Below are 53,819 nucleotides of genomic sequence, written 5' to 3'. Positions count from 1 at the left end.
GCGCCGCCCGCGCGCCCGCTCCGGCGGACGACGAGGACGGCATGGTCGTCGCCCCGCAGCCCGCGCCGCGCGCCGCCAAGGCCGCCCGCCCGGCTCCGCCGCCGGTGGAGGACGACGAGGACGATTTCGCGCCCAGCTTCGAGACCCGCCCGCTGTCTATCCGCCAGCCCAAGGCCCCGGCCCCCTCCAGCAACCGCGAACAGCGCGAGCAGCAGAAGACCTTCGACTTCGAGGAAGACGAGGACGGCTTCCAGCTGCCTGAACTGGCCATGCTGGCCAAGGCCAAGCCGCGCTCGGCCGAGTTCGATGAGGGCGCCCTGCGCCAGAACGCCCGCCTGCTGGAAAGCGTGCTGGCCGAGTTCGGCGTGAAGGGCCAGATCGACCAGATCCGCCCCGGCCCGGTCGTGACCATGTACGAGCTGGTGCCGGCGCCGGGCGTCAAGACCGCCCGCGTCGTCGCCCTGGCCGACGACATCGCCCGCTCGATGAGCGTGATCTCCTGCCGCGTCGCCGTGGCCCAGGGCCGCAACGCGATCGGCATCGAAATGCCCAACCAGCGTCGCGAGACCGTCTATCTGCGCGACCTGCTGTCCAGCGCCGACTACGACAAGGCCAGCTCGATCCTGCCCATGGCGCTGGGCGAAACCATCGGCGGCGAGCCCTACATCGCCGACCTGGCCAAGATGCCTCACCTGCTGATCGCCGGCACCACCGGCTCGGGCAAGTCGGTCGGCGTCAACGCCATGATCCTGTCGATCCTCTACAAGCTGCCGCCCGAGAAGTGCCGCTTCATCATGATCGACCCGAAGATGCTGGAACTGTCGGTCTATGACGGCATCCCGCACCTCCTGGCCCCCGTCGTGACCGATCCGAAGAAGGCCGTCGTGGCGCTGAAGTGGACCGTCCGCGAGATGGAGGACCGCTATCGCCGGATGTCCAAGATCGGCGTGCGCAACATCGGCGGCTACAACGAGAAGGCCAACGAGGCCCTGGAAAAGGGCGAGCACTTCGAGCGGACCGTGCAGACCGGCTTCGACGACGCCGGCCGCCCGATCTACGAGACCGAGCAGATCCGCCCCGAGGCCATGCCCTATCTGGTCGTGGTCATCGACGAGGTGGCCGACCTGATGATGGTCGCCGGCAAGGACATCGAAGGCGCCGTCCAGCGCCTGGCCCAGATGGCCCGCGCCGCCGGCATTCACCTGATCATGGCCACCCAGCGTCCGTCGGTCGACGTCATCACCGGCACCATCAAGGCCAACTTCCCCACCCGGATCAGCTTCCAGGTGACGTCGAAGATCGACGCCCGCACCATCCTGGGTGAGCAGGGCGCCGAGCAGCTGCTGGGCCAGGGCGACATGCTCTACATGGCCGGCGGCGGCCGCATCACCCGCCTGCATGGTCCCTTCGTCTCCGACGGCGAAGTCGAGGCCGTGGCCAAGTTCCTGCGCGACCAGGGCATCCCCCAGTACCTGGAGGAAGTCACCGCCGGCGGCGACGAGGAGCAGGAAGAGGCCATCGAGGGCGCCTTCCAGGGCGAGGGTGGGGCCAACGACCTCTACGACCACGCCGTGGCCGTGGTCACCCGCGACCGCAAGGCCTCGACCAGCTACATCCAGCGCCGCCTGCAGATCGGCTACAACCGCGCCGCCTCGCTGATGGAGCGGATGGAGAAGGAAGGCGTCGTCGGCGCGGCCAATCACGCCGGCAAGCGCGAGATCCTCGCGCCGCCCCCGCCGCCGCTGTAGGGCGCGAGACACCGGAAAAGGAAAACGCCGCGACAGTCGATGTCGCGGCGTTTTTCGTTTCAGGACGCCTACCGCTCCCCAACTCGTCATCCCGGCCGTAGCGCAGCGAAGAGCCGGGACCCAGGGGCCGCCGCGATGCGTTAGCGAGCGTTCGGAAGCGAACCCCGCCGAAGAGCCCAGTCTCCTGGGTCCCGGATAAGCGCTCCGCGCTTTCCGGGATGACGACGATGGTTGGAACTTTCAAAGCGCCCCGAAGGGGCCGACCTCAGACCAGGATGTTCAGCAGCGATCCCGGGCGCAGGATCTTCTGCGGCTGTTCGGTCGGGGCGGTGAAGGCCGTGGGCGGCACGGTGCGGCGCGCCTGGGGCTCGGTCTGGGTCTGCAGCTGCACGGTCATCGGCGAGGCCGTGGGCCGCGCGCTGGTCGCGTCGCTGACCGCCGCCTGGAAGAAGGCCGCCGCGCGCGACTGGCCGGCCGGAGTCACGGCGCCGGACGAGGGTCGGGCGGTGACGGCGGGCAGGCCGGTGGGGCGAACGGTGCTCATGACGCGCTTGATAGCATGGTTAATGCAGAGTGCGCGAGCGTGGTTAACGAGCTTCTAAGCCGGAAAGTGCGCGACGCTTCAACGCAGCTTGGAAACGAGCGCGTCCAGATCTTCGGGCGTAATGGGCCCGGTGTGCTTGGCCACCACCACCCCTTGGGCGTCGACCACGAAGGTCTCGGGCACGCCGGTGACGCCGAACTCCACCCCGGCGCGGCCGTCGCGATCGACCAGCCGGGCGGCGAACGGATCGCCAAGGCGTCCCAGGAACGCCTCGGTGTTGGCGGGGGCGTCCTTGTAGGCGACGCCGACCACGCGCACGCCGCGGGCCTTCAGCGCCATCAGCTGCGGGTGCTCGATCTCGCAGGGGGCGCACCAGGAGGCGAAGAAGTTGACCAGCATCGGCCCGTCGCCGGCGGTCCGCACCGGCGCCGGCGTCCCGCTGTCGAGGTCGGGCAGGGACAGGGCCGGCACCGGCTTGCCGACCAGGGCGTCGGGGCTGACCTGCGGATTGCGCTTTAGGGCGTAGCCGGCGAACAGCACCGCCAGGGCCGCCAGCACGAGCAGCGGCGAGAAAGCCAGCCAGCGCTTCACTTGCCGAGCCCGCTCTGGCCAGCATCTTTCGCCTGCGCCTGGCGGCGTTCGGCCTCGGCGCGCCAGCGGCGGGCGGCCAGCAGGCTGTCGGCGATCATCCAGGCGAACACCGCCGCCGTCAGGGCGAAGGCGGGCCAGACATAGACGGCGTACTTGCCGGCGTCGAAATCGAACTGCACGCGATCAGGCCTCCGCCGCCTTCAGGGCCAGGCTGCGCGCCTTGCGCCGCCAGACCAGCGCCCGGATCCGCACCAGCCACAGCGCGCCGAAGGCCGAAAGATAGGACAGCTGCATCACCAGCATCGGCCAGGCATAGACCGCCGGCAGCCGGTTCTCGGGCTTGGCCAGCAGGGTCGACGAGCCCTGGTGCAGGCTGTTCCACCAGTCGACCGAGAACTTGACGATCGGCAGGTTGATCACGCCGACCAGAGCCAGGATGGCCGCGGCGCGGGCGGCCTTCTGCTCGTCGTCGATGGCCCCGCGCAAAGCCAGATAGCCCATATAGAACAGCAGCAGCACCAGCACCGAGGTCAGGCGGGCGTCCCACACCCACCAGGTTCCCCACATCGGCTTGCCCCACAGCGAGCCGGTGGCGAGCGCCAGCACCGTGAAGGCCGCGCCCAGCGGGGCGCAGGCCTGGGCGGCTGCGTCGGCCAGGGCGTGGCGGAACACCAGCGCCAGGAAACTGGCGATGCCCAGGCACAGATAGACGAACATCGCCAGCACGGCCGCCGGTACGTGGATGAACATCATCCGCACCGTGTCGCCCTGCTGGTAATCCTCGGGAACCGTGAAGGTCAGGATCAGGCCGACAACCGCCAGCACACCGGCGATCGCGCCGAACATGGGCGCGGCCCAGCGCGAGAAGGCCATGAACCGCTCGGGGTTGGCCAGGAAGTCGAACGGGTTCTTGTGGTTCGTGCCGCCCATCGACCTTGCATTAGAGCGGCTTGAAGAACGCCGCAATGGCCGTATGACTTACATGGAGAATGCAACCTTGGGGAGTTGCCGGCGCGTGCCTTGGCTTGCTGTTCGGACTTTGGCCGCCGCCGCCCTCTTTTCGGGCCTGCTGACCTCGGCTCAAGCCGGCGAACGCATCACCTTCCAGGCCGAGGTCAACGGCAAACCGGCCCGCTTCATGGTCGATACCGGCACCAGCGCGCTGCTGACCGCGACTGCGGAAGGCGCAAGGCGCCTGGACCTGACCATAGCGCATGAAGACGTCCGGACCGGACCGCTTGCGGGCAAGTTCCTGGGCGTATCGGCGCCGGTGCGCGTGACGCTGCCGGGCGGCGGCGGTCGCGACGCCGTCTTCGAGGTCCTGCAGCCCACGCCCGAGCATGTCGACTTCGACTTCGACGCCTTCTGGGGCTGGCCGGGCGTGAAGCATCGGATCTTCCACTATGCGCCCGGGACGGGACTCCGGCTCGACCCGTCGCCGGCGGTGGATCTGTCGAAGGCCCAACTGTTCCGGCTCGTGCCTGGCGCGAACGTCGCCATTTTCGACGCAAGGAGCGGTGATGGCGAGCCGCTGCCGGTGCTGGTCGACACCGGATCGACCGCCGGTGTGGAGCTGGCGGCTCCGCTGTGGAGCGCTTGGCGGACGGCCCACCCCGATCATCCCGTCACGCTGATCGGACGCTACTCGCCAGCCACGGGCACGGTCGTTTCCGAGCAGGTCTTCGTCAAGCGCCTGGAGTTGGGAGCGCTGGTCCTGAACAACGTGATGGTGACGGAACTGCCCGCCAGCCAGGTGACGGGGACCGTGCAGGCCAAGGTCGTACTCGGGCTCGACGTCTTCAAGAACCAGGGCGTGTGGATAGACGGCGAGGGCGGCAGGCTCGGCATCCTGCCCAGTTCATCTTCGCCGGTGCGCTACAATCGGGGCGGCGTGAGCTTCCCCCCGCCGACCATGGCGGCCGTGGTTTCGCCGAGCGGGCCGGCGAGCCAGGCGGGCGTCGTGAAAGGCGACATCCTGTTGGCGATCGACGGTGTCGAGCCGGCCGCCTATGCGGCAAGGGTCGCCGCGGCTTCGATCTGGCAGCAGCCGCCCGGAACGGTCCTGTCCCTCACCTTGCGGCGCGGCGACCAGAAGATCGAACGACGCGTGGTGCTGGAGGATTTCCTGGGACAGCCGTGAGGTCCCGCCCGCGCCTTGCGAAGGCGCGGGCGGGCCGAGGCTCTTACGAGCCCGACTTGCGCTGGATGATCACTCGGCGTTCGCCCGGACCGCTGAACGACATCGACCCCGGACCCTTGGGGCCGCGGGCCTCGATGCGGCGGACGGTGACGTTCGGACCGCCGGTCACTTCGGGGCCCAGCGCGTCGAAGGCCTTCTTCTGGCTGGGCGTCAGGGCGTTGTAGAAGCTGCGGGTGGCGTCGGCGCGGGCCTTGAGGTCGGCGGCCACCTTGGCCATGCGGTCGGCCTGCTCGTCGAGGCGTTCCAGCGCCGTCTGCGGGGCCTTGTCCTTGGCGCTGTCGTCGCGGGCGGGCTTGGGCTCGGGGCGCTCCTTGGGACCGGTGGCGGCGATGTAGGCCTTCAGCGCGCCATCCTGGCGGTCGGTCAGCTGCAGCACGTCGCGCAGGCGCTGGGCGCGGGCTTCCGGATCCTTGTGCATGCGGAAGGCCATGCCGCCGGGATGGCCGCGGAACATCAGGTTGTCGAAGCCGGGCGGAGGGGGCGGAGGCTCGGGCGCTTCCGGCGGCGCGGGCGGCGGCGGGGGAGCGGCGGGCTGGGCGGAGGCGGCGACGACGCCGGCCGCGAGGGCCGCGCCGGCGGCGAGGGTGAGAGACTTCAGGACGAGGCGCATGGCGATCTCCATCGAGAGGGGCGGAAACGAACTGCGGCCTAGGTTGGAGGCGGTTGTGGCGTGAAAATGTCTGAAGATGTGAACAATGTTACACGAATGAAGCTTTGCCGGGAGGGGTGATACGAAGTGCTTGCAAATCAAGCGCTTGATCCTGTTGCTTCCGCGCCGACATACGCCGTCTTTCGAAAATTTCATCTTCGCGCGGCCCCTGCTGACAGTCCCTGACACGTCCGTGGTCCATATCCGGGCCGCGCCGCCTCTCGCCAGGCGGGCGCGGATGCGCCATGAGGCCCTTATGAAACGCGTCGCCTTCCTCGCCCTGATCCTCGCCGGCACGCTGTGGGGCCTGGGCTTTCCGCTTGGCAAGCTGATCCTGCGCGAGACCGACGCGGCCCACATGGTGCTGTTGCGCTTCGTCGTGGCGGCGGTGGTCGCTGCGCCTTTCGCGCTGCGGACCAAGGAAGCCCGAGCCCTCTTCAGGTCGCCGGTGCTGCTGGCCTCGGGCGCGCTGTACGGCGTGGCGTTCATGGTGCAGTTCGAGGGGCTGGCCCATGTCAGCGTCACCCTGGCGGCCCTGCTGGTCGGGGCCATGCCGGCCCTGATCGCCGTCTGCGCCAAGGTCATGGGCGAGAAGGTCAGTCGGGCCTCGTGGATGGGCGTCGGCGCGGCCACCCTCGGCGCGGCCCTGATCGCCGGCAAGCCCGACGGCGCCGGCTCGCTACTGGGCGTGGCGCTGTCGCTGGGCTCGCTGCTGATCTTCCTGGCCTGGCTGGTGGTGCTCAAGCGCGCGCCCAAGCCGCCGACGCCGATGGCCATCCCGGCGGTCACCGTGATCGTCGCGGCCTTCACCGTGCTGCCGATCGCCCTGGTCATGCACGGTCCGCCCAAGCTGGACCTGTCGGTCAGCGCCTGGAGCGGCGTGCTGGGCCTGGGCGTGCTGTCGACCCTGCTGGCGACGGCCGCCTGGCAGTACGGCTCGTCCCGCGTGGGCAGCGCCAGCGCCGGGGTGTTCATCAACATCGAGCCGCTGATGGGCGCCTCGATCGGCGTGTTGCTGTTCGGCGACCACCTGAGCCTGGCCCTGGCGGTCGGCGGCCTGATGATCATCGCCGGCAGCTTCGTGGTGGTGCTGGGCGAGAAGCAGGCCGATCCGGCGAGCCTGCAGGCGGAAGCGGTCCCGGCGCCCTAGTCCAGGAGGAAGGCGGTCCAGGCCGCCAGCCCGACCGCCAGGCACAGGCCCGCAACGCCGATCGCGACGGCGCGCATCCAGCCGCCGCGTCCCTTGCCGCCCAGAAGCAGTCCGGCCGTCGGCCCGAAGGTCGCCGCCAGCGCCAGGGCCGCGCCCGCCTTGGCCGTCGAGGCCGCCGGGCCTGGCCGGTCCGGGTCGGCGGCGGGCTCGCCGCCGCGCAGGTCGGCGATCAGCCGTCGGGCCTCTTCGGCGTCCGCGTCGGGGGTCCACAGTCGAAAGCCGCCCATGGCGATGGTCATCAGGTAGTCGCTGGCGCCCCAGTGCTCGTTCTGCACCAGCACCTGCATCCCTTCGGCCCGCAGGCGCGAGGCTGCGACCTGGGCCTCGACGAGGTCGGCGAAGCGGGCGATCTCGGTCAGGCTCATCGACCGACCTCCTGGGCTCAGCGCGGCTCCGATCCCAGCCGCCACAGATAAAGCTGCCGCGCGGGCGTGCCGACGCGCAAGCCCTCCAGTTCCTGGCGCTCGGCCTTGGTCAGCTTGAACCGGCTGTAGCCGCGGTCGGCCAGGCAGGTCTCGACGGCGTCGGTCGCCTGCCGGCGCACCTCACGCCAGTTGCGGTTCATGTGCATGCGCTGCTGGTCGGCATAGGCGTACATGGCGTCGAGGCCGCCTTCGGGGTTCACCGCCATGTCCATCTCGAACACCACGTCGACCAGTGGCAGCTTCATCGGCGCGGCGGTCTCCACGTGGTGCAGGCACTCGGCCGCGTCGGTGCGGTATTTCAGGTAGCTGACGCCGGGCTTGCCCCAGCTGTCCTTGCGGGCGGGCGCGGCCTGCGCGCCGCCGGCGAGGGTCGCCAGCAGCAGAAGCGACAGCGCGGCGGCCTTGTTGCTCATCCGGATATCCTCGGCCGGTTGATCGCTCGGATACCCATGTTACCGTGACCAGCAGCGAAGAAAAGGGCGCCCCGCGCGCCGAACGGGAGGATGCGGCGTGGCTGTCGCCAACTTGATGCTCGCGCTCGGTCTGTTGCTAGCGACCCAGGAGCCGCCCGCGGGCCAGACCTCCGTCGACGGCGTGGTCGTCACGCCTGGCGAGAAGGCCAAGGCCATGCCCCGCTGGGCCGCCAAGGTGCGCGCGGATGGTTGGCCGTTCTTCGCCGCCGGCGAGGACGGGGCGGTGCTGATGTTCGCCAAGACCGCCAAGGGTAATGACGGCCTTGCGCCCAGGGGCAGCGTCTGGGTCCGCCACGAGTTCCGCCAGCCGCGCACCGAGGCCGAGGCGCCGACCGCGCCGGCCTTCCGGTCGGAAAAGCTGCTGGTCGAGGTCGACTGCACGGCCAACCGCTTCCGCAACGCCGCCGCCTTCCGCTACCCCGACAACAACCTGCAGGGCGCCGAGGACGCCTATCGCTTCGAGCAGGACTGGCAGGCCCCGGCCGCCGGCACGCTGGACGCCACCGTGGTCGAGGCCGCTTGCATGACCCCCTAGTCGAGGGCGTTGCGGCAGGCCGCGGCCATGGCCAGCGGGCTGAGCGCGATCGCCGCGGCGCTGTAGGCCAGCAGGAACAGCAGGCCTCCCGTCCACGGCAGGCCGCCGGAAAGGGCGTCCAGCGCGCCGGCCCCGAAGATCACCGGCGGGGCGTAGAGCGGCAGCACGATGACGGCCACCAGCAGGCCGCCGCGCTTGCTGCCCAGGGCCAGGCTCGCGCCCAGTCCGCCCAGGAACGAGAAGGCCAGGCCTCCGGCCAGGGCGCAGACGAACAGCAGGGGCGCGATCGACGGCGAGGCGCCGAGGACCACGGCCGCGACGGGGGCGGCCAGGGCCAGGGGCGCGCCGGCCGCCAGCCAGTGGGCCAGGCATTTCGCCGCCGCGACGGCCTCCAGAGGGGCCGGGCCCAGGGCCAGCAGGTCGAGCGCGCCGTCCTCGAAGTCACGCTCGAACAGGCGCTCCAGCGAGAGCAGGGCGGCCAGGGCCAGGGCCAGCCAGGCGATGCCGGGGGCCAGGCTGGCCAGCCGCTCGGGCGCGCGGCCGGCGGCCAGCGGCAGCAGGGTGACGACGCAGGCGTAGAAGGCCAGGGCCAGCAGCGGGCCGCCGCCCCGGCCCCAGGCCAGGGCGAACTCGCGCCGGAAAAGGACGCCGAACCCCCTCATGCGCCGATCTCCACCAGTCGCGCGGGGACGGGCAGGGGGTCGTGGACCGCGGCCAGAACCATGCCGCCGCCCGCCAGGTGCTCAGCCATGATCGCGCCGAAGGCGGCGCGATGGGCGGCGTCCAGCGGGGCCATCGGCTCGTCGAGCAGCCACAGGGGGCGGGTGCTGGCCAGCAGGCGGGCCAGCGACACGCGGCGGCGCTGGCCGGCCGACAGGCGGCGGACCTCCAGGTCCAGCAGTCGCGACAGTTCCAGCCGTTCGACGGCGGCCTGGGCCGAAGCCTCGGTCCCACCGGTCCAGCGCGCCTGGAACAGGAGCTCCTCCCAGGCGGTGCGGGCGGTCTTCAGGCCGTCGTGATGACCGGCCAGATGCAGGTGGTCGGCGCGGGYGGCTTCGGCCTCCAGTATCCGCCCTTCGGAGCCTTCGAAACCGATGGTCCCCGCCTGGGGTCGCAGCAGGCCGGCGACGGCCCGCAGCAGGCTGGTCTTGCCCGCGCCGTTGCGGCCCACGAGGGCCACGGCGTCGCCGCTTTCGAGCTCCAGATCGAGCCCCGAAAACAGGGTCCGTTCGCCCCGCGAGAGGCTCAAACCCTTTATGCGAACGGCTCTCATCATTGGAAGTCCATGCGCCGCGCATGGACGTTGTGGGTAACCGGCGCTAAGAAGCGCTCGGCCGTCACCCTCCGCATTGGATGGGGCGTACGCGGCGCGAGGATGGACGCTGTGGGTCCGCCTCGATCGCGCGATCCCGGGAGTGGTTTTCCGGCGGCCGTGAACAGAGAAGGGATCCTTCCAAATGGCGTCTGTAGACAGCCTCAAAACCCGCCGCGAACTCGTCGTCGGCGGTAAGACCTACGTCTATTACAGCCTTCGCGCCGCCGAGGAAGCCGGTCTGGCCGGTACGGGCTCGCTGCCCGTCTCGATGAAGGTGCTGCTGGAAAACCTGCTGCGTTACGAAGACGGCGTCTCGGTCAACGAAGCCGACCTGAAGGCCGTCGCCAACTGGCTGGAAAACAAGGGCTCGGTCGAGCACGAGATCAGCTTCCGCCCGGCCCGCGTGCTGATGCAGGACTTCACCGGCGTTCCGGCCGTCGTCGACCTGGCCGCGATGCGCGACGCCATGGTCGCCCTGGGCGCCGACCCGGCCAAGATCAACCCGCTGAACCCCGTCGACCTGGTCATCGACCACTCGGTCATGGTCGACAACTTCGGCGACGCCAAGGCCTATGACGCCAACGTCAAGCGCGAGTACGAGCGCAACATCGAGCGCTACCGCTTCCTGCGCTGGGGCTCGTCGGCCTTCAACAACTTCCGCGTCGTGCCCCCGGGCACCGGCATCTGCCACCAGGTGAACCTGGAATACCTGGCCCAGACCGTCTGGACCGCCATGGTCGACGGCGCCGAAGTGGCCTATCCCGACACCGTCGTCGGCACCGACAGCCACACCACCATGGTCAACGGCCTGTCGGTCCTGGGCTGGGGCGTCGGCGGCATCGAAGCTGAAGCCGCCATGCTCGGCCAGCCGATCCCGATGCTGATCCCGGAAGTCATCGGCTTCAAGCTGACCGGCGCCATGCCGGAAGGCGCGACGGCCACCGACCTGGTGCTCACCGTCACCCAGATGCTGCGCAAGAAGGGCGTGGTCGGCAAGTTCGTCGAATTCTACGGCGACGCTCTGGCCAACCTGACCCTGGAAGACCAGGCGACGATCGCCAACATGGCTCCGGAATACGGCGCCACCTGCGGCTTCTTCCCGATCTCGGCCGCCACCGTCGCCTTCCTGAAGGGCACCGGCCGCGAAGCCGACCGCGTCGCCCTGGTGGAAGCCTACGCCAAGGAGCAGGGCCTGTGGTGGGAGCCCGGCGTCGCCGAGCCGACCTTCACCGACAGCCTGGAGCTCGACCTGGGCACGGTCCTGCCGTCGCTGGCCGGCCCCAAGCGCCCGCAGGACCGCGTCCTGCTGTCGGACGCCTCGAGCAAGTTCGCCGAGTCGCTGGTCGGTGAGTTCGGCAAGGCCGAAAGCCCCGAGTTCCGCGCTCCGGTCGAAGGCGAGGACTTCGACGTCGGCCACGGCGACGTGGTGATCGCCGCCATCACCTCGTGCACCAACACCTCCAACCCCTCGGTCCTGATCGCCGCCGGCCTGCTGGCCAAGAACGCGGTCGCCAAGGGCCTGAAGGCCAAGCCGTGGGTGAAGACCTCGCTGGCCCCTGGCTCGCAGGTGGTCACCGACTACCTGGCCAAGGCTGGCCTGACCAAGCACCTCGACGCCCTGGGCTTCAACCTCGTGGGCTACGGCTGCACCACCTGCATCGGCAACTCGGGCCCGCTGCCGGAAAACATCAGCAAGACGATCAACGAGAACGACCTGGTCGCCTGCTCGGTGCTGTCGGGCAACCGTAACTTCGAAGGCCGCGTGAACCCGGACGTCCGCGCCAACTACCTGGCCTCGCCGCCGCTGGTGGTGGCCTACGCCCTGGCCGGCTCGCTGAAGATCGACCTGAACACCCAGCCGATCGGCAAGGACAAGAAGGGCAACGACGTCTTCCTGCGCGACATCTGGCCGTCGAACGAAGACATCGCCGCCCTGCAGCGCAAGTCGATCAACGAGAAGATGTTCGCCAGCCGCTACGGCGACGTCTTCAAGGGCGACAAGAACTGGCAGGGCATCAAGGTGACCGGCGGCCAGACCTACGCCTGGGAAGGCGAGTCGACCTACGTCCAGAACCCGCCGTACTTCCCGAACATGTCGATGACCCCCTCGCCGGTCACCGACATCGTGGAAGCCCGCGTCCTGGCCGTGTTCGGCGACTCGATCACCACCGACCACATCAGCCCGGCCGGTTCGATCAAGACCTCCAGCCCGGCTGGTCAGTACCTGGTCAACCACGGCGTCGAGCCGATCGACTTCAACGGCTACGGCGCCCGCCGCGGCAACCACGAAGTCATGATGCGCGGCACCTTCGCCAACATCCGCATCCGCAACAAGATCACCCCGGAGATCGAAGGCGGCGTGACCAAGCACTTCCCCTCGGGCGAAGTGATGCCGATCTACGACGCGGCCATGAAGTACCAGGCCGAAGGCCGTCCGGCCGTCGTGTTCGCCGGCAAGGAATACGGCACCGGCTCGTCGCGTGACTGGGCCGCCAAGGGCACCAAGCTCCTGGGCGTCCGCGCGGTGATCACCGAGAGCTTCGAGCGCATCCACCGCTCGAACCTGGTCGGCATGGGCGTGCTGCCGCTGCAGTTCATCCAGGACGGCTGGCAGAAGCTGGAGCTGACCGGCGAAGAGCTGGTCTCGATCCGTGGCCTGACGGATCTGGCCCCGCGCAAGCAGCTGATCGTCGAGCTCTACCGCCCGACCGACGGCCGCATCGCCCGCTTCCCGGTGCGCTGCCGCATCGATACGCCGACCGAACTCGAGTACTTCAAGAACGGCGGCGTCCTGAACTACGTGCTGCGCAACCTGGCCAAGGCCGACTAAGCGCAAGCGCCTTTTCAGGCTGATTAACGAGACGGCCGGTCCCCCTGGGGCCGGCCGTTTTGCTTTGCCCGATGGTCCGTCGAGGTCCCGACATCGTTGTCGTGTGGATTTCCGGGCCTTGAAGCGGCCATTTCACGGCCTCGTGAGGGGCGACGCAGCGCTTTCTTGGCTTAAGTGCGCCGCACATGCGTACGGCCTTGATCTCTCTTGTCTCCCTCGTCCTGACGAGCCTCGTCGCCGCCCCGGCCGCGGCCAAGTCGCCCGTGCTGGTCGAGCTGTTCACCGCCCAGGGCTGTTCGTCCTGCGGCAAGGCCAACCAGGCGGCCGCCGAGCTCGCCGAGCGCGACGACGTCCTGGCCCTGACCTACTCGGTCGACTACTGGGACTATCTCGGCTGGAAGGACACCTTCGCCAAGCCGGCCTTCGTCGAGCGCCAGCGCGCCTATGCCAAGGCCTTCGCCCTCAGGGACGTGCCCACGCCCCAGGTGGTGGTGGCCGGCAAGGTCCAGGCCTCGGGCGCCAAGGCCGAGACCGTCGAGCGCCTGATCGAGACCGCCCACCTGCCGCCGGCCCCGGACATGGAGTTCGTCGGCTCCAACAGGGTGGCGATCGGCTCGGGCGCCGCGCCGCGCGGCGGGGCCGAGGTGTGGCTGGTGCGCTTCGATCCGCGCAAGCAGGAGATCGCCGTCAAGCGCGGCGACAATCGCGGCCAGACCATCGTCCACCGCAACGTGGTGCGCGAGATCGTCAAGATCGGCGCCTGGACCGGTCGTCCGAAGATGTACCGCCTGCCGGCCCTGGCCAAGGACGACGAACTGGCCACCGCCATCATCGTGCAAGGCGCCAAGGGCGGCCGGGTGCTGGGCGTGCTGCCTCCCGGCGGCAAGAGCCGCTAGGGCTTCCCCTTAGCCCTTCTTCCGAGCTTCCCCGCGTAGGCGGGGATCCAAGCCGACGCTCCGGATAAGGCGCGGTCGGAGACGAACCTGCCGACTCTACTTGGACCCCCGCCTGCGCGGGGGGTGAACGGGTTTGGGGGCTGGCGCTGAAAGCAGCCCCCTTCCACGCAAAAGAAACCCCGCCTCGCCTTAGGGGATGATCGGCGAAGCGGGGTCTTTAGGGGAGGGGATAGAAGATACGCGCCGGTCGAACGGGCCGCCCGCGAGCCGGAGGGCTGGAGGGGCTGTTCAGGATCCCGGACCGCGAGGCGTTCCGATCGACCGACCATGAGACTATCGAGGGCCCGCGCGGCCGGCTGAGGGCGCGATCAGGGTCGTTTCGCGACGGGCTGGGGCGCCTCTGTGGCGATCTTTGCAGTTCCGAAAGCCGCGCCGAAAGGGGCCGGGGTCCAGATGCGAAAAGCCCGCGTGGGAGGGGTTTCCACGCGGGCTCTGCAGTTAAGAGAGGGGTTCTCTTGATTGGTCTGTCGGCTGACCGGCCCGCGATCGAGGGGGGCTGGGGGGGCTGTTCAGGATCCAGGACCGTGGGGTGTCCGATCAGCCGACACTGACTTTTTCGCCCTCGAACCGGGCGGGCGAAGGACCGAAACAAGGTCATTTCGTGGCCTGCTAGAGCTTGGCTTTTCGCTTCGTCGACCGATGTTGCAAATGCGCGACGCTCGCCTGAGGGGGTGATTTGGGGTTAGGATTCGCTCCATGGCCCTGGACGTTTCCCCTCCCGTCGGCGGCGTCGTGTTCTTCGAGCGTCGCGAGATCGACCAGCTCCTGCGCCTCTACGGCCGCATGGTCGCGGCCGGCGAGTGGCGCGACTACGGCATGGGCGGGACGAGCGACCACGCGGCCTTCTCGATCTTCCGCCATGCCGCCGAGGCCCCGCTCTATCGCGTCGAGAAGTGGCCGGAACTGGCCCGCAAGCAGGGCCAGTGGCTGGTGCGCGGCCAGGGCGGCATGGTGCTCAAGCGCGGCCACGACCTGGCCCAGGTGCTGCGGCTGTTCGACAAGGGCAAGTTCAAGGTGGTCGACTGATCTTCGGGGCCGCCCACGAAAAAGCCCCGGCGGAGCGATCCGCCGGGGCTTCGTCGTTTGTGCCTGGAAGGCGCCTTAGCGGCGGTCGCCCAGGAAGAACAGCAGGAAGCGGAACAGGTTGATGAAGTCCAGGTACAGGTTCAGCGCGCCGTAGTTGGTGGCCACCGACTTGGCGGCCGCGTCGCCGCCGACCTGGTAGTAGGTCATCTTCAGGTTCTGCGTGTCGTAGGCGATCAGGCCGGCGAAGATCAGCACGCCGATGGCGTTGATCGCGAAGACCAGCGGGCCCGACGGGAAGAAGATCGACACGATCGAGGCCAGGATCAGGCCCACCAGACCGATGATCAGGAAGCTGCCGAAGCCGGTCAGGTCCTTCTTGGTGGTGTAGCCGAACAGGCTGAGCGCGCCGAAGGCGGTGGCCGTGATCAGGAAGGTCGAGGCCACGCTGCCGCCGGTGTACATCAGCACCACGGTGCCGAGCGACGCGCCGATCAGCGACACGATCGACCAGTAGATCAGGCCCGCGGTGCGCGGGTTGATCGACTTCATCACGAAGCTCGAGAACAGCAGGATGCCCAGCGGGGCGAAGGCGATGACCATGCCCAGCAGGGTGTAGCCGACGCGGTTGCCGTTCACCTGGAACAGCAGGTCGCGCACGGGCGGGAACGAGCTGGTCGTCCAGGCGAGGGCGGCCGACAGGAGCAAGCCCAGCGCCACCTTGTTGTAGACGCCGAGCATGAAGCTGCGCAGCCCGGCGTCAACCGACATGTCGACGCGATCCGCCGGGATCGTGCGCGCATAGTCGCGGTTGAAGTCGTTCATCGAAAGAAACCCTTATTCCAACGTCCCCGAGGGGACACGTGTGAAATATCGGATCGAATGGCCTTCTGCGCAAGGCGTCCGATGGGAAGACGAGGCGGGCGCGAATGTATCAAAGTATGTCTGGGCGCCCGAGGTTTGGGTTCGCCTGCGCGCCGTGACGTCCTAAATAGGCGGGCAAAGCCAAGCAGGGGACTTCATGGACTACGTCGAACTCGGCCGCACCGGCATCCAGGTCTCGCGTTGCTGCCTGGGCACCATGACCTGGGGCTCGCAGAACAGCGAGGAAGAGGCCCACGCCCAGATGGACTACGCGCTGGGTCGCGGCGTCACCTTCTGGGATACGGCCGAGATGTACGCCAGCCCGCCCACGGCCGAGACCCAAGGGCGCACCGAGCGCTACATCGGCAGCTGGCTGGCCAAGACCGGGCGTCGCAAGGACATCGTCCTGGCCTCCAAGGTCGCCGGCCGCGGCTCGGCGTTCGGCGGCCTGCCGTGGATGCGCGCCGACGGCGCCAGCACTCGCCAGACCAAGGCCCAGATCGACGAAGCGGTCGAAGGCTCGCTCAAGCGCCTGCAGACCGACTATCTCGACCTCTATCAGCTGCACTGGCCCGACCGCGCCGTGCGGGTGTTCGGCGGCCAGACCTACAAGGACTACGACGACGAGTACGAGCGCTTCGGCGACATCCTCGAGGCGCTGGACGTCCACGTGAAGAAGGGCTCGATCCGCGCGCTCGGCGTCTCCAACGAGTTCCCGTGGGGCGTGATGAAGTTCCTGGCCGAAAGCGAAGGCCGCGGCCTGCCGCGCATCGCCTCGATCCAGAACGCCTATCACCTGGCCAACCGGGTGTTCGAGTACGGCCTGGCCGAGATCGCCATGCGCGAGCAGGTGGGCCTCCTGGCCTATTCGCCGCTGGCCCAGGGCCAGCTGACCGGCAAGTACCTGGGCGGAAACCTGCCCGAGGGCTCGCGCAAGGCGCTCTACAACCGCATGCAGCGCTATGAGGGACCGGGGGCGATCGAGGCGTTCACCGCCTATGTGGACCTCGCCCGCCAGAACGGCCTGGACCCGGCCCAGCTGGCCCTGAAGTTCGTCGACGCCCGCCCGTTCGTCACCGCCACGATCATCGGCGCGACCAGCATGGAGCAGCTGAAGACCGACATCGACGCCTTCGACGTCGAATGGACGGAAGAGTTGGAAAAGGCGGTCAACGCCATCCACGCCGCGCGGCCCAATCCGTGTCCGTGAGGTGATCTAAGGGACCTCCCCCTCTGGGGGAGGCGATCGCGTAGCGATCGGTGGGGGGGCGATATCGGCCGGCCTTCGAGAAGCTGAAAACGTCCCCCCTCCGGCCTTCGGCCGCCTCCCCCACGGGGGGAGGTTTCTAGACCACTCCCCGCGCCTTCAGCTCGGCGACCTTTTCGGCGCTCATCCCCGCCACCTGCGTCAGCACGTCTTGCGTATGCTCGCCCAAGGTCGGACCCGGCCAGCGCACGCCGCCGGGGGTGGCGGTCAGGCGGGGGAAGGCGTTCTGCATCTTCACCTGGCCGAACACCGGGTGGGGCACGGAGACGATCGAGTCGCGGGCCTTGAACTGCGGGTCGGCCAGCATTTCCGGCGCCCGGTAGATGCGGCCGCAGGCCAGGCCGGCGGCCTCCAGCCTGGGCAGCAGGTCGTCGATGTCCTGGTCCAGGGTCCAGGCGGCGATGCGGGCGTCGAGCTCGCCCTGGTTGACGCCCCGGGCGGCGTGGTCGCGATAGCGGGGATCCTCGGCCAGGTCCGGCCGGCCCATCAGGTCGCACAGCCGCTTGAACAGAGTGTCCTGGTTGGCGCCGATCAAGACGAGCTCGCCCGACCTGGTGGGATAGACGTTCGACGGGGCGATGCCGGGCAGCACCGCGCCCGAGCGTTCGCGGATGTAGCCGGTCAGGTCGTACTCGGTGACCAGGTTCTCCATCACCGTCAGCACGCTCTCATAGATGGCCGCGTCGACCACCTGGCCCTTGCCGGTGGCGTGGCGCGCGTGCAGGGCCATCATCACGCCCAGCGCGGCGTTCAGGCCCGACAGGCTGTCGCCGATCGAGACGCCGGCCCGGGCTGGATTGCGGTCGGGCTCGCCGGTGATGTGGCGAAGACCGCCCATGGCCTCGCCCACCAGGGCGTAGCCGGCGCGCTTGGCGTAGGGGCCGGTCTGGCCGAAGCCCGAGACGCGGGCCATCACCAGGCCAGGATTGATCGCCGACAGCGCCTCATAGCCCAGGCCCCACTTTTCCAGCGTGCCGGGACGGAAGTTCTCGACCACCACGTCGGCGGCGGCGATCAGGTCGCGGGCGATGGCGCGGCCTTCGTCGGTGCGCAGGTCCACCGTCACCGATTTCTTGTTGCGGCCGATCACCGGCCACCAGGGCGACAGGCCCTTGGGCTTGGAGCGTCCCCACTGGCGCATCGGATCGCCCGATCCGGGATCTTCCAGCTTGATCACCTCGGCGCCGAAGTCGCCCAGGACCTGGCCGCAGAACGGACCGGCGATCAGCTGGCCCATCTCGATGACGCGGACGCCCGCCAACGGCCCTTGGGTCATTTTGTTCCTCTCCCCGATCACGGAACCATCACGCGGCCGTGAACCTTCTTCCTGCCACACGGTGACGCGCGACGCCGACCTTCTTCCACCAGAACAACGCGCAGGGAAAGACAGCCATGACCCGCAAGATTCTCATCGTCGGCGCCGCCTTCGCCGCTCTCAGCCTCGCCGCCTGCGGCCAGAAGACCGACGAGACCAAGGGCGCCGCCACCCCGGCCGAACAGGCCGCGACGCCGGACGCCAACCCCGCCGCCACTGTTCCGACTCCGGCCGACGAGGCCAAGGCCCCGGACTTCTCGGCCAAGGCCGCGGCTGGCGACACTTTCGAGATCGAGTCGGCCAAGATCGCGCTGAAGCGCTCGACCAACGCCGACGTGAAGAAGTTCGCGCAAAGCATGATCGACGCCCACACCGCCACCAGCCAGGGCCTCAAGGCCGCCATCGCCGCCTCCGGCGCGACCTTCACCCTGCCCGCGACCCTGCCCGATGATCTGCAGGGCAAGCTGGACGACCTGAACAAGGCCGACGCCAAGGACTTCGACAAGAAGTACGCCGACGACCAGGTCGACGCCCACCAGGCCGCGCTGAACCTCTTCCAGCGCTATGCGCAGGACGGCGACAACGCCGCCATCAAGACCTTCGCCGCCGAGACCGCGCCGAAGATCCAGGAGCACCTGAACATGGCCGAAGGCCTGAAGAACGGCATGAAGTAAGGCTCGCAAGAGCCCTGATGTGGAAAACCCCCGGCCGGAAGGCCGGGGGTTTTTCTATGCGCTCATGGCCGTCATCCCGGCCGGAGCGCGTAGCGCGCAGAGCCGGGACCCAGGGGCCGGCGCACTGCGTCGGCGACGGCTTGCGCGGTGAGGCCGACTGCCGAGCCCGGTCCCCTGGGTCCCGGATAAGCCCTACGGGCTTTCCGGGATGACGAGGGTGGGGATGCCCTAGTCCGCCGCCTTGACGACGTTGTCGTCGCCGTTGCGGTCGATGACGAAGTTGTACGGGTCGACGCCGGCGAAGCGCGGGGCGACTGGCGTGACGAAGGTCAGGGTCTGGGTTCCGCTGCGGATCGGGCGGCGCTCCATGGCCACCACGTCCTTCTGCTGGAAGTCCTTCTTGCCCGGCTCGGCGGTGAACAGGCCCACGTCCAGCACTTCGTTCAGCGGGGCGTCCGTCTCCTTGCCGCGGCCGTCGGCGTACATCTTCTTGGCCTCGACCACGAGCTTGACGTCGAACCGGCCGTCGGCGCGCTTCTTCACGGTCGCGCTCTTGGTCTTCAGGTCATAAAGCGTGATCTTCTCGAACAGGTCGGTGACCAGGGCCTGCTTGTCGGCCGGAACCTCGGCGCGCAGGGCGGCCAGGAAGTCGAGCGTGGTGGGGTAGGGCGCGCCCTTGAAGCCGTGGTCGGCGATCAGCTTGCGCAGGACCCGGTTCACGGTCTCCTCGCCGACCTCGTGCTGCAGCCGGTACATGACCAGCGAGCCCTTGCGGTAGTGGATGTAGCCCTGGTTCTCGACCCGGGCCAGCGGCTGTTCCTCGAGCACGTCGCCGCCGCGCGAGCGCAGGTAGCTGTTGAGCTCGAACTTCAGGAACTTGCGGATCTGGGCCTCGCCGTACTTCCGCTTCATGACCATCAGGGCCGAGTACTGGGCGAAGGTCTCCGACAGCATGGTCGAGCCCTGCTGGTCGGCGCCCAGCACCTGGTGGGCCCACCATTGGTGGCCAATCTCGTGCGCGCCGACATAGGTGACCATGTCGATCTTCTCGGGATCGCTGTAGTCGGCGATGAAGAACATGCTCTCCGACCACGGAATGGTGCCGGCGAAGGCCTGGGCGAAGTCCTGGTAGGCCGGGAACTCCTGGAAGCGCAGCTGCTTGAACTGATAGGGGCTGAAATGCTCCTGGTAGTAGTCGAGCGAGGCCTTCATCGCGCCGCGCATGCGGTCGATGTTCCAGGCGTGCTGCGGGTCGTAATAGACCGCCAGATCGACGCTCTTGTAGGTCTCGCGCGAGACCGCGTAGCGGGCCGACTGGATCGACAGGAACGGCAGGATCGGCGCGTCGGCCACGAAGCGCACGGTGCGGCGTTCCTGGTCGCCCGACTTCCACACCCGTTCGGAGGTCTTGCTGCCAGGCGCGATCGGCGTCTGGTCGGCGTCGGTGGTGACGGTGATGTCGGAGGTGACGAAGTCGGCGTCCTTGCGCAGGCCGTTGAACTGGCGGCTCGCCACATCGCCCAGCTTGGCCATGCGCAGCTCGGGCGGCAGGCCGTACTTGCGGCGCTTGGCGCGGTCCTGCAGCAGGCCGTCGCGGCTCATGCCCAGGATCGGCGCGATCTCCATGTTGTTGAGGAACGTGCCGTTGGCGACCACGCGGCTTTCATTGCCGCTGTTCTTGAAGCCCTTCTGGCTGCGCTCGGTGATGAAGCTCATCCGGCGCGTCTCGCCCGGCGCCAGCGGGGTGTCGAAGGCGAAGATCCGGTAGTTGAAGCGCTCGAAGGTCTGCTTGGGCCGCGCGCCCTCGATCGACAGCCCGCGCACGACGAGGTCGCGGTCGAAGCGGACGTGGATCTCCTTGAGCGGCGCGCCGGACTTGTTCTGGATGACATAGGCGCCGCGGGTCACCGCCCGGGGCTCGCCCGGGTGGAGGTCGACGTCCAGCTTCATGCCGGTGATCTTGGGCTGAGGCGTGTTCTCGTAGCGCAGCAGCGTCTTTTCGAGGTCGGCGGTCCAGCGCTCGTCGTCGAGGCTGGTGCGATACTCGTTCCAGACGTTGGTGTTGACGTAGATGAAGCCGCCCAGGCCGGCGAAGGCCAGGAAGACGAGCCCGAACACCACGCCGTTCGCCCCGCGCAGGCGGTGGGGCAGGCGACGCAGGCGCGGCAGCAGCCTGGCCTCGGTCCCGCGCCGCCACAGGGCGTAGCACAGCACCGTCAGCAGCACGGCGAAGGCGCTCCAGTAGGCGCGGAACCACCAGGCCCCGAGCCAGAACGACCCCAGGCGGTTCATGTCGGAGAAAGGCGTCCCCGGCGCGCCGCCGTAATTGTAGAGATTGTGCTCGAAGCCGAGGTTCTGGAACGTCACCTGGGTGACGATGTAGACCACCATCAGGCCCCAGCCGATGAACTTGTGCGGGCTCAGCACCTGCAGGAACACGGCCAGCACGGCCAGCAGGATCCAGTCGACGGCCTGGGGCAGCACGTACCACAGGAGGTACTTGTCGAGCTCCAGCCGGAAATAGCCGTGGGCGACCTGGCTGACGACGCCGGCGACCACGCTGACCAGCAGGGTCGACAGCAGCACCAGCGAGATGGCGGCGATCTTCGGAGCCGTGAAGGCCCAGTCGCCGACCGGGGTGGAGTCGATGATCTCGTGCGTGCGGCGCTCGCGTTCGCGCCAGACCAGCTCGCCGGCGTAGTAGATGGCGATGATCATCGGGATCAGGCTGAACGAGCCCAGCAGCGGCCGCAGCAGGGCGCGGGTCACCGGATAGATCTGGCCGCCGTAGCCATCGGCGTCGGTGGCGAACCACAGCGAGCCGGCGGCGTTGAACAGGCCCAGCGCCAAGAGCACGAAGAAGGCCGGGCTCTTGAACACCTGGCCCATGTCCAGGCGCGTGCGGGCGACGAACTGGACCCAGGCGGTGGCGCGGTCGTGGCGCGGCTTGGCCAGGGGCTTGGGCGGCGGCGGCAGGATCTCGACCGGCGGCGGCAGGCCGGGCTTGGCCTTCTCGCCCTTGCGGCCGGCCAGCTCGGCCGACTGGAAGCGGAAGAGGCCGTAGGCGGCCGCCAACAGGCCCGCGGCCAGCACGATCACGAAGGTTCGGTTGAACAGCAGCGCGCCGGTCACGGCCGGGGTCAGGGTGTTGCGCTCGTTGGCGGTCCAGTACTTGGTCGCCAGGCCGAAGGCGCCGGTGCCCATCGGCTCCCACAGGGCCGCGGCCTGCTCGAACTCGGGCTTGTCCAGTGCGATGCCGGCCACCACCCACAGCACCAGGAAGCCGATCACGCCGACATAGGTCCACATCATCGAGCGGGTGACGGTGGCCAGGGCGAAGAACAGCGCCGAGGTCAGCAGCAGCGTCGGCAGGGCCAGCACGAAATAGGCGTAGACGTAGGCGTTCAGCAGGTTCGGACCCAGCTTCTCCGGGTCGATCCACGGCATGAACGAGCCGATCAGCATCGCCAGCGGCACGGCCAGGAACGAGATCGCGGCGGCTAGGAAGGCGCCGGCGAAGCGTCCGTACAGATAGTCGAACTTGCGGATCCGGGTGGTGCGCAGGATCGGGCCGTATCCGGTCTCGTCGTCGCGCACGATGACGTTGGCCACGAAGGCCGTCGTCACGAACATGTAGAAGATCGACAGGATCAGGTGGGTCTGGGCGATGGCGAACGGGGCGTTCTTGTGGATCGAGCCGCCGCCGCCGATCGAGATCTGCTCGATGGTCACCGACCCGAAGGTCAGCAGGAAGAACAGGACGGCGACCACCCAGAACACCGGGGAGCGCAGCTGGTAGCGGAGCTCGAAGCTCGCGATCTTGCCGAACATGGCGTCTGCCCCCTACGCCGCGCAGCGGGTCGTGGCGAGGGTCGAGAAATAGACGTCCTCGAGGCCGCCGATCACCGGCGCGAAGCCCGCGCCGGGGTCCTGGTCGGCCAGGACGTGGATGATGGTGCGGCCGCCGAGCAGGCGGGTCGAGATCACCTGATAGGCCTTCTTGGCGTCGTCCAGCTCGGCCTTGTCGATGGTCTTCTTCCAGATGCGCCCTTCCAGCTGGGCGATCAGGTCGGCCGGGGCGCCTTCGCGCACGATGCGGCCGTCGCAGATGATGGCCATGGCCGGGCAGAGGTCGGAGACGTCCTCGACGATGTGGGTCGACAGGATCACCACGACGTTCTCGCCGATCTCGGCCAAGAGGTTGAGGAAGCGGTTGCGCTCTTCCGGGTCGAGGCCGGCGGTGGGTTCGTCGACGATGATCAGGCGGGGGTCGCCGATCAGGGCCTGGGCGATGCCGAAGCGCTGGCGCATGCCGCCCGAGAAGCCGGCGATGGCCTTGTTGCGGACGTTCCAGAGATTGACCTGGGCCAGCAGGCTCTCGACGGTGTCCTTGCGCTCCTTGCGGCCGGCGATGCCCTTCAGCACGGCCATGTGGTCGAGCATGTCGTAGGCGCTGACCCGCGGATAGACGCCGAAGTCCTGCGGCAGGTAGCCGAGCACGCGGCGCAGGGCTTCCGGATCCTTCAGCACGTCGATGTCGCCGAAGCGGATGTGGCCGGAGGTCGGCGCCTGCAGGGTGGCGATGGTCCGCATCAGGGTGGACTTGCCGGCGCCGTTGGGGCCCAGCAGGCCGTACATCCCGCGCGGGATGGTCAGGCTGACCTCGTCCAGGGCGCGCACGCCATTGCCATACACGTGCGTCAGGTTTTCGATGATCAGCATCGCTACTCGCGGCCCCCGGTCTTGTTAACGCCAACAGTCCCCAGGCCGACATGACAAGACGGCGCGAGCCTGGGCAAGTGAAAGAACGTTTAGGCGGTCGGGTTCCCGACGAATGTCGCGCCTTGCGCCGGGGTTCCGGTCGGGCGCGTTTGGGTCTAAGCAGGCGGCCATGACGACCTATGCCTTTCCCCCGCCCGTCCAGCCTTCGGTTCCGGTGGAAGGATCCGAAGCGGTCTTTCCCGTCCGCCGGATCCTGTGCGTGGGTCGAAACTACGCCGCGCACCGGGCCGAGATGGGCGGCGACGAGCGTGATCCGCCGTTCTTCTTCGCCAAGCCGGCCGACGCGATCGCGCCGCTGCTGAACGAGGTGCCCTATCCGCCGCGCACGGCCGACCTGCACCACGAGATCGAGCTGGTGGTGGCGCTGAAGTCGGGCGGCGCCGACATCGCCGTCGACGACGCCCTGGACCACGTGTTCGGCTACGCGGTGGGCGTTGACCTCACCCGTCGCGACCTGCAGGGCGCGGCCAAGGCCAAGGGCCACCCGTGGGAAGCGGGCAAGGCCTTCGATCTCTCCGCCCCGATCTCGGCCATTCGTCCCGTCGCCGACGCCACGCTGGACGGCGCCATCTGGCTGACGGTCAACGGCGTGCAGCGCCAGACCGGCCTGGTGTCCGACATGATCTGGAACATCCCCGAGATCATCGCCGAGGCCAGCAAGCTGTGGACCCTGGCGGCCGGCGACCTGATCTTCACCGGCACGCCGGAAGGCGTCGGCGCGGTGGTTCGGGGCGATACGATCGCCGGCGAGGTCGACGGCGTCGGCGCCCTGGCCTTCACCCTGGTCTAGCGGGAGCGCGCGGCCGTGACCCTGACGCTGTTCGGCTACTGGCGGGCGGCCGCGCCCTATCGCGTCCGCATCGGCCTCAATCTGAAGGGCCTGGCCTACGACCAGGCGCCGGTGAACCTGCTCAAGGGCGAGCAGCGCCAGGGCGCCTATCTCGACCTCAACCCGCAGGGCCTGACCCCGGCCCTCGCCATCGGCGACGGCGTGGTGCTGACCCAGAGCCTGGCCATCCTGGAATGGCTGGACGAGACCCATCCAGAGCCCGCCCTGCTGCCGGCCGATGCGCTGGGCCGCGCCCGGGTGCGGGCCATGGCCCAGGTCGTCGCCTGCGACATCCATCCGCTGAACAACGTGCGCGTCACCGGCGAGCTGGCCGCCCGCGGCCAGGACGAGGCCGCCCGCCGCGCCTGGATGGCCCGCTGGCTGGCCGAAGGCTTCACCGCCCTGGAGGCGGCGGTCGTCGCCCATGGCGGGACCTATGCCTACGGCGATACGCCGACCTTGGCCGACGCCTGCATCGTGCCCCAGGTCTACGGCGCGCGCCGTTTCGACATCGACCTTTCACCCTATCCGACCCTGGTGGCGGCCGCCGACCGCGCCGCCGACCATCCCGCCTTCGCCGCTGCTCACCCCAGCCTCCAGCCGGACGCCGCCGATGCTTGAAGATCTGAAAACCAACAACGCCAACTGGTCGAAGCGCAAGACGGAGATCGACTCCGAGTTCTTCAAGCGCCTGGAGAACCAGCAGAGCCCCGAGTACCTGTGGATCGGCTGCAGCGACAGCCGCGTGCCGGCCAACGAGATCGTGGGCCTGGATCCGGGCGAGCTGTTCGTCCACCGCAACGTCGCCAACCTGGCCCCGCCGCAGGACGCCAACTACCTGTCCGTGCTGCAGTTCGCGGTCGACGTGCTGAAGGTCAAGCACATCATGGTCGTGGGCCACTACGGCTGCGGCGGCGTGGCGGCGGCCATCGACGGCAAGCGCCGCGGCCTGGTCGATCACTGGCTGCACCCGATCCGCGAGGTCCACGCCGAGCACCGCTGCGAGCTCGACGCCATCCCCGAGGAGCGCGATCGCCTCAACCGCCTGTGCGAGCTGAACGTCATCCGTCAGGTGCGCAACGTCGCTTCGGACGTGTTCGTGCAGGACGCCTGGGCCCGCGGCCAGAGCCTGGCCGTGCACGGCTGGGTCTATTCGCTGGCCAACGGCCTGGTCACCGACCTGGACGTGGGCATCGCCAGCCAGGCCGACTACGAGCGCGTGCTGTCGGGCGCGGCGGAGTAGTTTCTCTACCCTCCCCCTTCCCCCTTCCCCCTTTGATGGGGAAGGGGGAGGGAAATGCGCCGCGCCGGATCGTCGCAGTTGGCGGATCGGCGTTCGGTGCTTACTTGTTCGTCACCATCCCCTGCCACGGTGGTTGCATGGACGCCTTTCTCCAGAGCCTGCACAGCCTCGTCGTCGAGCACCGCCTGCTGGTGTGCGTGATCCTGGCGGTCGTCACCCTGCTCGAAGCCCTGATGCTGGTCGGGGTGCTGATCCCGATCATGGCGGTGATGCTGACGGCCGGCGCGCTGATCGCCACCGGCTCGCTGCATCCGGTCGAGGTGATCATCTGGTGCAGCGTCGGCGCGGCCCTGGGCGACGCCATCTCCTACCTGATGGGCCGCCACATCGGCGCCCGCGCGGTGCGCCATCCGGTGCTGGCCAAGCACCGCCGCACCGTGGCGCGGGCTCGGCTCTACACCCGCCGCTACGGCGTGCTGGCCCTGGCCGTGGCGCGTTACCTCGGCCCGCTGCGCCCGTTCGTGCCGATGGCCGCCGGCATGACCCGCATGCGCGACTGGACCTTCCACGCCGCCAACACCGTCACCGCGCCGGTGTGGGTGATCACCGTCCTGGCCCCCGGCTATCTCGCCGCCCGCCACCTGGGCTACTGGAAGCCCGATCCGATGCTGCTGACCGCGGTGGTCGTCGGCGGCCTGCTGCTGGTCGCCACCGTGATGGTCCTGCGCCGCAAGCCGGCGGCCTCGAAGGCTTAGCCCGGCGCCCTGATGCGCACTCGGGCGCTGGCCGCCCGGCCCTGGTCGTCGACCACCCGCAGCCGATAGAAGCCCGCCGCCGCCGGTCGCCAGACCGGCTTGCCGCCGACCGGATCGTCGGCCAGGGGCTTGCCATCCACGTACCACGACAGGTTCTCGCCGCCGGCCGCCAGCACCAGGCCGCGCGAGCTCTTGCCCAGCCCCTCGACCTGTACCGTCGCCCCGTCGGGCGGGAAGATCAGACGCGGGCCTTCGTCGGCGACGGTCCGCAGCTGTTGCAAGGCGCCGGGCGCGGCCTTGGGGGCGATCGGACGCGGGGCGGTGGGCGGCGCGCCCACCAGATCGGCGACGTCGAACAGCGTGGGCAGGGCCGCGTCGCGCCCCGTGAGCCCGCCGCGCGCGCCGCCGTCGGCCCGACCGGTCCAGACGACGATGGCGTGGCCCCCGACGATCCCGGCCGCCACCGCATCGCGAAAGCCGTAGGAGGTGCCGGTCTTGAAGGCCATGGCCGGCCCGCCCCGGGTCAGGGCCGAGGGCGCGCGGCCGCGCGGGCCCGGCGCCTCGCGCAGGATGTCGAGCACCTGGTTCACCGCTTCCGCCCGGGCGATGCGGGTTCCGCCCTGGTGTTCGCGCGCCTTGGCTTCGTCGACCGTATAGGCCAGCGGCTTGACCACCCCGCCGTCGCCCAGGCCGGCATAGAGGGTGACGAGATCGCGCAGGGTGATGCCCGCGCCGCCCAGCGCCAGGGCCAGGCCGGCGGCCTTCACCTCGGCCTTGGGGCGCAGCAGCCGCACCCCGCCGGCCTCGATGCGAGCGGCGAAGGCCTCGGGGCCGATCTTCTCCAGCGTGGCGACGGCCGGCACGTTCAGCGAATAGGCCAGGGCCTCGCGGGCGGTGACCTTGCCATGGAACACTCGGTCAAAGTTTTCCGGCTGGTAGTCGGCGAAGCGGGTCTGGGCGTCGTCGATCTGGGTGTCGGGCGCCAGCATGCCGTCGTCGAAGGCGAAGGCGTAGACGAAGGGCTTCAGCGCCGAGCCGGGCGAGCGGGCGGCGCTGGTCATGTCCACCCAGCCGCCGGGCCGGTCGCGGCCGGCCGAGCCGACCAGGGCCCGCACCGCCCGGTCGCGGATCCGCACGACGATGATGGCGGCGGTGGCTTCCGGTCCCTGGCTGGCGGCGACGGCGGCGGCCAGGGGCTCCAGCCGCGCCTGCAGGTCCGGGTCGATGGTGGTCAGCACGCTGGACTGGCTGGCCGGCGCGGCGGCGGCCTGCTGGCCGGCCAGGTGCCAGGCCAGGGCCGGGAAGGCGCTGCGGCGGGGGATCGGCTCGCCCTCGGCCTCGACGGCGGCGATGGTGGTCAGGGCGCCGGCGCGGACCATCTTGTCCAGCACCGCGCGGCGGGCCTCGCGAGCCGCTTCGGGCCGCCGATCGGGGCGGCGGGCCTCGGGCGCCTGGGGCAAGGCGATCAGCAGCGCCTGCTCGCCGTCGGTCAGGCTGGAGGGCTCGTGCCCGAAATAGGAGAGGCTGGCCCCGCGCACGCCTTCCAGATTGCCGCCGTAGGGGGCCAGCGTCAGGTACAGCGCCAGGATCTCGTCCTTGGTCAGGCGGCTTTCCAGCTGCACGGCGCGGACCATCTCGATCAGCTTGGAGCCGAGATTGCGCGGTCGGGGCTCCAGCAGGCGGGCGGTCTGCATCGACAGGGTCGAGGCCCCGCTGCTGATCCGGCCATGCACGATCGCCGACCCGGTGGCGCGGACCATGGCGATGGGATCGACGCCCAGGTGCCAGCGGAAGCGGGCGTCCTCCACCGCGACCAGGCGCTTCAGGAACGTCGGGTCGGTGCGTTCCAGGTCGGCCCGCACTCGCCAGCGGCCGTCTTCCACCGGCAGGGCGCGCAGCCACGCCCCGCGCTCGCCCAGCACCACGGGCGAGGAGCGCTTGGCGCGGCTCATGTCCGGGGGAAAGGCGGCGCTGAGCGCGAACACCCCGACCTGGGCGGCGAGGAAGCCGCTGAGCAGGCGGGTGATCAACGGAACCTTCCCTTCCCCCGGCGCGGGGGAAGGGAGGCGTTCAGGCGTCACTGCCCGGCCGCGATGATCGTGCGGCCGGCGTCCGACCGGGCGGCGATGCTCGGACGGTACATGTCCTTGGCCACCGCGCCGGGCAGGAAGAATTCGCCCGGCGTCACGGCCCGCGCGATGTAGGCCATGGCGAAGGGCTTGTTGCCCTCCAGGTCGAGCGCGGCGATGTAGCGGTCGTCGCGGCTTTCCTGGGCGTCCGGCGTCGACAGCTCGCCCAGGAACCGGAACGGTCCGTTCTGGGCGTCGTCGGCGCCAAGCGGGGCCTCGATCTCGAAGCCGGCCGGCAGGGCGTCGTCGACCACCAGGGCGGTCGAGCGGGCCTGCATCGACCGGCCCTGGATCAGCACGATCACCCGTTCGCCCTGGCGGATGGCCGAGGGATCGACCGCGCCGCCGCTCATCGTGAACAGGCGCTTGCTGACCGACAGGCCGTTGCTTTCGGCGACCGGGGCCGCGATCGGCGTGCCGCGCACGCTGACCGTCCGCCACAGCGCGCCCTTGCCCTTGTTGGTGAAGCGGGCGTCGGCCAGCTTGCCCACGGCCCAGCGCGGCGCGCCGCCGGCGGCCGGCAGGGCGACGACGTTCTGGGCGTCGATGTTGATCGGGCCGGCGGCCTTCATCAGCTGGTGGGCGGCGTAGAGCAGCTGGGCCTGTTCCTGGGTGTTCAGGGCGTCGGGATCCTTGACCACGTTCTCCAGGCGACCCTGCAGCCGGGCGGCGACGTCGGCCTGGCCGGCCTGCACCGCCAGCGCCGTGACGGCGGCCACGTCGCGCAGCGGGCTCTGGTACCAGTCGTACTCGTCACGCCAGTTCAGCGAGTTCACCGCCTGGCGCATGGCCGAGCGGGCCCGGGCCTGGTCGCCCATCAAAGCCAGGCCCGCGGCGACCTGGGCCTTGGCGATCGGCTGGTCCTCGTCCTTCATCTGCACGTCGTGCCACCAGCGCAGGCGGGCCAGGTCCCCGCGCCCGGCCTTGGCCAGGACGTAGAGGGCGTAGGCGCTGGCCCGGCGGCGCATGCGCTGGGTGGCCTTGCGGCTTTCGTCCTCGTTGCGGCCCCACCAGGACGGATACTCCATCCGGTAGGACACCGAGGCCCAGCCGTCGGGACGGCTGACCTGGCGCATGGCGTTCAGGGCCTTGTCCAGCGCTTCGTCGGGCACCGCCACGCCCTGGGCCTTGGCCTCCAGCAGGAAGTCGGTGGCGTAGGCGCCCAGCCAGGGGTCGGCCTCGCCGTCGCCCACTCGCCAAAGGCCGAAGGCGCCGTCGAGGGTCTGGCGATCCAGCAGTCGGCCCACCGCCCCGGCCAGGGCCGCCGGCGTGCGCTTGAGCTTGGGATCGGTCGAGACGCTCTGGGCGTAGAGCAGCGGATAGGCCGCCGACACCACCTGCTCGGTGCAGCCGTACGGGTAGCGCTGCAGAGCGACCGCGATCGCCGATGGGTCGAAGCCCTTGAACGGCGAGTAGCTGACCTGCAGCGTCACGTCGCCAGCGGCCAGGCCCGACAGCAGCTGGTAGTTGGGCGTGTAGGTCGCGCCGGGCGCCTGCAGCTCGGTGGTGGTGCGCACCACGTCGCCCCAGCCCAGGCGGGTCTGGATCGGATAGTCCTTGGCCGTCGAGAAGCCTGGACCGCTGACCTTGAAGCCGATCTTGCCGACGCCGGTGACGTCGGGCGCCAGGAAGGGGATCTTCTCGGCGACGCGCTGGCCCAGGATCAGGGTGATCACCTTCTTGAAGGCGACCTTCAATCCCCCGGAGGCGTTTGCCTCGGCGGTGTAGGCGCCGGGCTTGCCCTCGACATTGTGCAGTTCCAGCGTCGCGGTCGGCTTGTCGCCGGGCGACAGGAAGCGCGGCAGGTTGAGGTCGGCCACCACCGGCTGGCGCACGGTCATGGCCTTGGAGCCCGAGCCGACGGCGTTGTCGGTCCAGGCCACGGCCATGATCCGCAGCTCGCCGTTGAAGTCGGCGGCCGGCAGCTTGATCGTCGCCTTGCCGTCGAGGCCGGTCTCGACCACGCCCGACCACAGGGCCACGGTCTTGATCGGCGTGACCGTCAGGCCCTCGCCGCCCAGCTCGTCGCCGCCGAAGTTGACGTTGGCCGGCGCGCCCATGTTCGGGTCGAGCAGGCGGCCGTAGTCGTCGCGGTAGTCGAGCGTCAAGGCGCGCTTGCCGAAGTACCACTTCACCGGGTCGGGGCTTTCCTGGCGGGTCAGGCGCAGCACGCCTTCATCCACCGCCGCCACCGTGACGCGGGCCTTCTGGCCAAAGCCCAGGCCCTGCACCTTCAGCGGGATTTCCACCGGCGCCTTGGAGTCGAGCTTCGGCGGGGTGCCGATGTCGACCGTCAGCTTGCGGCCCTTGGGCTCCAGCGGCACGTAGACCAGGCCCAGCGCCCGCTTGGGCTTGGGCGAGGCGACCGGATCGCGCGGCTGGATGACGGTGACCATCACATAGGCTCCGCCGCCCCAGGCGGCGCTGGTCTTCAGCTTCACGGTCGCGCCGTTCTCGCCGACCGACAGGGTCTTGAAGTCGATCAGGCGATCGGTGGCCACCGCCACCTGGGCCTGGCCGGCATAGGGCGCCTTCAGCGTGATCTCGACGGTGTCGCCCTGGGCATAGGCGCGGGTTCCGGCCGAGACGCGGACGAAGTCGGGGGCCTCGGCGTCCTTGGCGGGCGAGCCCCAGCCCGACGAGAAGCGGGCCACGGTCTTGGTTCCTTCGGGGCCCTCGATCACCAGGCGGTAGTCGCCCCAGCCCAGGCGGCGGTTGATCCGCGCGCTGGCGGTCGGCGACATGTTGAGAGCGCCCTTGGCCACGACGGCGTCGCGGCTGGTGCGCCGCCACTGCCAGCGGCCGTCCTGCTGGAACCAGTCGTAGTTCCAGTTCTCGCTGATCAGGGTGTAGCTGGCGGTGGTCGAGATCTTCTTGCCGGCGGCGTCGACGGCGATGACCTCCAGGCTCACCGGCGGATCATCGCGACCCGAGCCGTCGCCCTGCTCGACCTTGACCCCGTAATAGATCGGCTTGCCGCGGACCTTGAGTTCCAGCCCCTCGCGGACCGGACGGCCGCCGGGCTCGAACACCGAGGCGGTGACCGCCGCCACCAGGGGCTGGCCGGTGTCGCCGACGTCGCTGGTGCCCAGATTGAGGACCGCGCGGCCCTCGCCGTCGGTGACGGTCGTGCCCAGCTCGATCAGCTTTTCGTCGAAGGGCTCCTTGGCGTCGCCCCACTCGAAGCCCTTGTATTGCGGGAAGGGGTCGGTATCCCGGCGCAGGCGGGCCTCGCCCTGCGTCTGCAGGCCCGAGCCCGGCGCGCCGTAGAGGAAGCGGGCGTTGACCGCGATCTGGCGGGTCTCGCCGATGCGGATCGGCGTGCTTTCCTGGCCGGTGGCGGTGACCGCCAGCCGCTGGGGCGCGAAGTCCTCGACGCTGAAGCTCAGCGAACCGGACGAGGCCTCGATGCCCTCGATGTGCAGCTCGGCGGTCCAGCGGCCGCGCGGGGCGCTGCGGGGCAGGGCGATGTCGATGGGCACCGCGCCGGCGTTGGCCTGGCCGAACCACCAGCGCTTGAACTCCACGCCCGAGGGGCGTTTCACGAGGATGTAGCCCTTGCGGTCGTTGACCGCCTTGGCCATGCGGTCGCGGATCATCGCCGTCAGGTGCACGGTCTCGCCGGGGCGATAGATGCCGCGGTCGGCATAGAGCCAGCCGTCGATGTCGCTGCCGACGGCGCGGCCGCCTTCGCTTTCGGTGCGGCCGCCGACGCCCTGCTTGGACAGGTCGACCGGCGAGCGGTCGAGGTCGAGCACCGACAGGTCGCCCTCGACGCCATAGGCCATGACCATCTTGGCGCGCTCGCCGCCCTCGCCCTTCAGCAGCGGGCGGGGGAAGCGCACGCGGCCGTCGGCGTCGCTCTTGACCTCGGCAAGCGGCTCGCCGTCGCGGGCGACCAGGGCCACGCGTACGCCCGAGACGGTCTTGGCGGTCTTCAGCGAGCGGACCACGACGTCCAGCGCTTCGGAACCGTCATAGGCGATCAGCGCCATGTCGGTGAACACGATCCAGCGGCGGGCCTGGGCCGGCGGGGTGTCGCCCTCGCCGTCGGGGTCGCGGCCGCCCGAGGCGTCGCGCGCCTTGATCAGGTAGGCGCCGGGCTTCATCTCCTTGAGCACCGCGCCCAGCGGGAAGACCGTGGTGGCCTTGGCGCCGGCCGCGCCGTCCACCGAGACCTCGCCCTTCCAGATGCGGCGGCCCTCATCGCCGGCGCTGTCCTCGCCATAGTCGCCGGCCCAGTCGCCCTCGCCGGTGGGATCGGGAGCGCTGATCGACTTGCGCACCAGGTTGCGGTCGGACACCCGCCAGACTTCGACGGCCAGTTTCTGGACGTTCATGGTCTCGATGGCCACGCCGTCGGATTCCTCGCGCGGCAGGATCACCCCGTCGCCGGCGAAGCCGACATAGGGCGGCTTCTCGCCGAACGTGAAGTCGACGTCGGCGTTGGCCGAGAGGGTCTCGCTGCCCTTGGCGGGCAGGCCCTTCAGAAGGGTGATGCGGCGGTCGGTGAAGCCGACGCCGCCGATGCACAGCTCGTCGCCCTTGACCCGCACGGCCGGGGTGCGGCCGAGGTCGGGCGAGACCATGACGAAGTCGGCATAGGCCTTGGACGGGTCCAGATCGCGGCTCATCTGGATACAGGCCATGGCCTCGCCGCCGGAGCTGTCGATGCGGGTGCGCCAGACGGCGAAGCCCTCGGGCTTGGGGACGCCGCGTCGGCGGGCATTGGCGTCGCGCGGCTTGCCGAACAGCGACCAGGCCTCGCCCTTGACGACGCCGCCGCTGGCCGAGGCCTTGCCTGCGCCGCCGCCGAACCAGCCGAGGTCGGCGGTCTTGGCGGCCACGAAGCCGCCGCCGAAGCCGACGACCAAGGCGCCCGCCGCGATCGCCACGGCGGGGGTCTTCAGCTGGGACTTGATCCGGGTCCAGACGGAGGTTTTGGCCGCGCCGTCGCCTTGCGGCGTCTCGTCCGTCGACATCCGTCGTCTCTCCCAGATCCGAGGTGATTTGGGGGACTTGAACCTAAGCGCGAGCGGGGGTCAACGGCGTCGCGATAATGGTTCTCAAGGCTTCGCTCGAAGGAACCGGTTACCGCTCCGGATCACGCCTCGAAGGCGACCTGGGCGGTGGTCAGGTCGTAGGTCGCCGGCACGATCTTCAGGCGTCCCTGGGCGATGCGCTCGGCCAGGATGCCGTCGGCGACCTTGAGGCGCGAGGCGATGTTGCGGGCGTTGCGACGGGCGGCCGCGTCGTGCAGGTCGGCGGCCTTCTCGCCCTGGGCGTCGAACACCGCCGGCAGGATCGGCGCCAGCATGGCCTCGAACACGCCGGTGGGACGGCTCTTGCGGGTGGCCGCGTCGACCGCCGCGCCGACCACGCCGCACTTGGTGTGGCCCAGCACCACGACCAGCGAGGCGCCCAGGGTGTCGACGGCGTAGACGATGGCGCCGAGGGCCTCGGGGCCGACGGTCGGGCCGGCCGCGCGCAGCACGAAGAGGTCGCCCAGATTGCAGTTGAACAGCAGTTCGGGCGCCACGCGGCTGTCGCTGCAGGCGACGACCACGGCGAAGGGCCGCTCGGCCGCGGCCAACTCGCCGATGCGGGCGGCCGACGGTGAGACCAGGCTGGCGCCGCCGCGGGCGAAGGCGGCATTGCCCTGCTTGAGCCGGCCCAGGGCCTCGTCGGGGCTGATGCTCGGGACGGGCTTGGCCGGCTGCACCTGCACGCCCGAGACGGCGGTCGGGGCTTCCGGTTCGGCGCCCTCCAGCGGCTTGACCGTCTTAAGCGCCTTGTCGAGGGCCGCCTTGTCGCCGGGCTGGGTGGACAGGGCCTTGGCGGTGCGGCGCGCCTTGCGCTTCCACACCGGCGGGGTCTTGGTCTCCTGGTAGCCTTCGGCATGGGCCAGCACGGGGGTTGCGAGGCCGGCGGCCAGGCCGCCCAGCAGGATGCGTCGAGAAACCATGGTCGCCCCCGGAAACGATGAAACCGCCGCGACCCTAGGGGTTGGGAGTTAACCGGAGGCCAAGCCCGGTTCAGAGCGGCAATTCGACGCGTTTGACCACGGTGCGCATGGCGATCGACGAGCTGACCCGCACCACGCCGGGGATCCGCGTCAGTTCCTGGCTGTGCACCCGCTCCAGGTCGTCGACGTCGGCCACCACCAGCCGCAGCAGGTAGTCCGAGCCGCCGGTCATCAGGTAGCACTCGGCCACCTCGCGCACATTGGCCACCGCCTTCTCGAAGGCGGTCAGCGCGGCCTCGGCCTGGGACGACAGGGTGACGGTGACGAAGACGCTGAGCGGCAGGCCCACCGCGCGCTCGTCGATCACCGCGGCGTAGCGGCCGATGACGCCCGCGTCCTCCAGGGCCCGCACCCGGCGCAGGCAGGCCGACTCCGACAGATTGGCCGCCTTGGCCATGTCGACATAGCTGGCCCGGCCCTCGCGCTGGAGCAGGCGGAGGATCTTTCGGTCGAACACATCAAGCGTGACCGGGGATTTCTTCACGGAATAGCTCCGTTTGCGCAGGATTCCTGCATACCACGTTCTTTGAAGGACGAAAGAACCAAGAAACATGCGAACGTAGAGGCGTACACCAGCGTTAAAGCTAAAAAGCGAGGAAACATCATGCGCGTTGGCGTCCCCTCCGAGATCAAACCGGGCGAGCACCGGGTCGGCCTGACCCCTACCGCCGTCCGCGAATATGTCGCCCACGGCCATCAGGTGCTGGTGCAGCAGGGCGCGGGCCTGGGCGCCGGCTATGCCGACGAGGCCTATGTGAAGGCCGGCGCGAGCATCGCTCCGGACGCCGACGCGGTGTTCGCCGGCGCCGAGATGATCGTGAAGGTCAAGGAACCGCAGAAGGTCGAGTGGGAGCGCCTGACCGAGCGCCACATCCTCTTCACCTACCTGCACCTGGCGCCCGATCCGGCCCAGACCGAAGGCCTGCTGAAGAGCGGCTGCGCGGCCATCGCCTACGAGACCGTCACGGACGCCAAGGGCGGCCTGCCGCTGCTGGCCCCGATGTCGGAAGTGGCCGGCCGCATCGCGGTGTTCTCGGCGGCCGAGACCCTGCTCAAGCACAACGGCGGCATGGGCCTCTTGCTCTGCGGCGTGCCCGGCGTGCCGCCGGCCCGCGTGGCGGTGCTGGGCGGCGGCGTGGTCGGCTCCAACGCCGCCCGCATGGCCGCGGGCCTGGGCGCCGAGGTCGTGGTGCTGGAACGCTCGATCCCGCGCATGCGCGAGCTGGACGACCTGTACCAGGGCCGCATCCTGACCCGCTATTCGACCCTGGACGCGGTGGAAGAGGAGATTCTCAAGGCCGACGTCGTCATCGGCGCGGTGCTGACGGCCGGCGCCGCCGCCCCGAAGCTGGTGCGCCGCGAGCACCTGTCGCGCATGAAGCCGGGTTCGGTGCTGGTCGACGTGTCGATCGACCAGGGCGGCTGCTTCGAGACCAGCCATCCGACCACCCACGCCGAGCCGACCTACACGGTCGACGGCGTCGTCCACTACTGCGTGGCCAACATGCCGGGCGCGGCCCCGCGCACCTCGTCCGACGCCCTGGGCAACGCCACCCTGCCGTTCGGCCTGGCCCTGGCCGACAAGGGTCTCGACGCCCTGGAGGACAACGTCCACCTGGCGCGCGGCCTCAACGTGCTGGGCGGCAAGCTGACCCACCCGGCCGTGGCCCAGGCCCTGGTCAAGGACTTCGTCGACCCGTTCGGCGTCTGGGGCGGCTCGAAGCTGTAACGACCCAACCTCCATCATCCCGGAAGCCGCTTGTGCGGCTTCCGGGATGATGACGACGATCGTGGGGCTACAGCCCCGCCATCTCCTCGATCACCTTCAGCGCCGCTTCGCGCGGATCGTTGGCGGCGGTGATCGGGCGGCCGCAGACCAGGTGGCTGGCTCCGGCCTTCAGGGCGTCGGCCGGGGTCGCGGCGCGGGCCTGGTCGTTCTTGGCCGCCCAGAACGGGCGCACGCCCGGCGTCACCACCAGGAAGTCCGGACCGCCGATCTCGCGGGCCAGCGCCGCCTCGTGCGGCGAGGAGACGATGCCGTCGACGCCGCATTCGATGGCCTGGCGGATGCGCCGCTCGACCAGGGCGCGGGCGCTGAAGGCGTAGCCCATCTCGATCAAATCAGCGTCGGTCAGGCTGGTCAGCACGGTGACGGCCAGGATCTTCAGGTCCGAGCCGGCCTTGGCCTTCACCGCCGCCTGCATCACCTGGGGCTCGGCGTGGACGGTCAGCAGGTCGCAGCCGGCTCCGGCCAGCACCCGGGCCGAGCGCTCCACCGTGGCGCCGATGTCGTGCAGTTTCCAATCGAGGAACACCTGCTTGCCGGCCCTCTTCAGGTCGCCGGCGAAGGCCATGCCGTCGGTCGCCAGGAGCTCCAGGCCGATCTTGTAGAACGAGGCGGCGTCGTCGATGCGCTCGACCATTTTCCGGGCGTCGGCGACCGTCGGCAGGTCCAGCGGGATGATCAGGCGCGGATCGGCGGTCATGGGCGGAGCTCCGGGTGTTGGCGCGCGAGGCCGCATCGCTCTAGAGAGAGCGACGTTTCCCGCACGGTCATGAAGGTTGAGGACGTCGAATGAGCCAGGCCGAACTCGCCGTCAACTTCTTCGTCGCGCTGTTCGCCCTGATCGACCCGATCGGCAACGTGCCGCTGTTCGCCGCCGCCACCCTGGGCGCGGCCTCGGCCGGCCGGCGGATGGTGGCCGTCTATATCGGCCTGTTCGTCGTGGCCTTCCTGGTCTTCTTCTACTTCACGGGCGTGGCCCTGCTGGAGTTCTTCGGCATCTCGATGCCGGCCTTCCGCATCGCCGGCGGCATCATCCTGTTCATTCTCGGCCTGGACATGGTGCGCGACGACTTCACCACCATGTTCGCCGACGCGGCCGAGGGCGAGGGTGAGCCGCTGTCGGCGCGGGTCTACGCCAAGAAGCGGTTCGAGCGGCTGATCGTGCCGTTCGCCATGCCGCTGCTGATCGGGCCGGGGGCGATCTCGACCGTGATCATCTACGCCAGCGAGGCCAAGCACCTCGGTTTGGCCGGCATGGCGCTGGGCGTCGGCGTCATCGCGGCGGTGTCGGTGGTGCTGGTCGCCACCTTCTGGGCCGCGCCGGTGATCAGCAAGGTGCTGGGCCGCATCGGCATGAGCATCGTCGTGCGGGTGCTTGGCCTGATCCTCTGCGCGCTCGCGGTGCAGTTCGTGCTGATCGGCGTGGGCGACGCCACGCGCGGCCTGATCCGGGCCGACGCCAAGGCGCCGTACACGGCGGAGAAGTAGGTTTCAGGTACGGGGGCGGACTTGGTTTTCTGGTGGACGGGGCGAGGCTTCTTTTCGCTGCTTTTCCTGATCGGCGTGTTCGGCGTCTTTGGCGCGATCGTCAGCTTCACGGTCGGCGATGTGGCGTTCTCGACCGCGCCGTGGCTGTGGGGCGTGGGCTGGGTGCTAGCGGCGATCGCCAATTGGGTCGGCGGTTCGCGTATCAACCGCCGGGCGCTGAACCCGTTCCGGGGCGACCTGCGCTACCGGCTTTTCTACCGGGCGAGGAACAAGTTCCTGTCCCTTCCGATGGAGGTCTGGTCGATCCCGGCCCTGGTCCTGGGCATCGCCCTCTTCGTCCTGGGCCTGTTCTAGACCTTCCGGAATTTCCCGCCCTGGCTGGCGATCAGGGCCAGGGCCCATTCGTCGGGGATGATCTTGGCCAGCACGGCGATGGCCTTGTTGGGCGCGCCGGTGACGCAGACCGGGCGGTTGGCCTCGGCGGCCTCGTAGCCGGCGGCGGCGACCTCGTCGGCGCCCAGCCACATCCAGGCCGGCAGGCTCTGGCTGACCTGGGCGCGGGTGCCGTTGACGTCGTGGAATTCCGACAGCGTGAAGCCGGGGCACAGGGCGCTGGCGTGCACGCCGTTGGCCAGGTTCTCCAGGTGCAGGCTCTGGGAGAACTTCACCAGGAAGCTCTTGGTCGCCGCATAGAGGGTGTGGCCGGCCGAACCGGGCGCCAGGCCCGCCAGCGAGGCGACGTTGACGATGCGTCCGAAGCGGCGCTCGACCATGCCCGGCAGCACCTTGTGGGTCATTTCGCAGACCGAGGTCAGCATCACCTGCAGGAAGGCCGACTGGTCGGCCCAGCTGGTCTTGTCGAAGGTTCCGGGCAGGCCGTAGCCGGCGTTGTTCACGAGGGCGTCGATGTCGCGGCCCTCGGCGGCGATCGCCGCCAGCACCGTATCCACGCCGCCCGGATCGGCCAGGTCGGCGGAGATCGCATAGGCCTCGACCCCGAAGCGCATCCGGATCTCGGCCGCCAGGGCCTCGAGCCGGTCCAGCCGGCGGGCGGTCAGGGCCACGTCGTAGCCGTGGCTGGCGTAGATACGGGCGAAGGCGGCCCCGATGCCGGCGGAGGCGCCGGTGATCAGGGCGAGGCGGCGGGCCATGGAGTCGAAGGTCCTGCAAGCAAAGCGTCACAGGAGTCGAGCACGCCCGCCGATCCGGTTCAAGCGGGGCGGAGGAACGACCTGGGGGGGGCGGGGTCGGTCGTTCCTCCGCGAAGGCGCGCCCTCGGGGGAGGGGTAGGGCGCGCCCGATGCCTGAAGTCTTAGGCCGCGTCGCTCAGCGCCGGTTGGGCGCCGCGGGTCCAGCGGACGGCGGCCTCGGCCACGCGCACGCCCAGCAGGCGGGCGGTCTCGCGGTCGCCGGCCGGCGGGGTGATCTCCGGCGAGGCGTTGTCCGACTGGGCGGCGACGCCGACGAACGAACCCACGCGGTTGATCGTCTCCGGACCGCGCTCGGCGGCGGTGACGGCCGGCGGAGGGACGCCCAGGTTGATCCAGTTCATGCCGTGCTGGGCGGCCAGGATCGTCAGGCTGGCCAGGGCGTGGCCCTTGTCGCCGGCGAAGCTGTGCGAGTTGGTGAAGCCCGCGGCCAGCTTGTCCTTCCAGGCGCCGGTGAAGAAGGCGGCCGAGGAGGCGTCGGCGAAGACTTTGAACACGCCCGAGACGTCGCCCATGTAGGTCGGCGCGCCGAACACGACGGCGTCGGCCTCGGTGATGGCGTCGAGGATCGGCTTGAAGTCCTGGCTGGCGCTTTCGATCGGCAGGACGACCGGGGTCTGGCCGGCGTCGCGGACGCCCTGGGCGACCTTGTCGGCGAGGACGGCGGTGTGGCCGTAGCCCGAGTGATAGACGATGGCGACCTTGGTGGTCATGGCGGTGGTCCCCTCAAGGAGAATGATGTTGTCCGAACAGGAACTGTATCGGTAGCGATTACGTAATAGCGCCCGCGGCCGGCGCCAGGGGATCAGCAACAATTTCAGGTGCAGTTTTTCTGCGGGAGGCTTTCAGGTGCGCTCAGGTGGCGGGGCGGCGCTTCCAAAGAATCCGTCCTTCCCCGCGAAGGCGGGGATCCATGCGGGCTTTCAGGAGGAGGCGCGGCCGCGGATCGTCCGCGGTCTCGGCTTGGATCCCCGCCTACGCGGGGATGCTCGGTAGCAAAGATTGGCCCGAAAAGGCCTCAGGCGCTCTTCAGGACGGCCTCGCGCTCGGCCGGGTCGGCCAGCAGGTCGGCCACCGAGATGCGCGACAGGCGCTCGGCGGCGGCGGCGTCGGCGGCGATCAGGGCCGCGCGGACGGCGTCGGGAATGCGGGCCCCGACCGGGCAGCCCTTCACGCCGGGAGGCGCGGTGCCGAGGTTGGCGCAGCCGTGGACGGCCCGCAGCACGGTGTCGAGGGTGATGTCCTGGGCCGGCTTCAGCAGCCAGGCGCCGCCGTTGGCGCCGGCGCGCGCGCCGATCAGCCCCGCCTTGCCGAGCATGGCGGTGACGCGCCGCACCACCACCGGATTGGTGGGGACGGAGGCCGCGAGTTCGGCGCTGGCCACGGCGCGGTCGGGGCTGAAAGCCTCCTTGTGCGCCAGATAGGCCAGGGCGTGAGCGGCGACGGGGAACTTCTGACTGTCGGACATGATCTTCTGTTAAGTCCGGAACGTAAGGGGGGAACGCAAGCGTTGAAACAAAAACCGTAAAGGCGCGCGGCCAAGGTCGCGATTGAACCCGGATCGGATTGGGTGTATCGCGCGCCGCTTGATCGATATGGGGCTTCGCGCGAGATTTTCGAGGGCGCGGTCCCGGAGGGATTGAATGGCTTCCGAAGCCTCCGGCGTTTCGAACACTGAGAACGCCTCTGTCGCGGCGTGCGACATTCCCCAGCAAGCGGGTTCAAATGGTCACGGTCCCAAGGGCCATGGCACGTTCGCGCTCGCCCTGGGCTCCGTCGGCGTCGTGTTCGGCGACATCGGCACCAGCCCGCTCTACGCCTTCAAGGAGGCGCTGCACACGGCGGCCGCTGACGGCGTGACCCGGGCGGAGATCCTCGGCGTGGTGTCGCTGGCCCTGTGGGCGCTGATCCTGGTCGTGACGATCAAGTACGTGCTGTTCATCATGCGCGCCGACAACAAGGGCGAAGGCGGCGTGCTGTCGCTGATGGCCCTGGCCCAGCGCGCCATGGGCCGTCGCACGGCCCTGGTGTTCGGCCTGGGCGTGATCGGGGCGGCGCTGTTCTACGGCGACGCGGTGATCACCCCCGCCATGTCGGTGCTGTCGGCGGTCGAGGGCCTGCGGACCATTCCCGCGCTCGAGCGCGGCATCACCACCGAGGTGGTGCTGCTGATCGCCACGGTGATGCTGCTGGGGCTGTTCTTCATCCAGAGCCGGGGCACGGCCAAGGTCGGCCAGCTGTTCGGACCGGTCTGCGCCCTGTGGTTCACCGTCATGGCGGTGCTGGGCGTCTACAACCTGCTGGCCCATCCCGGCGTGTTCCGCTCGATCAACCCCTACTACGCCGTCCATTTCCTGCAGCATCACGGCATGGCCGGCTTCATCGTGCTGGGCGCGGTGTTCCTGACCGTGACCGGGGCCGAGGCCCTGACCGCCGACATGGGCCACTTCGGCCGCTGGCCGATCCAGGCCGCCTGGCTGTTCTTCGTGCTGCCCTGCCTGGCGCTGAACTATCTGGGCCAGGGCGCCCTGGCGCTGAACACCCTGGTCGCCGCCGAGCAGTCGGGCACGCCGTTCCAGGAGCTCAACTGGTTCTTCGAGATGGCGCCCGACGTGCTGCGCCTGCCGCTGGTGATCCTGGCCGGGGCCGCCACCGTCATCGCCAGCCAGGCGGTGATCACCGGCGCCTTCTCGCTGACCCAGCAGGCCATCCAGCTGGGCCTTCTGCCGCGCATGGACGTGCGCCGCACCTCCGAGACCCAGTCGGGCCAGATCTTCGTGCCGCAGCTCAACACCATGCTGCTGCTGGGCGTGCTGGCGGTGATGTTCACCTTCAAGACCTCGTCGGCCATGGCCCACGCCTACGGCCTGGCGGTGACCGGCACGATGGTCGTCACGACCGCCATGGCCTTCATCGTCATGCGTCAGCTGTGGAAGTGGCAGCTGCCGGCGGCCCTGGCCTTCCTGCTGCCGTTCATGACGCTCGACCTGGTGTTCCTCAGCGCCAACGCCCTGCGCTTCTTCACCGGCGGCTGGCTGCCGGTGCTGATCGGCGCGGCCCTGTTCACCGTCATGGCCACATGGGTGCGCGGCAGCCAGATCCTCAGCGAGAAGACCCGGCGCGACAGCGTGCCCTTGGCCGACCTGATGGAGATCCTGCGGGCCCGCGCACCTCACCGCGCTCCCGGCACGGCGATTTTCCTGACCTCCGACCCGGACATGACCCCGGTCGCCCTGATGCACAATCTCAAGCACAACAAGGTGCTGCACGAGCGCAACGTGGTGCTGACCGTGCGCACGGCCGAGACGCCGCGCGTGCCCGAGGAGGATCGGATCAAGACCTTCAAGGTCAACGACGACTTCAAGAAGGTCGAGATCTACTACGGCTTCATGGAAAGCCCGAACGTGCCCAAGGCGCTGGCGCTGCTGCGAAAGCAGCAGGGGCTGAAGTTCGACATCATGGCCACCAGCTTCTTCCTGGGCCGTCGCTCGATCGTGCCGTCGGCCAATTCGGGCATGCCGCTCTGGCAGGACCGGCTGTACATCTTCCTGATGAAGAACGCGGCCAACCCCACCGACTTCTTCAAGATCCCGCCTGGCCGCGTCGTCGAGCTCGGCGCCCAGGTAACCGTGTAAGGCTGACCGCGTAGATGGATATTCTCGGCGTCATCGGCGACGTGCTCTGGATCCTGGCCCTGTCGATCATGGCCGGGGCCTCGCGCATGGCCTGGAGCAAGATTCCCAAGGGCGAGGCCACCCCGGTGGCCTGGTCGCCCAAGGGCGACACCCTGCTGCGCCTGCCGCGGGGGCCGGCCCTGGTGCTGCTGCCGGCCGGCGCCTTCGCCATCAGCCTCTACCTGCTGGTCGAGAGCCGTCAGGCCGACGAACTGACGATGTCGATCATCATGCTGGGCCTGCGCGCCACCCTGGCGGCGATCTTCGCGGTCATCCACCTGACCCAGGTGCGGCGGGCGCTGAACCAGCTGGCCCAGGAGAGCAAGATCCGGCTGTGAGGGTCTTCAGGCGTTAGTCGGACCGTCGGTCCCTCTGGACGCGCCGCGCCGTCGGGGTGAACGTCGGGCAACCTCAAGTGGATCGATCGATGCGCTTCGCCCTCGCCCTTGCCGTACTCGCCCTGCCTGGTCTTGCTTTGGCTCAGGCCGTCCTGCCCTCGACGCCCGCGGGCGAGGCGGCCAAGGCCTATCTGGAGGCGCTGAACGCTCGCGACCAGGCCACCGCGGCGGCGTTCATCAAAGATCGTTTCCCCACATCGCCGATCGACGGCGACGGCTTCGTGGGCTTCGGGCGCCAGGTCGGCGGCTTCGACCTTGTGCGTGTCGAGACAGCGACGCCGACCACCCTGACGGCCCTGGTGCGCGAACGCTATAGCGAGGGCTACGCCCGGCTCGAGATCCAGACCGACCCGGCCGCGCCCGGCCAGGTCAAGAGGCTGGACGCGCGGGTCATGCCGCGCCCCGCGGAAATTCCCGCTGATCCGCGTCTCGACGACGCCGCCCTGGCCAAAGCCGTGGCCGACAAGCTGGCCCTGATGGGCGAGGACTATTCGGGCGTGGTGCTGATAGCCCGTAGGGGCAAGCCCTTCGCTGTCTTCGCCCAGGGCTTGGCCGACCGCGAGCGCAAGATCCCGATCACCCAGGCGACAAGGTTCCGCGTCGGCTCGATGAACAAGATGCACACCGCCGTCGCGGTGATGCAGCTGGCTGAGGCGGGCAAGCTGGACCTCCAGGCGCCGCTGGCCGCCTATCTGAAGGACTATCCGAACGTCGATTGGGCGCGGAAGGTCACGCTGCACCAGCTGCTGACCCATACCGGAGGCGCGGGCGACTTCTTCGGCCCCGAGTACGACAAGAACCGCGACACCCTGCGCACGCTGCAGGACTACGTCGTCCTCTATGGCGCGCGGTCCCCGACCTTCGAGCCGGGCGCCAAGTGGGACTACGCCAACTACGGCTACATCCTGCTGGGCCGGGTGATCGAGGTCGTCTCCGGCCAGAGCTACTACGAGTATGTGGCCGACCATATCTTCAAGCCGGCGGGCATGACTGGCAGTGGTTTCGAGCCTGAGGCGACAGCCGTGCCGGATCGCGCCGTGGCCTACGAGCATGTCGGTGGCGCCTACAAGCCGGCCGGCGGTCTGCCGTGGCGCGGGACCTCGGCGGGCGGCGGCTATTCGACGGCCGAGGACTTCCTGAAGTTCTCGGCGGCGCTTTATGACGGCCGCCTGCTGGACAAAGCCCATCTCAAGCTGATGACCAGCCCCCAGGCCGAGGACGGCCGTGGGGGCAAGTACGGCTATGGCCTCTTCATCCGAACCGCCGAGCCGCCGATGGTTGCTCACGGCGGCGGCGCGGCGGGGATGAATGACGACTTGCGGATTCTAGACGGAGGCGAAGGCGTGATCGTCACGCTCAGCAACCTCGCCCCGCCGTTCCTGGCCGGGCGCATCAGTCAGTTCGTGGCCGAGCGGTTCTCGCCCCAGGGCGAGCGAAGGCCCGCAATCCGCCCTTAGCCGGCGCCGATCCGGCTGCCTGGGCGCGGGCCGTCGGTGGCGGTGGATGTTCCTGGCTCCGGAGCGGGAACGATGGGTGTTGATAGTTGATCAGGAGCCTGTTGTTTCCCTCGTCGCAAAAGCGCGCTAAACGCCCCGCGACTTTGTGTTTTCGCCTTCGACAAGGACCCCCGACATGGCCCAGAAGCCCGTCAAGAAGGTCGTGCTCGCCTATTCGGGCGGCCTCGACACCTCGATCATCCTCAAGTGGCTGCAGACCGAGTACGGCGCTGAAGTCGTGACCTTCACCGCCGACCTCGGCCAGGGCGAAGAGATCGAGCCGGCCCGCGCCAAGGCCCTGGCCGCCGGCGTGAAGCCCGAGAACATCTTCATCGAAGACGTGCGCGAAGAGTTCGTGCGTGACTTCGTGTTCCCGATGTTCCGCGCCAACACGGTCTATGAAGGCCAGTACCTGCTCGGCACGTCGATCGCCCGTCCGCTGATCGCCAAGCGCCAGATCGAGATCGCCCGCCAGGTCGGCGCCGACGCCGTCAGCCACGGCGCCACCGGCAAGGGCAACGACCAGGTCCGCTTCGAGCTCGGCTACTACGGCCTCGAGCCCGACATCACCGTGATCGCCCCCTGGCGCGAGTGGGACTTCAAGTCCCGCGAGGCCCTGCTGGACTTCGCCGAGAAGCACCAGATCCAGATCACCAAGGACAAGCGCGGCGAAGCCCCGTTCAGCGTCGACGCCAACCTGCTGCACTCCTCGTCGGAAGGTAAGGTCCTGGAAGACCCGGCGGTCGAGGCCCCCGAGTTCGTCCACATGCGCACGATCGCTCCCGAGGATGCGCCGGACCAGCCGACGATCATCACCATCGACTTCGAGAAGGGCGACCCGGTCGCCATCGACGGCGTGGCGATGAGCCCGGCCACCCTGCTGACCAAGCTGAACGAGCTGGGCCGCGACAACGGCATCGGCCGTCTCGACCTGGTCGAGAACCGCTTCGTCGGCATGAAGTCGCGCGGCGTCTACGAGACCCCGGGCGGCACCATCCTGCTGGCCGCCCACCGCGGCATCGAGAGCATCACGCTCGACCGCGGCGCCATGCACCTGAAGGACGAGCTGATGCCGAAGTACGCTTCGCTCGTCTACAACGGCTTCTGGTTCTCGCCCGAGCGCGAGATGCTGCAGGCCGCCATCGACTACAGCCAGACCAAGGTGTCGGGCCAGGTCCGCGTGAAGCTCTACAAGGGCAACGTCACGGTGATCGGCCGCACCAGCCCCTACTCGCTGTACGACCAGGACCTGGTCACCTTCGAAGAGGGCAAGGTCGCCTACGATCACCGCGACGCCGGCGGCTTCATCAAGCTCAACGCCCTGCGCCTGCGCGTGCTGGCCAAGCGCGATCAGCGCGGCTGAGGCGCATCGCCGCTTCGATAGGAACGAGCCCCGCCGGAAACGGTGGGGCTTTTTCTTTGTTCGCCTAAAGGGCGTGGCAGCCGTGAACCGCGATGTAGCTGGTGTCGACGCGCCAGCGGCCGTCCTTCTCGCGGTGCACGAACCAAGACCCGCATTCGACCTCGAGCGCGGCGTAGTCGCCGTCGGCGTTGAAGGCGACCCGGCTGAACGCGTAGCCCTCGTCGGCCAGCCGAGGGCGCAGGGCCTGGCAGCTCCACAGGGTGGCGCGACGCTGTTTCCGCCTGGCGTCGGCGAGGGTCGCGCGGCGATCGGTGAACATGCCGTCCAGCGGCGCGGGATCGGCGATATCCTGCACGGGACCGGTGATCGACGTGGCCAAGCGCTCTATCACCGCGCATTCGGCGGGATCCGCCACGGCCAGGGGCTGGCCGCTGGCGGTCCTTGCCGGAGAATGGGCGCAGCCGCCGGCTGTCAGGGCGGCGGCGAGAAGCGCCAGATGCGCGGCGCGAACCATGCCGTGGTCGTCAGCTCGCCGCCGTCTCGGTCGTCGGCTGCACCAAGTTGGGCGCGATGTTGACGCCGGTCTTGTTGTAGACCACCCAGCCGATGACCTTGAACACGGTGTTCAGCAGGGTCTGGCCCAGCGCCAGGGTCATGAACTTCGTGAACTGGATGGTCTGGTTGAAGGCCAGTTCCTGGTTGTGAAGGATCATGTCGGCCGCTTCGGGGGTGATCTGGTGATTGGCCAGGGCCGTGCGGGTCTGGATGGTCGCCTCGGCCAGGCTGCGCAGATAGCCCGGCACCACGGCCTTGTTGGCGTTCCACCAATCGGTGGCGGTGTCGCCCAGCTGCTGCTCCAGCACCGAGACCAGGCTGTCGACGTCGTCGATCTGCAGGGTGGAAAAGTCGGTCGTCATCGGGCGCCGGGCCTCACTTCATGGCGGTGACGGCCTTGGCCGCCTGATCGCAGCTGACCATCATGGCGGTGGTCGCGCCGGTGTTGGGGATGATCCCCTGGAGCTGGTGCAGCTGGGCCAGGCCCTGGACCTGGGTGCTGCAGCCCTTGATCAGCGACACCTCGATGTCGATGGCCTTCTGGGCCGGCTTGGCGGCGTAGGGCTGGGAGGCGGCGCGCACGGCCGCCACGGCCAGCGCGGCCTGGATGTCGGCGTAGGACTCGATCTTGCCGGGATAGGTGGACTTGTCGACGTAGAGGCCCATCTCGGCCTCGGCCGCCAGCTTGGCGACGCCCTCGTAGGCGGTGGTGATCTTGCTATCGAGGGTGGGGTCGTACGGCGGGGCGAACACCGCGCAGCCGCCGAGCGTCAGAGTGCAGGCCAGGGCGATCGCCGGCCGTCGCATGGTCTCGAACATGGTCCCCTCCCGAAGGCCGCCAAGGTGGCGCCGCTTCGGGAGGGCCTCAAGCTCAAAGTTGAGCGATGTCGGCGCGCTTCCTTTGCGCGAACGTCAGCCGCCGCAACCGGTCGGCGGGCCCTCGGCCTGGGAGGCGGCGATCTCGGCCTTGGCCTTCTCGAGGTCGGCGGCGAAGGCCGGGTCGGCATGCAGCCGCGAGACCATCACCCCGCCCAGCAGGCGGCCGGCCTCCAGGTCGCTGGGGAAGTGCACGCCGCAGATCACCCGGCTGTCGCCGAACTCGCGTCCGCGGGCGGTGATCTGGGCGGCGCGGTCGGGAACCAGTTCCGCCAGGACAAGGCCCCACGACCAGCCGATCAGCGCGTGGCCGGACGGATAGGAGCCCTCGGTCTCGATCCACTTCTCGCGCGGCACGCAGATCGGCTTGCTGTTGCCCACCGGCGGGCGCGGGCGCGAGAAGGCCTGCTTGGCCGGGCGATAGATGGTGCCGGCGTCGTCGGTCATGCGTAGCAGCAGGTTGGCCAGGGTCGGGGTCTTCTCCGGGCTGATCGTCACCTTGGCGGCGCAGGAGAAGCTCTTGAAGCCGCCCGCCCCCGAAAGGTCGGCGTCGGCGATCGCCTTGTCCCAGGCCGGCGTGCCCGCCAGCTTTCGCGTGTCGTCATAGGCGGCGCGGTCGGCCTTGCCGCGCGGCGAGTTCGGAGCCGGGGGCGGGCCGACGATGTCCGGGGCGTCGAACGGCTCGGCCAGGGTCAGGTAGCCCTTCGGCGGCTTCGTCCAGGTCGTCGAGCCGCCGGCCTGGGCGTAGGTCTTGGCCGGCGCCTGGCCCGACAAGGGCGCGCAGGCGGCCAGCAGCAATGCGGCGGAAATGGGGGCGGAGGCGAAGGCGAGCGAGGAAAAACGCATCATGGAAAGCCCGAAGTGAGGTCGTCCGGACACAGAGCGAGACGACTTGGCTGCGTCAAGAGAAAGCGGATTGACGCGAGGATATGTTATTTCATAACGCAATCTTTGCCGCTCCCCCGGCAAGTTGGGAAATTCCGTCCATGACCCGTTCCATGGTCCGTCGCCAGGCGCTCGCCGCCGCCAGCCTCCTGGCCCTCGCCGCCGCCGCGCCCGCCTGGGCCGCCGACACCGCCGCCCCGCCCGCCGCCGACACCGATCCGGCCAACGCGGTCTCGCAGGTGGTGGTGACCGCCGCCCCCTACGCCGTCTCGCTCGACACCGTGACCAGCAGCGTCAACGTCGTCACCCGCGACAAGCTCGACGTCGCTCCGCCCGCCGGCCTCGGCGATGTGCTGAACGGCCTGCCGGGCCTGCGCTCCACCTTCTACGGTCCCGGCGCCTCGCGTCCGGTGATCCGCGGCCTGTCGGGCCCGCGGGTGATGGTGCTGCAGAACGGCGTCGGCCAGGTCGACGCCTCGGCCCTGTCGCCCGACCACGCGGTGGCTTCCGACCCGGCCGAAGCCTCGCGCATCGAGGTGCTGCGCGGTCCCTCGACCCTGGCCTATGGCGGTTCGGGCATCGGCGGCGTGGTCAACATGCTCGACGAGCGCGTGCCGTCCACCCGCGCCAGCGCGCCGGTCGAAGGCCGTGTCGCCGGCTCGATGTCCAGCGTCGACAGCGGCTGGGGCGTCAGCGGCGCGGCCAAGTTCAACGCCGGCCCGCTGGTGTTCGCGGTCGACGCCGTGCACCGCGAAAGCGACGACTACGACGTGCCGGTGGCTCCGGTCTCCTCGCGCCTGGCCGCCCGCGACGGCCTGACCGTCGATCCCGACAAGACCGTGCGCAACACCGACGTCGAGATGGACGCCTATGGCGCGGGCGTCTCCTACGTGCACGATCGCGGCTTCGTCGGCCTATCGGTCAAGCGCACCGACACCACCTACGGCGTGCCCTACCAGCAGATCCTGTCGCCCATCGACCCGGACGCCGAGGGCCCCGTCTCGATCCACCTGCAGCAGACCCGCTACGACCTGCGCGGCGAGCAGGAGCTCGACACGCCGTGGTTCGAGAAGGTGCGCGTCTCGATCGGCCACGCCGACTACCAGCACGCCGAGGTCAGCGTCGAGGACGGCGAGGTCGGCACCCGCTTCCTGTCCGACGGCACCGAGGGCCGGGTCGAGCTCGTCCACCGCGAACACGACGGCCACCAGGGCGCCATCGGCTTCCAGGCCCTGACCCGCAGCTTCGAGGCGATCGGCGACGAGGCCTTCGTGCCCAGCGTCGACATCAAGGAGTACGGCGTCTTCACCCTGCAGCGCTTCGATCGCGGCGACTGGGGCGTCGACGCGGGTCTGCGCTTCGACACCCGCTCGCTGGAGACGGCGACCCAGAAGCGCGACTTCGACAACGTCTCGGCGTCGCTGGGCGTGTTCTACAAGCCCGCCGAGCACCAGTTCTACGCCCTGACCCTGTCGCGCAACGGCCGCGCGCCCACCGAGTTCGAGCTGTTCGCCGACGGCCCGCACCCGGGCACCGGCGGCTACGAGAAGGGCGACGACAGCCTGGATTCCGAGACCGTCACCTCGCTGGAGGCCACCTACCGCTGGACCGGTCCGCGCCTGCGGGTCGAGGGCCACCTGTGGGGCGCCTGGTACGACAACTTCATCGAAGAGGCTCCGACCGGCGAGATCGAGGACAGCCTGCCGGTGTTCCAGTACTTCCAGACCGGGGCCAAGTTCCACGGCGCCGAGCTCGAGGTCGGCTACGACGCCTGGCGCGGCAAGGACCAGTCGATCCGCCTGGAAGGCGTGGCCGACTACGTGCGGGGCGAGACCGATCTGGGCGTGCCCGCGCGCGTGCCGCCGTGGTCGCTGACCGGCCGGGCGATCTGGAGCGCCTCGAACGTCGAAGCCGAACTGGAAGTGCGCCACGTGGCCGAGCAGGACCGGGTGGCGACCTTCGAGCTGCCGACCGACGCCTACACCACCGTGAACCTGCGCGTGACGATCAAGCCCTTCGACGACAAGCCGCTGCGCTGGTTCGTCGACGGCCGCAACCTGACCAACGAGGAGGTGCGCGAACACGCCTCGTTCCTGAAGGACATCGCGCCCTCGCCGGGCCGGTCGATCCGCACCGGGATCGCCTGGAAGTTCTAGGGCCGGAGGCCTCGCGGCTCTCGCTTCGGACGCGAGAGTCGCGGGGGCGATTCTCCGTCTGGACGTGTCGATTGCCGGGATATCGCAGATCGGCTAGAAGCGCTGACCACCTAAAGGCCGCCTAGAGCGATAGAGCGTCCGTTCTTTCAGCCCTGCTTGTAGAGCTTCTTATGGAAACGACCCAGTCCGCCGGCGGCATCACCGGCAACGTTCTCTTCTACTCGACGCCCGAACCGCTGAACCGCGATCAGCACGGCAAGCTGGCGCTCGTCCACCAGGACAAGCCCTACGCCTTCGCCGCGGCCGGTACGGCCGTGCCGCTGACCGTGACCGAGTTCGGTCCGGCCGGCCTGTCCTACCCGATCATCTTCGCCGGCGACGAGCGCACCCCGCTGGCCGTGATGGGCCTGAACCAGGGCGAGAACCTGTTCATCCACGCCGACGGCTCGACCGAAATCGGCGTCTACATCCCGGCCTACGTCCGCCGCTATCCGTTCGTGCTGGCCAATGACGACGCGCAAGGCCGGATGATCGTCTGCATCGACCGCGCCTCGAGCCTGCTGTCGGAAGCCGGCGAGACCCCGCTGTTCGACGCCAAGGGCGAGCCGACCGAATACACCCAGAACTGCATCAAGTTCTGCGACGACTTCGAAGTCGAACGCCGCCGCACCGACTCGTTCGTGCAGCTGCTGAAGGACAACGACCTCTTCGAACTGAAGACCGCCACCTACACGCCGGCCGGTCCGGACGGTCAGCCGGGCGAGCCGCAGACCGTGGCCGAGTACTACGGCGTCTCGGAAGAGAAGCTGAACGCCCTGTCGGTCGAGAAGCTGAAGGAACTTCAGGCTTCGGGCGCCCTGGCCCAGATCTACGCGCACCTGGTGTCGCTGGTCGGTTGGGATCGCCTGATCGCCATCACCATGTTCCGCCAGTCGCAGGCCCCGGCCGCCAACCTCAACTGAGGTTCGCACTAGGGACGACCCTGGGAACAAAGAAAGAGGGCGGCGGATCGCAGGATCCGCCGCCCTTTTCATTTGGACGGGCTCTTTCTTGTGTGGCGCGCTTCTAGTGCACCGACACCGGCGCCAGTTCGTGGGCCAGGGCGGCGGCCACGGCCGAGTCGCGGTCGGTCAGCACCGCCAGACGGGCGCCGTCGGCCCGGCATACCGCATACAGCGTCTGGTCGGGCGCCAGGTCGAAGTCCTCCACGCCCTCGGGGGCGTCGGCGAGGATCTCGGCGGCCTTGATCGGGCGCACATAGACGAGGTCGGGCGCGCCCAGCGCGGCGAAGGCCTCGGTCGAGAAGAACGGCGTGTGCGAATTGGGCGTCATGTGACCACCTCCTTCGATAGGGGAACGCTCCGAAGTCCCTGCGGTTCAGGCCGGAGAGCGTGAGTGTTGTTTCGGGCCTCAGCCCTGCGAGCGGATGGGGATGCGCCTGACCTGGCGCTCGGGCGGCGGGCGGGCGACGTCGACATGCAGCAGGCCGTGTTCGAGCGTGGCGGCCGAAACCTCCATGCCTTCGGCCAGGACGAAGGTGCGCACGAACCCGCGGGCGGCGATTCCCCGGTGCAGATAGGCGCGATCGGCGTCGCTGCGGGTGTCGCCGTCGCGGCGTCCGGCCACCACCAGCTGGCCGCCCTCGACGGTGACCTGCAGCTGGTCGGGAGAGAAGCCGGCCACGGCCAGGGTGATGCGCACGCCCTCGTCGGTCTGTTCGACATTATAGGGCGGATAGCTTTCACCGGCGGCCTTGGCGGCGCGCTCGATCAGATCTCGGGTGTGTTCGAAGCCCAGCAGGAAGGGGCTGTCGAACAGGATCGTCCGGGTCATGCGAAGTCCTTACGCATCAAAGCGACTTCGTTCGCGGAGGTCCGGAGCCCTGCAGCGGCGCCCCGGTCCGCGATCGTAGGCTTGAAGTGGCGACGCCGGGGGCGGGGTTCAAGGCATAGATAGGAGAGCGAGGGGCGGCGCGACCGTCCGTCGCGGGGCCAAAACACCAGACCTAACGTCAGACCTGTGGATGCGTGCGGGTTGGCGCTTGTCATCATCCGGTCACGGGCCTATATGCGCTCCTCCTCGGAACGGCGCTGACGAAGACGCTCGGAACCGGGGCCGAAAGGCCCTTGCTTCGGTTGGATCTCATCGCTAAGTTCCGCGGCCTCAATCGACTCGGGCAGCTGGATTGCCGACGACCTCTGGTCTTCGGGATGGGGCGCTTTTGTTGCTTCTGGAGGGCTTCGGTTCTTCGGTAAGTTTCTGAAAAGAGTTGGTTGACTGGGTTTGGTTGTTTCAATAGAAGCGCCGACCCAATCATCGGGATCGAAGAGTTCGCAAGAATTCGGAAGTTCAGATGAAGAAGTCGAGTAGAGCTTTCTTAGAAAGATTTGCTTGACGGGGTTTGGTGGTTTCTTTAGAAGCTGCCGGCTCGCTGGTCCGGGGATTTTCCTGGTTCGGCACTGGGTCGGAAAGTTTTGAAAAAAACGATTTGACACGGAATTCGAGGTTAGCTAGATAGCCGCCTCCGCCGACACCGGGCGCTAAACGGTGGGGTCGCTCCCCGGTTACGGAGGCGGCTCCGCTCCCCGGTTACGGAGGCGGCTCGGAGCTTCGGCTCTGGTCTTTGACATTGTTGATTTGGAAAGAGAAACGCAGGCGGCGGCGCTCTGGCGATGACCCTTYGAGGTCATCTTAGACGCTGACGAATGCGGTCTCTTGAAGACACCATTTATACGGTGATCGAGCTTTCGGGCTTGGTCATTGTGTGATGGGAACTCGTCAAGAAACTATGCAAACCAGATACGCGACTGAGGTTTTCCCCTCGGTCAAATAGCTGGAGTCAATGTCAACTCAACCTGAGAGTTTGATCCTGGCTCAGAGCGAACGCTGGCGGCAGGCCTAACACATGCAAGTCGAACGGATCCTTCGGGATTAGTGGCGGACGGGTGAGTAACACGTGGGAACGTGCCCTTTGGTTCGGAACAACTCAGGGAAACTTGAGCTAATACCGGATGTGCCCTTCGGGGGAAAGATTTATCGCCATTGGAGCGGCCCGCGTCTGATTAGCTAGTTGGTGAGGTAAAGGCTCACCAAGGCGACGATCAGTAGCTGGTCTGAGAGGATGATCAGCCACATTGGGACTGAGACACGGCCCAAACTCCTACGGGAGGCAGCAGTGGGGAATCTTGCGCAATGGGCGAAAGCCTGACGCAGCCATGCCGCGTGAATGATGAAGGTCTTAGGATTGTAAAATTCTTTCACCGGGGACGATAATGACGGTACCCGGAGAAGAAGCCCCGGCTAACTTCGTGCCAGCAGCCGCGGTAATACGAAGGGGGCTAGCGTTGCTCGGAATTACTGGGCGTAAAGGGAGCGTAGGCGGACTGTTTAGTCAGAGGTGAAAGCCCAGGGCTCAACCTTGGAATTGCCTTTGATACTGGCAGTCTTGAGTACGGAAGAGGTATGTGGAACTCCGAGTGTAGAGGTGAAATTCGTAGATATTCGGAAGAACACCAGTGGCGAAGGCGACATACTGGTCCGTTACTGACGCTG

Annotated in this window: 50 protein-coding genes and 1 rRNA gene (1 of these 51 running past the window's edge); 24 read left to right on the top strand and 27 right to left on the bottom strand. The window is 68.9% G+C overall.

Features of this window, described 5'->3' with window-relative positions:
• Positions 1 to 1,748 (top strand): DNA translocase FtsK (locus tag AC1DCG_RS07215; protein ID WP_477041431.1); only part of this gene is annotated, 1,748 nt, incomplete at its 5' end.
• 265 nt (positions 1,749 to 2,013) lie between these two features.
• Here the strand turns inward: AC1DCG_RS07215 and AC1DCG_RS07210 are convergent.
• The 4 genes from AC1DCG_RS07210 to ccmC form a co-directional block, all read right to left on the bottom strand.
• Positions 2,014 to 2,292, bottom strand: coding sequence for a hypothetical protein (locus AC1DCG_RS07210; protein WP_477028726.1), 279 nt, complete (start codon positions 2,290 to 2,292; stop codon positions 2,014 to 2,016).
• Between the two features lie 78 nt (positions 2,293 to 2,370).
• A complete protein-coding gene (locus AC1DCG_RS07205) occupies positions 2,371 to 2,883 on the bottom strand; it encodes a DsbE family thiol:disulfide interchange protein (protein ID WP_477028725.1) in 513 nt (170 codons plus the stop codon).
• The gene (gene ccmD, locus AC1DCG_RS07200; RefSeq protein WP_477028724.1) at positions 2,880 to 3,062 is read right to left on the bottom strand and encodes a heme exporter protein CcmD; all 183 of its coding nucleotides are present in this window, start codon (positions 3,060 to 3,062) and stop codon (positions 2,880 to 2,882) included. The genes AC1DCG_RS07205 and ccmD overlap by 4 nt, the downstream gene beginning before the upstream one ends.
• Before the next feature lie 4 nt (positions 3,063 to 3,066).
• On the bottom strand, positions 3,067 to 3,813 hold the full coding sequence (ccmC, locus tag AC1DCG_RS07195) for a heme ABC transporter permease CcmC (protein ID WP_477028723.1): 747 nt from the start codon (positions 3,811 to 3,813) through the stop codon (positions 3,067 to 3,069).
• Positions 3,814 to 3,922: 109 nt separating this feature from the next.
• Between ccmC and AC1DCG_RS07190 the strand changes: the two genes are divergently transcribed.
• A complete protein-coding gene (locus AC1DCG_RS07190) occupies positions 3,923 to 5,023 on the top strand; it encodes an aspartyl protease family protein (protein ID WP_477028722.1) in 1,101 nt (366 codons plus the stop codon).
• 43 nt (positions 5,024 to 5,066) lie between these two features.
• Here AC1DCG_RS07190 and AC1DCG_RS07185 read toward each other — a convergent pair whose 3' ends face one another.
• Positions 5,067 to 5,501, bottom strand: coding sequence for a Spy/CpxP family protein refolding chaperone (locus AC1DCG_RS07185; RefSeq protein ID WP_477028800.1), 435 nt, complete (start codon positions 5,499 to 5,501; stop codon positions 5,067 to 5,069).
• On the opposite strand from AC1DCG_RS07185, the gene AC1DCG_RS07180 reads away from it, so the two are divergent.
• Both AC1DCG_RS07180 and AC1DCG_RS07175 read left to right on the top strand, forming a co-directional pair.
• On the top strand, positions 5,500 to 5,757 hold the full coding sequence (locus tag AC1DCG_RS07180; RefSeq protein ID WP_477028721.1) for a glycine-rich domain-containing protein: 258 nt from the start codon (positions 5,500 to 5,502) through the stop codon (positions 5,755 to 5,757). The two genes, AC1DCG_RS07185 and AC1DCG_RS07180, sit on opposite strands and share 2 nt — an antisense overlap.
• A gap of 231 nt (positions 5,758 to 5,988) precedes the next feature.
• Positions 5,989 to 6,882, top strand: coding sequence for a DMT family transporter (locus AC1DCG_RS07175; RefSeq protein ID WP_477028720.1), 894 nt, complete (start codon positions 5,989 to 5,991; stop codon positions 6,880 to 6,882).
• Here AC1DCG_RS07175 and AC1DCG_RS07170 read toward each other — a convergent pair.
• Both AC1DCG_RS07170 and AC1DCG_RS07165 read right to left on the bottom strand, forming a co-directional pair.
• A complete protein-coding gene (locus AC1DCG_RS07170) occupies positions 6,879 to 7,307 on the bottom strand; it encodes a putative signal transducing protein (RefSeq protein ID WP_477028719.1) in 429 nt (142 codons plus the stop codon). The two genes, AC1DCG_RS07175 and AC1DCG_RS07170, sit on opposite strands and share 4 nt — an antisense overlap.
• A 17-nt stretch (positions 7,308 to 7,324) precedes the next feature.
• Positions 7,325 to 7,780: a VHS/ENTH/ANTH domain-containing protein gene (locus tag AC1DCG_RS07165; protein ID WP_477028718.1), complete on the bottom strand. Its 456-nt coding sequence runs from the start codon at positions 7,778 to 7,780 to the stop codon at positions 7,325 to 7,327.
• Positions 7,781 to 7,877: 97 nt separating this feature from the next.
• Between AC1DCG_RS07165 and AC1DCG_RS07160 the strand changes: the two genes are divergently transcribed.
• Positions 7,878 to 8,375: a surface-adhesin E family protein gene (locus tag AC1DCG_RS07160; RefSeq protein ID WP_477028717.1), complete on the top strand. Its 498-nt coding sequence runs from the start codon at positions 7,878 to 7,880 to the stop codon at positions 8,373 to 8,375.
• Here the strand turns inward: AC1DCG_RS07160 and ccmB are convergent.
• A complete protein-coding gene (gene ccmB / locus AC1DCG_RS07155; RefSeq protein ID WP_477028716.1) occupies positions 8,372 to 9,037 on the bottom strand; it encodes a heme exporter protein CcmB in 666 nt (221 codons plus the stop codon). The two genes, AC1DCG_RS07160 and ccmB, sit on opposite strands and share 4 nt — an antisense overlap.
• Positions 9,034 to 9,651 (bottom strand): heme ABC exporter ATP-binding protein CcmA, encoded by a 618-nt coding sequence (gene ccmA / locus AC1DCG_RS07150; protein ID WP_477041430.1) that lies wholly within the window; start codon positions 9,649 to 9,651, stop codon positions 9,034 to 9,036. The genes ccmB and ccmA overlap by 4 nt, the downstream gene beginning before the upstream one ends.
• Positions 9,652 to 9,832: 181 nt before the next feature.
• On the opposite strand from ccmA, the gene acnA reads away from it, so the two are divergent.
• From acnA to AC1DCG_RS07135, 3 genes are all read left to right on the top strand, one after another.
• Complete coding sequence (gene acnA, locus AC1DCG_RS07145; protein WP_165258425.1) at positions 9,833 to 12,520, top strand: aconitate hydratase AcnA; 2,688 nt, start codon at positions 9,833 to 9,835, stop codon at positions 12,518 to 12,520.
• 185 nt (positions 12,521 to 12,705) lie between these two features.
• Positions 12,706 to 13,416, top strand: coding sequence for a DUF1223 domain-containing protein (locus tag AC1DCG_RS07140; protein WP_477028714.1), 711 nt, complete (start codon positions 12,706 to 12,708; stop codon positions 13,414 to 13,416).
• Positions 13,417 to 14,172: 756 nt separating this feature from the next.
• Positions 14,173 to 14,502 (top strand): DUF2794 domain-containing protein, encoded by a 330-nt coding sequence (locus AC1DCG_RS07135; RefSeq protein WP_477028713.1) that lies wholly within the window; start codon positions 14,173 to 14,175, stop codon positions 14,500 to 14,502.
• Between the two features lie 75 nt (positions 14,503 to 14,577).
• Here the strand turns inward: AC1DCG_RS07135 and AC1DCG_RS07130 are convergent, their stop codons facing one another.
• Positions 14,578 to 15,324 (bottom strand): Bax inhibitor-1/YccA family protein, encoded by a 747-nt coding sequence (locus AC1DCG_RS07130; protein ID WP_477028712.1) that lies wholly within the window; start codon positions 15,322 to 15,324, stop codon positions 14,578 to 14,580.
• A 196-nt stretch (positions 15,325 to 15,520) separates the two neighbouring features.
• Here AC1DCG_RS07130 and AC1DCG_RS07125 point away from each other — a divergent pair, with 196 nt between their 5' ends.
• Positions 15,521 to 16,573 (top strand): aldo/keto reductase, encoded by a 1,053-nt coding sequence (locus AC1DCG_RS07125; RefSeq protein ID WP_477028711.1) that lies wholly within the window; start codon positions 15,521 to 15,523, stop codon positions 16,571 to 16,573.
• A 136-nt stretch (positions 16,574 to 16,709) separates the two neighbouring features.
• Here the strand turns inward: AC1DCG_RS07125 and AC1DCG_RS07120 are convergent, their stop codons facing one another.
• On the bottom strand, positions 16,710 to 17,906 hold the full coding sequence (locus AC1DCG_RS07120; RefSeq protein ID WP_477028710.1) for a CaiB/BaiF CoA transferase family protein: 1,197 nt from the start codon (positions 17,904 to 17,906) through the stop codon (positions 16,710 to 16,712).
• A gap of 116 nt (positions 17,907 to 18,022) precedes the next feature.
• Between AC1DCG_RS07120 and AC1DCG_RS07115 the strand changes: the two genes are divergently transcribed.
• The gene (locus AC1DCG_RS07115) at positions 18,023 to 18,619 is read left to right on the top strand and encodes a DUF4142 domain-containing protein (protein ID WP_477028709.1); all 597 of its coding nucleotides are present in this window, start codon (positions 18,023 to 18,025) and stop codon (positions 18,617 to 18,619) included.
• 228 nt (positions 18,620 to 18,847) lie between these two features.
• Here the strand turns inward: AC1DCG_RS07115 and AC1DCG_RS07110 are convergent, their stop codons facing one another.
• Entirely contained in the window at positions 18,848 to 22,450 is a 3,603-nt protein-coding gene (locus tag AC1DCG_RS07110) for an ABC transporter permease/M1 family aminopeptidase (RefSeq protein WP_477028708.1), read from the bottom strand.
• A 12-nt stretch (positions 22,451 to 22,462) separates the two neighbouring features.
• The gene (locus AC1DCG_RS07105; protein WP_477028707.1) at positions 22,463 to 23,341 is read right to left on the bottom strand and encodes an ABC transporter ATP-binding protein; all 879 of its coding nucleotides are present in this window, start codon (positions 23,339 to 23,341) and stop codon (positions 22,463 to 22,465) included.
• 169 nt (positions 23,342 to 23,510) lie between these two features.
• Here AC1DCG_RS07105 and AC1DCG_RS07100 point away from each other — a divergent pair, with 169 nt between their 5' ends.
• From AC1DCG_RS07100 to AC1DCG_RS07085, 4 genes are all read left to right on the top strand, one after another.
• A complete protein-coding gene (locus tag AC1DCG_RS07100) occupies positions 23,511 to 24,191 on the top strand; it encodes a fumarylacetoacetate hydrolase family protein (RefSeq protein ID WP_477028706.1) in 681 nt (226 codons plus the stop codon).
• A gap of 15 nt (positions 24,192 to 24,206) precedes the next feature.
• A complete protein-coding gene (maiA, locus tag AC1DCG_RS07095; RefSeq protein ID WP_477028705.1) occupies positions 24,207 to 24,851 on the top strand; it encodes a maleylacetoacetate isomerase in 645 nt (214 codons plus the stop codon).
• Positions 24,844 to 25,473, top strand: coding sequence for a carbonic anhydrase (locus AC1DCG_RS07090; RefSeq protein ID WP_477028704.1), 630 nt, complete (start codon positions 24,844 to 24,846; stop codon positions 25,471 to 25,473). The genes maiA and AC1DCG_RS07090 overlap by 8 nt, the downstream gene beginning before the upstream one ends.
• A 137-nt stretch (positions 25,474 to 25,610) precedes the next feature.
• Positions 25,611 to 26,228 (top strand): DedA family protein, encoded by a 618-nt coding sequence (locus tag AC1DCG_RS07085; RefSeq protein ID WP_165258405.1) that lies wholly within the window; start codon positions 25,611 to 25,613, stop codon positions 26,226 to 26,228.
• Here AC1DCG_RS07085 and pbpC read toward each other — a convergent pair.
• From pbpC to AC1DCG_RS07065, 4 genes are all read right to left on the bottom strand, one after another.
• Positions 26,225 to 28,258, bottom strand: a complete 2,034-nt coding sequence (gene pbpC, locus AC1DCG_RS07080; protein WP_477028703.1) for a penicillin-binding protein 1C — start codon at positions 28,256 to 28,258, stop codon at positions 26,225 to 26,227. The two genes, AC1DCG_RS07085 and pbpC, sit on opposite strands and share 4 nt — an antisense overlap.
• A 47-nt stretch (positions 28,259 to 28,305) precedes the next feature.
• Positions 28,306 to 33,339: an alpha-2-macroglobulin family protein gene (locus tag AC1DCG_RS07075; protein WP_477028702.1), complete on the bottom strand. Its 5,034-nt coding sequence runs from the start codon at positions 33,337 to 33,339 to the stop codon at positions 28,306 to 28,308.
• A gap of 122 nt (positions 33,340 to 33,461) precedes the next feature.
• Complete coding sequence (locus tag AC1DCG_RS07070; RefSeq protein WP_477028701.1) at positions 33,462 to 34,322, bottom strand: carbonic anhydrase; 861 nt, start codon at positions 34,320 to 34,322, stop codon at positions 33,462 to 33,464.
• A gap of 70 nt (positions 34,323 to 34,392) precedes the next feature.
• Positions 34,393 to 34,866 (bottom strand): Lrp/AsnC ligand binding domain-containing protein, encoded by a 474-nt coding sequence (locus AC1DCG_RS07065; protein WP_165258397.1) that lies wholly within the window; start codon positions 34,864 to 34,866, stop codon positions 34,393 to 34,395.
• A gap of 120 nt (positions 34,867 to 34,986) precedes the next feature.
• Here AC1DCG_RS07065 and ald point away from each other — a divergent pair, with 120 nt between their 5' ends.
• Positions 34,987 to 36,111, top strand: coding sequence for an alanine dehydrogenase (gene ald, locus AC1DCG_RS07060; protein ID WP_165258395.1), 1,125 nt, complete (start codon positions 34,987 to 34,989; stop codon positions 36,109 to 36,111).
• A 67-nt stretch (positions 36,112 to 36,178) separates the two neighbouring features.
• On the opposite strand, the gene pyrF is transcribed toward ald, so the two are convergent.
• On the bottom strand, positions 36,179 to 36,868 hold the full coding sequence (gene pyrF, locus AC1DCG_RS07055) for an orotidine-5'-phosphate decarboxylase (protein ID WP_477028700.1): 690 nt from the start codon (positions 36,866 to 36,868) through the stop codon (positions 36,179 to 36,181).
• Between the two features lie 89 nt (positions 36,869 to 36,957).
• Here pyrF and AC1DCG_RS07050 point away from each other — a divergent pair, with 89 nt between their 5' ends.
• Entirely contained in the window at positions 36,958 to 37,656 is a 699-nt protein-coding gene (locus AC1DCG_RS07050) for a MarC family protein (protein WP_058348560.1), read from the top strand.
• 21 nt (positions 37,657 to 37,677) lie between these two features.
• Positions 37,678 to 38,010, top strand: a complete 333-nt coding sequence (locus AC1DCG_RS07045) for a hypothetical protein (RefSeq protein ID WP_477028699.1) — start codon at positions 37,678 to 37,680, stop codon at positions 38,008 to 38,010.
• Here the strand turns inward: AC1DCG_RS07045 and AC1DCG_RS07040 are convergent.
• The 3 genes from AC1DCG_RS07040 to AC1DCG_RS07030 all read right to left on the bottom strand — a co-directional run bounded on the left by AC1DCG_RS07040 (position 38,007) and on the right by AC1DCG_RS07030 (position 40,332).
• A complete protein-coding gene (locus AC1DCG_RS07040) occupies positions 38,007 to 38,807 on the bottom strand; it encodes an SDR family NAD(P)-dependent oxidoreductase (protein WP_477028698.1) in 801 nt (266 codons plus the stop codon). The genes AC1DCG_RS07045 and AC1DCG_RS07040 overlap by 4 nt on opposite strands.
• Positions 38,808 to 38,968: 161 nt before the next feature.
• The gene (locus AC1DCG_RS07035; protein ID WP_165258385.1) at positions 38,969 to 39,577 is read right to left on the bottom strand and encodes a flavodoxin family protein; all 609 of its coding nucleotides are present in this window, start codon (positions 39,575 to 39,577) and stop codon (positions 38,969 to 38,971) included.
• Positions 39,578 to 39,882: 305 nt separating this feature from the next.
• Complete coding sequence (locus tag AC1DCG_RS07030; RefSeq protein ID WP_101720319.1) at positions 39,883 to 40,332, bottom strand: Rrf2 family transcriptional regulator; 450 nt, start codon at positions 40,330 to 40,332, stop codon at positions 39,883 to 39,885.
• Between the two features lie 175 nt (positions 40,333 to 40,507).
• On the opposite strand from AC1DCG_RS07030, the gene AC1DCG_RS07025 reads away from it, so the two are divergent.
• The 4 genes from AC1DCG_RS07025 (at position 40,508) to AC1DCG_RS07010 (ending at position 45,795) form a co-directional block, all read left to right on the top strand.
• Positions 40,508 to 42,499 (top strand): potassium transporter Kup, encoded by a 1,992-nt coding sequence (locus AC1DCG_RS07025; RefSeq protein WP_165258383.1) that lies wholly within the window; start codon positions 40,508 to 40,510, stop codon positions 42,497 to 42,499.
• A gap of 14 nt (positions 42,500 to 42,513) precedes the next feature.
• Positions 42,514 to 42,876, top strand: coding sequence for a hypothetical protein (locus tag AC1DCG_RS07020; protein ID WP_477028697.1), 363 nt, complete (start codon positions 42,514 to 42,516; stop codon positions 42,874 to 42,876).
• A gap of 89 nt (positions 42,877 to 42,965) precedes the next feature.
• On the top strand, positions 42,966 to 44,393 hold the full coding sequence (locus AC1DCG_RS07015) for a serine hydrolase domain-containing protein (RefSeq protein ID WP_477028696.1): 1,428 nt from the start codon (positions 42,966 to 42,968) through the stop codon (positions 44,391 to 44,393).
• A gap of 175 nt (positions 44,394 to 44,568) precedes the next feature.
• The gene (locus AC1DCG_RS07010) at positions 44,569 to 45,795 is read left to right on the top strand and encodes an argininosuccinate synthase (protein ID WP_165258377.1); all 1,227 of its coding nucleotides are present in this window, start codon (positions 44,569 to 44,571) and stop codon (positions 45,793 to 45,795) included.
• Between the two features lie 64 nt (positions 45,796 to 45,859).
• Here the strand turns inward: AC1DCG_RS07010 and AC1DCG_RS07005 are convergent, their stop codons facing one another.
• The 4 genes from AC1DCG_RS07005 to AC1DCG_RS06990 form a co-directional block, all read right to left on the bottom strand.
• Positions 45,860 to 46,309 carry a hypothetical protein gene (locus tag AC1DCG_RS07005; RefSeq protein ID WP_477028695.1) on the bottom strand — a complete coding sequence of 150 codons (450 nt, stop codon included), beginning with the start codon at positions 46,307 to 46,309 and terminating at the stop codon, positions 45,860 to 45,862.
• A gap of 10 nt (positions 46,310 to 46,319) precedes the next feature.
• On the bottom strand, positions 46,320 to 46,712 hold the full coding sequence (locus AC1DCG_RS07000; protein WP_165258373.1) for a hypothetical protein: 393 nt from the start codon (positions 46,710 to 46,712) through the stop codon (positions 46,320 to 46,322).
• 13 nt (positions 46,713 to 46,725) lie between these two features.
• Positions 46,726 to 47,169, bottom strand: coding sequence for a hypothetical protein (locus tag AC1DCG_RS06995; protein WP_477028694.1), 444 nt, complete (start codon positions 47,167 to 47,169; stop codon positions 46,726 to 46,728).
• A gap of 93 nt (positions 47,170 to 47,262) precedes the next feature.
• On the bottom strand, positions 47,263 to 48,075 hold the full coding sequence (locus AC1DCG_RS06990) for an acid phosphatase (protein ID WP_477028693.1): 813 nt from the start codon (positions 48,073 to 48,075) through the stop codon (positions 47,263 to 47,265).
• A 149-nt stretch (positions 48,076 to 48,224) separates the two neighbouring features.
• On the opposite strand from AC1DCG_RS06990, the gene AC1DCG_RS06985 reads away from it, so the two are divergent.
• Together AC1DCG_RS06985 and AC1DCG_RS06980 are read left to right on the top strand one after the other, a co-directional pair.
• On the top strand, positions 48,225 to 50,267 hold the full coding sequence (locus tag AC1DCG_RS06985) for a TonB-dependent receptor (RefSeq protein WP_477028799.1): 2,043 nt from the start codon (positions 48,225 to 48,227) through the stop codon (positions 50,265 to 50,267).
• A 170-nt stretch (positions 50,268 to 50,437) separates the two neighbouring features.
• Entirely contained in the window at positions 50,438 to 51,229 is a 792-nt protein-coding gene (locus tag AC1DCG_RS06980) for a SapC family protein (RefSeq protein ID WP_477028692.1), read from the top strand.
• Between the two features lie 103 nt (positions 51,230 to 51,332).
• Here the strand turns inward: AC1DCG_RS06980 and AC1DCG_RS06975 are convergent, their stop codons facing one another.
• The gene (locus AC1DCG_RS06975; RefSeq protein WP_477028691.1) at positions 51,333 to 51,599 is read right to left on the bottom strand and encodes a DUF1150 family protein; all 267 of its coding nucleotides are present in this window, start codon (positions 51,597 to 51,599) and stop codon (positions 51,333 to 51,335) included.
• Between the two features lie 78 nt (positions 51,600 to 51,677).
• Positions 51,678 to 52,100 carry an Hsp20 family protein gene (locus tag AC1DCG_RS06970; protein WP_477028690.1) on the bottom strand — a complete coding sequence of 141 codons (423 nt, stop codon included), beginning with the start codon at positions 52,098 to 52,100 and terminating at the stop codon, positions 51,678 to 51,680.
• A gap of 1,018 nt (positions 52,101 to 53,118) precedes the next feature.
• Between AC1DCG_RS06970 and AC1DCG_RS06965 the strand changes: the two genes are divergently transcribed.
• A 16S ribosomal RNA gene (locus AC1DCG_RS06965) occupies positions 53,119 to 53,819 on the top strand (it continues 781 nt past the right edge of the window).

The sequence above is a fragment of the Caulobacter sp. 10L414 genome (assembly GCF_056395525.1).
Note: the sequence above shows the minus strand (reverse complement) of the source record. Positions and strands in the feature narration are given on the sequence as shown.

Coding starts and splice junctions, on each gene's coding strand:
- AC1DCG_RS07210 (WP_477028726.1), bottom strand. CDS start 2,292: ATGAGCACCGTTCGCCCCACCGGCCTGCCCGCCGTCACCGCCCGACCC.
- ccmC (WP_477028723.1), bottom strand. CDS start 3,813: ATGGGCGGCACGAACCACAAGAACCCGTTCGACTTCCTGGCCAACCCC.
- AC1DCG_RS07180 (WP_477028721.1), top strand. CDS start 5,500: ATGCGGAAGGCCATGCCGCCGGGATGGCCGCGGAACATCAGGTTGTCG.
- AC1DCG_RS07185 (WP_477028800.1), bottom strand. CDS start 5,501: ATGCACAAGGATCCGGAAGCCCGCGCCCAGCGCCTGCGCGACGTGCTG.
- AC1DCG_RS07175 (WP_477028720.1), top strand. CDS start 5,989: ATGAAACGCGTCGCCTTCCTCGCCCTGATCCTCGCCGGCACGCTGTGG.
- AC1DCG_RS07170 (WP_477028719.1), bottom strand. CDS start 7,307: ATGAGCCTGACCGAGATCGCCCGCTTCGCCGACCTCGTCGAGGCCCAG.
- AC1DCG_RS07165 (WP_477028718.1), bottom strand. CDS start 7,780: ATGAGCAACAAGGCCGCCGCGCTGTCGCTTCTGCTGCTGGCGACCCTC.
- ccmB (WP_477028716.1), bottom strand. CDS start 9,037: ATGAGGGGGTTCGGCGTCCTTTTCCGGCGCGAGTTCGCCCTGGCCTGG.
- acnA (WP_165258425.1), top strand. CDS start 9,833: ATGGCGTCTGTAGACAGCCTCAAAACCCGCCGCGAACTCGTCGTCGGC.
- AC1DCG_RS07140 (WP_477028714.1), top strand. CDS start 12,706: ATGCGTACGGCCTTGATCTCTCTTGTCTCCCTCGTCCTGACGAGCCTC.
- AC1DCG_RS07135 (WP_477028713.1), top strand. CDS start 14,173: ATGGCCCTGGACGTTTCCCCTCCCGTCGGCGGCGTCGTGTTCTTCGAG.
- AC1DCG_RS07130 (WP_477028712.1), bottom strand. CDS start 15,324: ATGAACGACTTCAACCGCGACTATGCGCGCACGATCCCGGCGGATCGC.
- AC1DCG_RS07125 (WP_477028711.1), top strand. CDS start 15,521: ATGGACTACGTCGAACTCGGCCGCACCGGCATCCAGGTCTCGCGTTGC.
- AC1DCG_RS07120 (WP_477028710.1), bottom strand. CDS start 17,906: ATGACCCAAGGGCCGTTGGCGGGCGTCCGCGTCATCGAGATGGGCCAG.
- AC1DCG_RS07115 (WP_477028709.1), top strand. CDS start 18,023: ATGACCCGCAAGATTCTCATCGTCGGCGCCGCCTTCGCCGCTCTCAGC.
- AC1DCG_RS07110 (WP_477028708.1), bottom strand. CDS start 22,450: ATGTTCGGCAAGATCGCGAGCTTCGAGCTCCGCTACCAGCTGCGCTCC.
- AC1DCG_RS07105 (WP_477028707.1), bottom strand. CDS start 23,341: ATGCTGATCATCGAAAACCTGACGCACGTGTATGGCAATGGCGTGCGC.
- AC1DCG_RS07100 (WP_477028706.1), top strand. CDS start 23,511: ATGACGACCTATGCCTTTCCCCCGCCCGTCCAGCCTTCGGTTCCGGTG.
- AC1DCG_RS07090 (WP_477028704.1), top strand. CDS start 24,844: ATGCTTGAAGATCTGAAAACCAACAACGCCAACTGGTCGAAGCGCAAG.
- AC1DCG_RS07085 (WP_165258405.1), top strand. CDS start 25,611: ATGGACGCCTTTCTCCAGAGCCTGCACAGCCTCGTCGTCGAGCACCGC.
- AC1DCG_RS07075 (WP_477028702.1), bottom strand. CDS start 33,339: ATGTCGACGGACGAGACGCCGCAAGGCGACGGCGCGGCCAAAACCTCC.
- AC1DCG_RS07070 (WP_477028701.1), bottom strand. CDS start 34,322: ATGGTTTCTCGACGCATCCTGCTGGGCGGCCTGGCCGCCGGCCTCGCA.
- ald (WP_165258395.1), top strand. CDS start 34,987: ATGCGCGTTGGCGTCCCCTCCGAGATCAAACCGGGCGAGCACCGGGTC.
- pyrF (WP_477028700.1), bottom strand. CDS start 36,868: ATGACCGCCGATCCGCGCCTGATCATCCCGCTGGACCTGCCGACGGTC.
- AC1DCG_RS07050 (WP_058348560.1), top strand. CDS start 36,958: ATGAGCCAGGCCGAACTCGCCGTCAACTTCTTCGTCGCGCTGTTCGCC.
- AC1DCG_RS07040 (WP_477028698.1), bottom strand. CDS start 38,807: ATGGCCCGCCGCCTCGCCCTGATCACCGGCGCCTCCGCCGGCATCGGG.
- AC1DCG_RS07035 (WP_165258385.1), bottom strand. CDS start 39,577: ATGACCACCAAGGTCGCCATCGTCTATCACTCGGGCTACGGCCACACC.
- AC1DCG_RS07030 (WP_101720319.1), bottom strand. CDS start 40,332: ATGTCCGACAGTCAGAAGTTCCCCGTCGCCGCTCACGCCCTGGCCTAT.
- AC1DCG_RS07025 (WP_165258383.1), top strand. CDS start 40,508: ATGGCTTCCGAAGCCTCCGGCGTTTCGAACACTGAGAACGCCTCTGTC.
- AC1DCG_RS07020 (WP_477028697.1), top strand. CDS start 42,514: ATGGATATTCTCGGCGTCATCGGCGACGTGCTCTGGATCCTGGCCCTG.
- AC1DCG_RS07015 (WP_477028696.1), top strand. CDS start 42,966: ATGCGCTTCGCCCTCGCCCTTGCCGTACTCGCCCTGCCTGGTCTTGCT.
- AC1DCG_RS07010 (WP_165258377.1), top strand. CDS start 44,569: ATGGCCCAGAAGCCCGTCAAGAAGGTCGTGCTCGCCTATTCGGGCGGC.
- AC1DCG_RS07005 (WP_477028695.1), bottom strand. CDS start 46,309: ATGGTTCGCGCCGCGCATCTGGCGCTTCTCGCCGCCGCCCTGACAGCC.
- AC1DCG_RS07000 (WP_165258373.1), bottom strand. CDS start 46,712: ATGACGACCGACTTTTCCACCCTGCAGATCGACGACGTCGACAGCCTG.
- AC1DCG_RS06995 (WP_477028694.1), bottom strand. CDS start 47,169: ATGTTCGAGACCATGCGACGGCCGGCGATCGCCCTGGCCTGCACTCTG.
- AC1DCG_RS06990 (WP_477028693.1), bottom strand. CDS start 48,075: ATGATGCGTTTTTCCTCGCTCGCCTTCGCCTCCGCCCCCATTTCCGCC.
- AC1DCG_RS06985 (WP_477028799.1), top strand. CDS start 48,225: ATGGTCCGTCGCCAGGCGCTCGCCGCCGCCAGCCTCCTGGCCCTCGCC.
- AC1DCG_RS06980 (WP_477028692.1), top strand. CDS start 50,438: ATGGAAACGACCCAGTCCGCCGGCGGCATCACCGGCAACGTTCTCTTC.
- AC1DCG_RS06975 (WP_477028691.1), bottom strand. CDS start 51,599: ATGACGCCCAATTCGCACACGCCGTTCTTCTCGACCGAGGCCTTCGCC.
- AC1DCG_RS06970 (WP_477028690.1), bottom strand. CDS start 52,100: ATGACCCGGACGATCCTGTTCGACAGCCCCTTCCTGCTGGGCTTCGAA.